Annotated in this window: 53 protein-coding genes, 1 pseudogene and 1 riboswitch (1 of these 55 running past the window's edge); of the genes and pseudogenes, 13 read left to right on the plus strand and 41 right to left on the minus strand. The window is 30.1% G+C overall.

Annotated elements, in window-relative coordinates; all coding sequences use genetic code 11:
- Positions 1-736, minus strand: a 736-nt coding sequence (locus tag OIO11_RS10000) for a mannose-1-phosphate guanylyltransferase (protein ID WP_268071314.1), incomplete at its 3' end; no start/stop codon positions are given.
- 156 nt (positions 737-892) lie between these two features.
- On the opposite strand from OIO11_RS10000, the gene OIO11_RS10005 reads away from it, so the two are divergent.
- Genes OIO11_RS10005 through OIO11_RS10015 form a run of 3 tightly spaced genes read left to right on the plus strand, consistent with a single transcriptional unit; the run spans position 893 to position 3,814 of the window.
- A complete protein-coding gene (locus OIO11_RS10005) occupies positions 893-2,077 on the plus strand; it encodes a quaternary amine ABC transporter ATP-binding protein (protein ID WP_268071315.1) in 1,185 nt (394 codons plus the stop codon).
- Positions 2,078-2,079: 2 nt separating this feature from the next.
- Positions 2,080-2,898, plus strand: coding sequence for an ABC transporter permease (locus OIO11_RS10010; RefSeq protein WP_268071316.1), 819 nt, complete (start codon positions 2,080-2,082; stop codon positions 2,896-2,898).
- 40 nt (positions 2,899-2,938) lie between these two features.
- Positions 2,939-3,814, plus strand: a complete 876-nt coding sequence (locus OIO11_RS10015) for a glycine betaine ABC transporter substrate-binding protein (protein WP_268071317.1) — start codon at positions 2,939-2,941, stop codon at positions 3,812-3,814.
- A gap of 90 nt (positions 3,815-3,904) precedes the next feature.
- On the opposite strand, the gene OIO11_RS10020 is transcribed toward OIO11_RS10015, so the two are convergent.
- From OIO11_RS10020 to OIO11_RS10060, 9 genes are all read right to left on the minus strand, one after another.
- Positions 3,905-5,410 (minus strand): hypothetical protein, encoded by a 1,506-nt coding sequence (locus tag OIO11_RS10020; RefSeq protein ID WP_268071318.1) that lies wholly within the window; start codon positions 5,408-5,410, stop codon positions 3,905-3,907.
- A 301-nt stretch (positions 5,411-5,711) separates the two neighbouring features.
- The gene (locus OIO11_RS10025; RefSeq protein ID WP_268071319.1) at positions 5,712-6,830 is read right to left on the minus strand and encodes a 2-hydroxyacyl-CoA dehydratase subunit D; all 1,119 of its coding nucleotides are present in this window, start codon (positions 6,828-6,830) and stop codon (positions 5,712-5,714) included.
- The gene (locus tag OIO11_RS10030; protein WP_268071320.1) at positions 6,823-8,088 is read right to left on the minus strand and encodes a 2-hydroxyacyl-CoA dehydratase subunit D; all 1,266 of its coding nucleotides are present in this window, start codon (positions 8,086-8,088) and stop codon (positions 6,823-6,825) included. The genes OIO11_RS10025 and OIO11_RS10030 overlap by 8 nt, the downstream gene beginning before the upstream one ends.
- Before the next feature lie 47 nt (positions 8,089-8,135).
- Entirely contained in the window at positions 8,136-8,912 is a 777-nt protein-coding gene (locus OIO11_RS10035; protein WP_268071321.1) for an acyl-CoA dehydratase activase, read from the minus strand.
- Positions 8,913-9,024: 112 nt separating this feature from the next.
- The gene (locus OIO11_RS10040) at positions 9,025-10,584 is read right to left on the minus strand and encodes an acyl CoA:acetate/3-ketoacid CoA transferase (RefSeq protein ID WP_268071322.1); all 1,560 of its coding nucleotides are present in this window, start codon (positions 10,582-10,584) and stop codon (positions 9,025-9,027) included.
- Between the two features lie 459 nt (positions 10,585-11,043).
- Positions 11,044-11,457 (minus strand): VOC family protein, encoded by a 414-nt coding sequence (locus OIO11_RS10045; protein WP_268071323.1) that lies wholly within the window; start codon positions 11,455-11,457, stop codon positions 11,044-11,046.
- Positions 11,458-11,513: 56 nt separating this feature from the next.
- A complete protein-coding gene (locus OIO11_RS10050; RefSeq protein ID WP_268071324.1) occupies positions 11,514-11,927 on the minus strand; it encodes a VOC family protein in 414 nt (137 codons plus the stop codon).
- A 390-nt stretch (positions 11,928-12,317) separates the two neighbouring features.
- Positions 12,318-12,572 (minus strand): hypothetical protein, encoded by a 255-nt coding sequence (locus tag OIO11_RS10055; protein ID WP_268071325.1) that lies wholly within the window; start codon positions 12,570-12,572, stop codon positions 12,318-12,320.
- Positions 12,573-12,638: 66 nt separating this feature from the next.
- Positions 12,639-13,115: a GyrI-like domain-containing protein gene (locus tag OIO11_RS10060; RefSeq protein WP_268071326.1), complete on the minus strand. Its 477-nt coding sequence runs from the start codon at positions 13,113-13,115 to the stop codon at positions 12,639-12,641.
- Between the two features lie 217 nt (positions 13,116-13,332).
- On the opposite strand from OIO11_RS10060, the gene OIO11_RS10065 reads away from it, so the two are divergent.
- The 3 genes from OIO11_RS10065 to OIO11_RS10075 all read left to right on the plus strand — a co-directional run bounded on the left by OIO11_RS10065 (position 13,333) and on the right by OIO11_RS10075 (position 18,665).
- The gene (locus OIO11_RS10065; protein ID WP_268071327.1) at positions 13,333-15,558 is read left to right on the plus strand and encodes a peptidase domain-containing ABC transporter; all 2,226 of its coding nucleotides are present in this window, start codon (positions 13,333-13,335) and stop codon (positions 15,556-15,558) included.
- Complete coding sequence (locus tag OIO11_RS10070) at positions 15,555-17,084, plus strand: HlyD family efflux transporter periplasmic adaptor subunit (RefSeq protein ID WP_268071328.1); 1,530 nt, start codon at positions 15,555-15,557, stop codon at positions 17,082-17,084. The genes OIO11_RS10065 and OIO11_RS10070 overlap by 4 nt, the downstream gene beginning before the upstream one ends.
- A 102-nt stretch (positions 17,085-17,186) precedes the next feature.
- A riboswitch (Fluoride riboswitch) is annotated at positions 17,187-17,274 on the plus strand.
- Between the two features lie 80 nt (positions 17,275-17,354).
- Positions 17,355-18,665 (plus strand): voltage-gated chloride channel family protein, encoded by a 1,311-nt coding sequence (locus OIO11_RS10075; protein ID WP_268071329.1) that lies wholly within the window; start codon positions 17,355-17,357, stop codon positions 18,663-18,665.
- A gap of 63 nt (positions 18,666-18,728) precedes the next feature.
- Here OIO11_RS10075 and OIO11_RS10080 read toward each other — a convergent pair.
- The 8 genes and pseudogenes from OIO11_RS10080 to OIO11_RS10115 form a co-directional block, all read right to left on the minus strand.
- A pseudogene (locus OIO11_RS10080) lies at positions 18,729-18,842 on the minus strand (DNA-3-methyladenine glycosylase); the annotation flags it as partial.
- A gap of 26 nt (positions 18,843-18,868) precedes the next feature.
- Positions 18,869-19,984 (minus strand): DUF362 domain-containing protein, encoded by a 1,116-nt coding sequence (locus OIO11_RS10085; RefSeq protein WP_268071330.1) that lies wholly within the window; start codon positions 19,982-19,984, stop codon positions 18,869-18,871.
- A gap of 76 nt (positions 19,985-20,060) precedes the next feature.
- The gene (locus OIO11_RS10090) at positions 20,061-20,993 is read right to left on the minus strand and encodes an alpha/beta hydrolase (protein ID WP_268071331.1); all 933 of its coding nucleotides are present in this window, start codon (positions 20,991-20,993) and stop codon (positions 20,061-20,063) included.
- A gap of 83 nt (positions 20,994-21,076) precedes the next feature.
- The gene (locus OIO11_RS10095) at positions 21,077-22,189 is read right to left on the minus strand and encodes an MATE family efflux transporter (protein WP_268071485.1); all 1,113 of its coding nucleotides are present in this window, start codon (positions 22,187-22,189) and stop codon (positions 21,077-21,079) included.
- 22 nt (positions 22,190-22,211) lie between these two features.
- Positions 22,212-22,655, minus strand: a complete 444-nt coding sequence (locus OIO11_RS10100) for a MarR family winged helix-turn-helix transcriptional regulator (protein ID WP_268071332.1) — start codon at positions 22,653-22,655, stop codon at positions 22,212-22,214.
- Between the two features lie 198 nt (positions 22,656-22,853).
- The gene (putP, locus tag OIO11_RS10105; RefSeq protein WP_268071486.1) at positions 22,854-24,314 is read right to left on the minus strand and encodes a sodium/proline symporter PutP; all 1,461 of its coding nucleotides are present in this window, start codon (positions 24,312-24,314) and stop codon (positions 22,854-22,856) included.
- Between the two features lie 373 nt (positions 24,315-24,687).
- Positions 24,688-25,932 (minus strand): aminopeptidase P family protein, encoded by a 1,245-nt coding sequence (locus tag OIO11_RS10110; protein WP_268071333.1) that lies wholly within the window; start codon positions 25,930-25,932, stop codon positions 24,688-24,690.
- A 246-nt stretch (positions 25,933-26,178) separates the two neighbouring features.
- Entirely contained in the window at positions 26,179-26,379 is a 201-nt protein-coding gene (locus OIO11_RS10115; RefSeq protein ID WP_268048451.1) for a cold-shock protein, read from the minus strand.
- Between the two features lie 262 nt (positions 26,380-26,641).
- Between OIO11_RS10115 and OIO11_RS10120 the strand changes: the two genes are divergently transcribed.
- Positions 26,642-26,776 (plus strand): hypothetical protein, encoded by a 135-nt coding sequence (locus OIO11_RS10120; RefSeq protein ID WP_268071334.1) that lies wholly within the window; start codon positions 26,642-26,644, stop codon positions 26,774-26,776.
- 228 nt (positions 26,777-27,004) lie between these two features.
- The gene (locus tag OIO11_RS10125; RefSeq protein WP_268071335.1) at positions 27,005-27,883 is read left to right on the plus strand and encodes a polysaccharide deacetylase family protein; all 879 of its coding nucleotides are present in this window, start codon (positions 27,005-27,007) and stop codon (positions 27,881-27,883) included.
- Positions 27,884-27,958: 75 nt separating this feature from the next.
- On the opposite strand, the gene OIO11_RS10130 is transcribed toward OIO11_RS10125, so the two are convergent.
- A complete protein-coding gene (locus OIO11_RS10130; protein ID WP_268071336.1) occupies positions 27,959-29,413 on the minus strand; it encodes a PdaC/SigV domain-containing protein in 1,455 nt (484 codons plus the stop codon).
- Positions 29,414-29,822: 409 nt separating this feature from the next.
- Here OIO11_RS10130 and OIO11_RS10135 point away from each other — a divergent pair, with 409 nt between their 5' ends.
- On the plus strand, positions 29,823-29,990 hold the full coding sequence (locus OIO11_RS10135; protein ID WP_268071337.1) for a hypothetical protein: 168 nt from the start codon (positions 29,823-29,825) through the stop codon (positions 29,988-29,990).
- Positions 29,991-30,181: 191 nt separating this feature from the next.
- Positions 30,182-31,177 carry a hypothetical protein gene (locus tag OIO11_RS10140; RefSeq protein ID WP_268071338.1) on the plus strand — a complete coding sequence of 332 codons (996 nt, stop codon included), beginning with the start codon at positions 30,182-30,184 and terminating at the stop codon, positions 31,175-31,177.
- A gap of 36 nt (positions 31,178-31,213) precedes the next feature.
- Here the strand turns inward: OIO11_RS10140 and aroQ are convergent, their stop codons facing one another.
- The 9 genes from aroQ to aroF all read right to left on the minus strand — a co-directional run bounded on the left by aroQ (position 31,214) and on the right by aroF (position 39,704).
- Complete coding sequence (aroQ, locus tag OIO11_RS10145) at positions 31,214-31,657, minus strand: type II 3-dehydroquinate dehydratase (RefSeq protein WP_268071339.1); 444 nt, start codon at positions 31,655-31,657, stop codon at positions 31,214-31,216.
- Between the two features lie 38 nt (positions 31,658-31,695).
- Positions 31,696-32,202: a shikimate kinase gene (locus tag OIO11_RS10150; RefSeq protein WP_268071340.1), complete on the minus strand. Its 507-nt coding sequence runs from the start codon at positions 32,200-32,202 to the stop codon at positions 31,696-31,698.
- A 74-nt stretch (positions 32,203-32,276) separates the two neighbouring features.
- Positions 32,277-33,095, minus strand: coding sequence for a shikimate dehydrogenase (gene aroE, locus OIO11_RS10155; RefSeq protein ID WP_268071341.1), 819 nt, complete (start codon positions 33,093-33,095; stop codon positions 32,277-32,279).
- Positions 33,096-33,118: 23 nt separating this feature from the next.
- Positions 33,119-34,276, minus strand: coding sequence for a prephenate dehydratase (gene pheA, locus OIO11_RS10160; RefSeq protein WP_268071343.1), 1,158 nt, complete (start codon positions 34,274-34,276; stop codon positions 33,119-33,121).
- 110 nt (positions 34,277-34,386) lie between these two features.
- Positions 34,387-35,472, minus strand: a complete 1,086-nt coding sequence (gene aroC / locus OIO11_RS10165) for a chorismate synthase (protein WP_268071344.1) — start codon at positions 35,470-35,472, stop codon at positions 34,387-34,389.
- The gene (gene aroA / locus OIO11_RS10170; RefSeq protein WP_268071345.1) at positions 35,450-36,751 is read right to left on the minus strand and encodes a 3-phosphoshikimate 1-carboxyvinyltransferase; all 1,302 of its coding nucleotides are present in this window, start codon (positions 36,749-36,751) and stop codon (positions 35,450-35,452) included. Before aroA ends, aroC begins: the two co-directional genes overlap by 23 nt.
- 12 nt (positions 36,752-36,763) lie before the next feature.
- Positions 36,764-37,825, minus strand: a complete 1,062-nt coding sequence (aroB, locus tag OIO11_RS10175) for a 3-dehydroquinate synthase (RefSeq protein ID WP_268071346.1) — start codon at positions 37,823-37,825, stop codon at positions 36,764-36,766.
- Positions 37,826-38,677: a prephenate dehydrogenase gene (locus OIO11_RS10180; protein ID WP_268071347.1), complete on the minus strand. Its 852-nt coding sequence runs from the start codon at positions 38,675-38,677 to the stop codon at positions 37,826-37,828.
- A gap of 13 nt (positions 38,678-38,690) precedes the next feature.
- A complete protein-coding gene (gene aroF / locus OIO11_RS10185) occupies positions 38,691-39,704 on the minus strand; it encodes a 3-deoxy-7-phosphoheptulonate synthase (protein ID WP_268071348.1) in 1,014 nt (337 codons plus the stop codon).
- Between the two features lie 509 nt (positions 39,705-40,213).
- Here aroF and OIO11_RS10190 point away from each other — a divergent pair.
- A complete protein-coding gene (locus tag OIO11_RS10190; RefSeq protein WP_268071349.1) occupies positions 40,214-40,579 on the plus strand; it encodes a hypothetical protein in 366 nt (121 codons plus the stop codon).
- Here OIO11_RS10190 and OIO11_RS10195 read toward each other — a convergent pair.
- The 12 genes from OIO11_RS10195 to OIO11_RS10250 all read right to left on the minus strand — a co-directional run bounded on the left by OIO11_RS10195 (position 40,568) and on the right by OIO11_RS10250 (position 55,943).
- Positions 40,568-42,157, minus strand: coding sequence for an ABC transporter permease/substrate-binding protein (locus tag OIO11_RS10195; protein ID WP_268071350.1), 1,590 nt, complete (start codon positions 42,155-42,157; stop codon positions 40,568-40,570). The genes OIO11_RS10190 and OIO11_RS10195 overlap by 12 nt on opposite strands.
- Positions 42,157-43,287: a betaine/proline/choline family ABC transporter ATP-binding protein gene (locus tag OIO11_RS10200; protein ID WP_268071351.1), complete on the minus strand. Its 1,131-nt coding sequence runs from the start codon at positions 43,285-43,287 to the stop codon at positions 42,157-42,159. Before OIO11_RS10200 ends, OIO11_RS10195 begins: the two co-directional genes overlap by 1 nt.
- A gap of 523 nt (positions 43,288-43,810) precedes the next feature.
- A complete protein-coding gene (locus OIO11_RS10205; protein WP_268071352.1) occupies positions 43,811-44,434 on the minus strand; it encodes a TrkA C-terminal domain-containing protein in 624 nt (207 codons plus the stop codon).
- A gap of 121 nt (positions 44,435-44,555) precedes the next feature.
- Positions 44,556-45,512, minus strand: coding sequence for an acyl-CoA dehydratase activase (locus tag OIO11_RS10210; protein WP_268071353.1), 957 nt, complete (start codon positions 45,510-45,512; stop codon positions 44,556-44,558).
- Entirely contained in the window at positions 45,493-46,593 is a 1,101-nt protein-coding gene (locus OIO11_RS10215) for a 2-hydroxyacyl-CoA dehydratase (RefSeq protein WP_268071354.1), read from the minus strand. The genes OIO11_RS10210 and OIO11_RS10215 overlap by 20 nt, the downstream gene beginning before the upstream one ends.
- Complete coding sequence (locus OIO11_RS10220) at positions 46,565-47,485, minus strand: acyl-CoA dehydratase activase-related protein (RefSeq protein WP_268071355.1); 921 nt, start codon at positions 47,483-47,485, stop codon at positions 46,565-46,567. Before OIO11_RS10220 ends, OIO11_RS10215 begins: the two co-directional genes overlap by 29 nt.
- A 290-nt stretch (positions 47,486-47,775) precedes the next feature.
- The gene (locus OIO11_RS10225) at positions 47,776-48,633 is read right to left on the minus strand and encodes a DMT family transporter (RefSeq protein WP_268071356.1); all 858 of its coding nucleotides are present in this window, start codon (positions 48,631-48,633) and stop codon (positions 47,776-47,778) included.
- Positions 48,634-48,665: 32 nt separating this feature from the next.
- A complete protein-coding gene (locus OIO11_RS10230) occupies positions 48,666-49,526 on the minus strand; it encodes a DMT family transporter (protein ID WP_268071357.1) in 861 nt (286 codons plus the stop codon).
- 282 nt (positions 49,527-49,808) lie between these two features.
- Positions 49,809-50,450 carry a 4Fe-4S binding protein gene (locus tag OIO11_RS10235; protein ID WP_268071358.1) on the minus strand — a complete coding sequence of 214 codons (642 nt, stop codon included), beginning with the start codon at positions 50,448-50,450 and terminating at the stop codon, positions 49,809-49,811.
- 173 nt (positions 50,451-50,623) lie between these two features.
- Positions 50,624-51,271: a DUF488 domain-containing protein gene (locus OIO11_RS10240; RefSeq protein ID WP_268071487.1), complete on the minus strand. Its 648-nt coding sequence runs from the start codon at positions 51,269-51,271 to the stop codon at positions 50,624-50,626.
- 30 nt (positions 51,272-51,301) lie between these two features.
- Positions 51,302-54,796, minus strand: a complete 3,495-nt coding sequence (locus OIO11_RS10245; RefSeq protein WP_268071359.1) for an AAA domain-containing protein — start codon at positions 54,794-54,796, stop codon at positions 51,302-51,304.
- A 142-nt stretch (positions 54,797-54,938) separates the two neighbouring features.
- Complete coding sequence (locus tag OIO11_RS10250) at positions 54,939-55,943, minus strand: LacI family DNA-binding transcriptional regulator (RefSeq protein WP_268071360.1); 1,005 nt, start codon at positions 55,941-55,943, stop codon at positions 54,939-54,941.
- 337 nt (positions 55,944-56,280) lie between these two features.
- Here OIO11_RS10250 and OIO11_RS10255 point away from each other — a divergent pair, with 337 nt between their 5' ends.
- Both OIO11_RS10255 and OIO11_RS10260 read left to right on the plus strand, forming a co-directional pair.
- A complete protein-coding gene (locus OIO11_RS10255; protein WP_268071361.1) occupies positions 56,281-56,973 on the plus strand; it encodes a DUF421 domain-containing protein in 693 nt (230 codons plus the stop codon).
- 118 nt (positions 56,974-57,091) lie between these two features.
- Complete coding sequence (locus OIO11_RS10260; RefSeq protein ID WP_268071362.1) at positions 57,092-57,457, plus strand: DUF4363 family protein; 366 nt, start codon at positions 57,092-57,094, stop codon at positions 57,455-57,457.
- Between the two features lie 60 nt (positions 57,458-57,517).
- Here OIO11_RS10260 and ileS read toward each other — a convergent pair whose 3' ends face one another.
- On the minus strand, positions 57,518-57,671 hold the 3' end of the coding sequence (gene ileS / locus OIO11_RS10265) for an isoleucine--tRNA ligase (protein WP_268071363.1). It continues 2,963 nt past the right edge of the window; only the last 154 of its 3,117 coding nucleotides appear in the window; its start codon lies beyond the right edge, outside the window; the stop codon is at positions 57,518-57,520.

A 57,671-nucleotide genomic window follows, 5' to 3' on the forward strand; every position in this document is an offset into this window, starting at 1 on the left:
TTCCCTCTATTAAATTATATTGTTCATTTATAGTTTCCTCTTCCTTTTCTGTTCCTACTTCTTTGTATATCTCCATCAAATTTCTATACATCTTTGGAAGATATTTTTCCATCTCCCTTAAGAATACATCTGCTCTCCAAACAAACATACCGCTGTTCCAAAGATAATTTCCATTAAACAAAAAATCCTTTGCAACTTCTATGTTAGGTTTTTCAGTAAATCGTTCTACTTTAAAAGTTGGAATATCCCCAGTGACTCTATCTCCCATCTGAATATATCCATATCCTGTTTCTGGTCTTGTAGGGTTTACACCAATAGTTACAAGACCACGTCTTCTTTCTGCTATTTGTATCGCTTGAGATAAGGTATCTATAAATTGTTTTTGCTGCTGTATATAATGATCTGAAGGAAGAACTATAATTGTTGCATCCTTATCTTTTTTTAGAAGTTTAACTGCTGAAAGACCTATGCAGGTTGCGGTCTCTTTATTAGCAGGTTCAACGAAGATATTATCCCTGTTTATTTCAGGTAATTCTTCACTAACTTTATCTATATAGTCTCTATTAGTAACTACACATATATTTTCTTTATTAACTAAAGGAGTTATTCTATCCACAGTATTCCTTAAAAAACTCTTTTCATTTATAACTCTCAAAAATTGCTTTGGATTCTTGTCACGAGACAATGGAAATAGTCTTGTCCCTTTTCCACCAGCCAATATTAGTGCATATATCACTAAAACACACTCCATATTCATTGCTTATACTCTATACTATGTGGAAAATACTGTTTGGGTGAATGTTAAATAAAAATTAGCTCTTTTGTAAAAACTAATTATATCGTTAACTCAACTTATTGGTGTAATAACTTTTAATACTTCAGGAGGTATAAAATGGCTAAAATTGAAGTTAAAAACTTATATAAAGTCTTCGGTAGGAATCCTAAAAAGGTTATTCCTCTTTTACAAAACGGAATGTCAAAAGATGAAATCCATAATAAATTTGGAAACACCGTGGGAGTAAATAACGCTAATTTTCAAGTACATAATGGAGAGTTTTTTGTAGTTATGGGGTTATCAGGTAGTGGAAAATCCACTCTGATAAGGTGCCTAAATCGCCTGATAAAACCTACTATGGGTGAAATTCTTATAGATGGAGAAGATTTATTAAAATGTAATGATGAAAAACTTAGAGATGTACGTCGAAAAAAAGTAACAATGGTATTTCAACATTTTGCCCTTTTTCCACATAGGACCATATGCAGCAATGTAGAATATGGACTAGAAGTTCAAAATATAGATTCTGAAGTAAGAAAAAAGAAAGCCTATGAGGCATTGGAATTAGTAGGATTAAAGGGGTATGAAGAAAATATGCCAGACGAATTGAGTGGAGGTATGCAGCAAAGAGTTGGTATTGCTCGTGCACTAGCTACTGGAGCAGATATACTATTAATGGATGAGGCTTTCAGTGCCCTTGATCCTCTTATTCGTAGAGATATGCAGAGTGAACTTTTGGAATTACAAGCTAGATTGAAAAAAACAATAGTATTTATAACTCATGACTTAGATGAGGCCCTAAGACTTGGAGACAGAATTGTAATCATGAAAGATGGCATAATAGAACAAATAGGTGATTCAGAAGAAATACTTACAAATCCTGCAAGTGAATATGTAAAAAAATTTGTTGAAGATGTAGATAGAAGTAAAGTAATAACTGCATCAACTATTATGAAAAAACCTATTGCAATTATCTCTCCTAAAAATGGTCCCAAAGCAGCTGTAAGAATTATGAAACAAGAAGAAATATCAAGCATATATGTATTATCTCAAGATGGCAAATTAAAAGGAATAGTTAAAATTGAAGATGCTAAAAGACTAGTTGAACAAAATATTCATTCAATAGACGATATACTTGTTAAAGATGTACCTACTACTTCTGAAGATACTTCTATTTCAGAATTATTACCTATAGCTATAGATACCAAATATCCAATTGCTGTACTTGGAAAAGACAACACCGTTTTAGGCATCATAAAAAGATCAACTATAATAGCGGGAATAGCAGGAATGGAGGAATAATAATGTTTACACTACCTGTTGGAAAATTATTTGAAATAATAATTAATTGGCTTAAAAATAATCTTGACCCTGTTTTTAACATAATAAGAATTATAAATGAAACCTTTATAATAGGATTGGAATCAGTATTATTATTTATTCCTAGTATCATCATGATAATACTAATTGGGTTTCTTGCCTTTAAAATATCTAGTAAAAGAGTTGCTTTCTTAAGCATTATAGGGTTATTATTTATATATTTTATGGGATTATGGACTCAAACTATGCAAACACTAGCTTTAGTATTAGTTTCTGCCCTTATTGCTCTAGTCATAGGCATTCCTTTAGGAATTTGGTCTGCACGCCATGAAAAAGTTAATACTATACTAAGACCTATTCTTGATTTTATGCAAACTATGCCTGCTTTTGTATATTTGATTCCAGCAGTATTATTCTTTGGAATGGGAAAAGTTCCAGGAACTATTGCAACAGTTATTTTTTCAACACCTCCTGCAGTAAGACTTACAAATCTGGGAATACGTCAAGTACCAAAAGAAGTTATAGAAGCTGCAAAATCATTTGGTTCTACACCAAAGCAAATGCTCTATAAAGTTCAACTTCCAATGGCTTTATCTACAATTTTAACAGGAGTAAATCAAACTATAATGTTATCTCTATCAATGGTTGTTATTTCAGCTATGATAGGAGCTGGTGGACTTGGAAGAGAAGTTTTATCCGGAATTACACAACTTAATATAGGTTTAGGATTCGAAAGTGGTATTGCTGTAGTAATTTTAGCTATGATACTGGATAGAATAACTGAATCTTTAGGTAATTTATAATAAAAATTATATACACTATTAAAATATAAGGAGGATAATAATGAAAAGATTATCTAAAAAAATAATTGTATTATTAACAATGGTAACTTTAATTGTCACTTCATTCCCAAGTTGTACTACTGCAAAAAAAGAAAGTAAAAAAACAGTTAAAATAGCTTGTGTTAATTGGTCAGATTGTATAGCTGTAACTTATCTAGCAAAAGCAGTTTTGGAGGATAAAATGGGATATGATGTTACAATAAACATGGCTGATCCAGGTGTAGTATTCACTTCTGTAGGCGAAGGAGATACAGATGCTTATTTAGATGTATGGCTTCCAGTAACCCATAAAGATTATATGGATAAAGTTAAAGGTAAAGTAGTAAAGTTAGGCCCAGTCTATGAAAATGCTCTCTTAGGACTAGTAGTTCCTTCATATACTAAGATAAATAGTATAGGAGAATTAAATAGCATTAAAGGTAATTTAAAAGGTAAAATTACAGGAATTGATCCTGGTGCTGGTATTATGAATGCTACTTCCAAAGCTATTGAAGAATATAATCTAGATTTGGAATTAATAGAAGGAAGCGGTCCAGCAATGACTACAATGCTAAAAGATGCTATTGATAAAAAAGAGGATATAGTCGTTACAGGTTGGAAACCTCACTGGAAATTTGGAAAATGGAATCTTAAGTTTTTAGAAGATCCTAAAAAGGTTTATGGAACCGAAGAAAGTGCTTATAAAATCATTAGAACAGGATTTGAAGAAGATATGCCTGAAGTTACTAAATTCTTAAGCAACTACAAAATAGATATTAAAGATTTAAGTGGTCTAATGTATGATATCTATGAAAGTGATAAAAAACCTTTAGAAGTTGCTAAAGAATGGATGAATAACCACGAAGATCTAGTTAATAGTTGGATACCTAAAAAATAAAGTTAAAAATTATAAAAACCCCCAGCATATTATTTTCCGTTATATAATATACTGGGGATTATGCTGTCATTATAAAATATAGATATAAATCTAATTTTTTGTTTCCATTATTCTAAAAAACATATTCCCATATTCTTCTACAGCTTGTTCTACTGCATCAACATCATATTCTGCACAAAAATCTTTATTTTTTATCATTAGTAAATATTCATTAATATATTTAACAAGATTCTCATTTATTATTGTATAAACGGAAGGTACAGAGCTGGAAATACCTTTTAAATGCTTCTTTAAAAAAACTTTTTTGTTATTTACATTAACTGAAATTTTAAAGAAATTCACATCATAATTAAGTAACTCATCATTCAAAATTGTAATTTTAATATTATTATTTTTCTTCATAGATTCTACTATTTTATGAGCATGAGCTTTTCTTTGTTCTACCGGCAATTTATACCTGACATCAGTATAAAATATATCTCCTTCTTCAATATACTTCATAAGTGCAGACTTTAAAATAATAAAATCAATTTTACCTTTTTCAAATCTCTCTTCCCATGTAATTTGTAATTTTCTAAGTAAAAACGCTGTTTTATCCCCAAACCCTTGGTTGTAAGCTGCCTCAATAATATCTGAAATTATATCATAAGGTAATAAAAATTCAAATCCTCTTGTAGAAACAAATTGGAACTCATCATTAGAATAAAAATCTGTTCTATATCCACTTTGCTCTAACACTGCTGGTTCTACACACCTAATTAAGAGGTCTCCCTTTGTAAATTTAGCAATAGTTTTATCATAGATTTTATTTACTGTTTCATGATCTGTTATAACAGTTGCTGCATCTGCCAACCCATCAGAATCCAAGGCTAAAATAATTGCAAATTTATCCCTGATTGCTATTATATTCAGCTTATCCATATTTTTATTATCGAAAAATTCAAATTCTATATTCCATTTTTTATTTAATATAAAGTATATTCTCCACAAATAGAAATTGGGATTTGTCTCAAATTCCTCCATATTAAATCCAACCTTGGCACTAACCCTAATATCATTCAACGTATATTCCTTCATTGTATCCAGATTAATATTAGCAGTTGCCTTACAAATGTCAATTGTAGATAATAATTCAATATCCGTTGTTGAATTCTGAATCGTTGTAGAAATAATTTCTCTAATAAACTTAGTCACTTGATTTTTACCAACAATAATCTTACTGTCGTCATGCTTTTTCTCATTTTTTTCACATAATTCAGTTTCTGATTTTTTATATGCATTATCTAAAAAATCATATATATGATTTTTTAATATATCATTAATTGTTGAATCATCCATCTCAATAGGTTGTGTTATTCCAAATATTTGCCAAAATTCTTTAACTATATTTCTTTTTATTATTTGCTCTGAAAAAAATATTGCTGCTCTTTCATTAATATTTTCAATATTTTTAGAAGTAGGTATCTTAATGTTATTACACCATTTACTTATATAAGATATATCATATCCCACAACTTTCGATAACACCACAAATTTAGTATCTGTAAAACATAATAATTTTTTTAATATAGAACCATAATTTTCCGTTTTCCTCATGAAATACCTCCAACTTTTAGCTAAAAAAACAAATCAAAACTATAAATTTCACTATTTGAAATTCAAATGAGTTATCTTAAGCTATTTTTATCTTTTCAAAATAGTTTTTGTAGGTTTTTTAGACACTTTGCATATATTATTATAACAATTATAGTTTATGAATTCAAATGACATAGGAAAATTATCAGAAATTTCAAATTTCTATATTTTCTATTAATATAAATAAAACCCTGTAAGACTATTTTTAAGCCTTACAGGGTTTTTTATTCGTAATAAAATATATTAATGATATATTTTAAAATTAAAGCATTTCAGCGAAGCTTTGTACTCTTGTTTTAACTTGTTCAAAAGCTGTTGCTTCTTGGTCGATTTCTATATATAAGCTCTTAATTCCAGCTTCTTCAAATTGTGCATAGTAGATTGGATAATCGAATTCTTCTGGATCACAGAATTTCATCATACAAACAACAACTGCGTCTGCATTGTATTTTTTAACCATATCTATAAGCATTTGGCCTCTTGGTTTTTTAGGATCTGTTGCAAGAGAACATCCGTCAAAATCTTGCCACCATTTAGCTAATCTGTATAATGGATCTGTTCCTTCTGGTACATCAAGTCTGAATTGTCTTGATTCTTGTGCAAGATCATCTGCAACAACAGCTAATCCATTTTCTTTGAAGATTTCTAATACTTCATTTGGCTCAGCAGTGATACCAGTTAAGATAACTTTCTTACCAGTCCATGGTTCAACAGGCATAGCTTTAACTTCTGCTATTAATTCTTTTACCATAGCAGTATGTTTTGATTTTTCCATGAAGTGTCTTGATTTCATTACAGCATGACGTTTTATTGGATCGATAACTTGTGGATACTCAGCAGCAAGATCTGAGAATTCACGCATAGCTCTACGGTTTTCGTTGTATACTTCGATACTGTTGTTTATTGCTTCATCTGTAATTTCTACATTTAGTATTTTTTCAAGTTTTTCACGAACAAGTCTGAATTCTTCAGCAAGGAATGCATTTGAAGCTTCTAATTTTCTGTTTTGTGGATGAGTGAACACTATTACAGGAGATGTTCCTTTCCACTTTTGGCTTAAGCACTTTAATGTATCACATGGTACTGAGAAAAGTACTGCCTTTAACTCATCATATGCTCCTTCAAGTTGCATTTCCATAACTGATTGCATGATTGAACAAGCAAATGGAGGTAAGTATGCACGAGCTTTAGATATGCTCTTTTGTCCTCCCCAAATTCCTATTGGAAGAAAACCTGCTGCATGAATTAGTTCTTCTGGAGCATATACAGGCATAACACCTACTGCTCCTTTACCAGTTTCTGCTTTATAATCTTCCATAACTTTTCTTGGATTGCTTGCAATTACTGATAATTCATTTATAATGTTTTCTATTCTACTCATTAGATTTGTCCTCCCCTTGTCTCATCATTTCATCTAACGCCTGTACACGTGTTTCATATTGTGCAGGAGCGAAGTTACGAGGATCAGTTTGGTCTCCGTCGAAGCTTACATATGGTAATCCATTTTCTTGTTGTAATCTTTCAGCTGTTTCTACATTTAATAAACTCATTAACTTACAGCTTCTGTTTTGGTGATAAAGGATACCATCACATTGTCCACCGTCTATTATATCACTAAGAACCTTAACTTTATTGTCAAGACAAGTGTTGATATAAATTCTAGTATAAGCTTCTGCCATTGAGCTCATATCTCCTGGAGTATAAGTTAAGTTCCAAAGTCCTGGATATGCTGATCCAGTCATTATATCTCCAGCATTTTTTAATGTTTTGAATGTGTGTCCAAGGTGTGGCCAAACAGCTATACCTTCCCAAGTAACACGTTTTTGTTCATTTCCTTTCATTGCATAAACACCATTTGCAAGCTTTTCATCAAGTTCATCAGCAAACTTCTTGAATGTGATTTCAGCATAATCTTTACTTCTAGCACAAACGATAAGAGCCATGAAGTTGAAAAGATCGAAACCATTTAATGGTGATGGTTTGTGGTGTAACATATCAGCTAATCTATTCCATTGAGCAACAGAACGTTGAGTTTGTTCTTGTACTTCTAAGAATTTGTCATAGTCGAATTTCTTTCCACAGATTTCTTCAAGTTGTGCAATAGCTGCTTTATATTGTTCTGCTATATAATCTTTAGCATATTGTGGAATTGGCATTGTATGGTTGAATGGTACGTCGATTACGATGCAAGGAATGTTTAATTCTACTGCAAGGTTTTCATACCATTTTAATAATGTATTACAAATGTTATTACATGTTATTACAAGGTCTGGAAGTGGTACATCTGCTGCTGGAGAGTTTTTAAGTTTTTCAGGTGTTACTCCAGTTAAAGCTTTTTCTTTTAAAAGTTCCATGTATCCAAGGTTTACTCTTGCATAAGAACAGATGTCTAGTGAGTATCCTTTTTGATCTGCAACTTCTAGCATATCTAATGCACCTTTTCTTGCACCTATTCCTGCTGCATGTGTTTCAGGATATACCATAGCTATATCCATAGCAACACAGAATTCTGGAGGAGCAACTGATGCTGACCAACAAACAAGCTTTCCTTCTTTTTTCGCTTGTCTTGCTTCTTCATCTAGTTTTTCCTGATAGTAACCTAATAATTGTTTTGAACTCATTTCTGCTATATCAGACATTATTATCCCTCTTTCTCAATATATTTTATTTATAAGTTTATTAGCTTTTATTTATTAGCTTCCTCATAAGCAAATAATGCTGCACCAAGTGCACCTGTAATTTGTGGATTTGGCGCTACAATTACTTCTCTTTTGAGTTCTCTACTTATCGCTCTAACAACTCCTGCATTTTGAGCAACACCGCCACACATAACAACGTCATCTTCTACTCCACCTCTATAGGCAAGTCCGCAAGCTTTACTAGCTACTGATTGATGAACGCCAGCGATGATGTTTTCTTTAGCAACTCCCTTTGAAAGCTGAGATATTACCTCAGATTCTGCAAAAACTGTACATGTACTACTAACAGTAGCTGGTTCTGTTGCACGAGAATCATATTCTGCCATCTCACCAAGCTCAACTTCAAGCACTCTTGACATTACATCAAGAAAACGCCCTGTTCCTGCTGCACATTTATCATTCATGAAAAATTGCTTAACGCCACCTCTACTGTCAAGTTTAATTGCCTTAGCATCTTGGCCACCAATATCAATTATTGTTTTTGCTGTAGGCACTAAAAAGAAAATACCTTTAGCATGGCAACTAATTTCACTAAATTGTTTATGTGCTTCTTCCAAGGCAAATCTTCCGTAACCCGTAGCAACAACTTTGGTCATGTCCTCTAATGTAAGACCTGATTTTGAAAGTGCCTTGTCCAAAGCTCTCTTAGGTCCCGTAGAACCTGTTCCAACTTGAACTACTTCTGCAGCAATAATATCTTTCCCATTTTCAAGTATTACAACTTTTGAGGAGGCAGAACCAACGTCAATTCCCATTGTATACATCGCATGCTCTCCTTTGTATGATAATTTTCTCTTTGGTATTTCCTGCTAAGGTCATAATAGTTATGACCTTAGCAGGACAACTACATAAGATAATCTTATTATTATCTATTATCTATTTTTTTAATCCCATATTTTCTTCTTTGAATAATTTTTCATCCATAATCTTAACTTCTCCATCAATCTTAGGAGCAAATTCCATTAAGTCAAGGATTTGTGTTTGAATGTCAATTCCAGGTGCAACTTCTATTAAGTGAAGTCCATCTTCTTTTAATTCAAATACACATCTTTCTGTTATATATAGTACAGGTTGTTTGTTTTTGTTTGCATATCTTCCACTGAATGTAACCTGTTCAACATCTTTTATAAATTTAATCTTCTTACCTTCTTCTGCTATTACTACTTTGCCATCTTCAATATTTACTTTCAAACCACCTGCTGTGAAAGTACCACAGAAGAATACTTTTTTAGAGTTTTGTGTTATATTGATGAATCCACCACAACCTGGTAGTTTTGGACCAAATCTACTAACATTAATGTTACCATTTTCATCACATTCTGCTAATCCTAAGAATGCCATGTCAAGACCGCCACCATCATAGAAATCAAATTGATATGGTTGATCGATAATAGCATCAGGATTTAAAGCTGAACCAAATCTTGGTCCTCCTTGAGGAATACCTCCAATTGCACCTGACTCAACAGTTAAAGTCATGTAATCGCCAATTCCTTCTTCATTTGCAACTTGTGCAATATATTCAGGGGCTCCTACACCTAAGTTAACAGCTGTATCTTCTCTCAATTCCATAGCAGCTCTTCTTGCTATAACTTTTTTAGCTGTTAGTGGACTAATTTCTACATCTCCACCTACTGGTTCTCTTACTATTCCACAAAGTGCTGGATTAAATTCTCTTCCTAAGCTTTGTTCGTGATCTTCTGGATCAGCTACTACAACAGCATGAACATAAACTCCTGGTACTTTTACTAATCTAGGATCTAATGTACCAGCTTTGACAACCTTTTCAACTTGTACAATGACCTTACCACCATTATTTTTAACAGCCTGTGCTATAGATGTAACTTCAGTAGTAGCTACTTCTTTTTCAACAGTTATATTACCATACTCGTCTGCATAAGTTCCTCTAATGAAAGCAACATCTACTGAGAATGCTTTGTAGAAAAGTTTTTCTTCACCATTAATTTCTATAACTTCTACTAAATCTTCTGTTGTTCTCTCATTTATTTTACCGCCGCCATTTCTTGGATCAACGAAAGTATCTAAACCAACATGAGTAATTGTACCAGGTCTGTGACCGGCCATATCTCTTAGTAAATATACTAAAGCTCCTTGTGGCAAGTTATATGCTTCACATTTATTTGCAAGACAGAATTCTCCTAATTTTGGAGCAGTAGCATAATGACCTGCTATTACTCTTTTAACTAAACCTTCATGAGCATAATGGTCGCCACCTGTTTTACCACTTCTGTCACCTTGAGATGCTGGATAGAAAAATGTTATATCTTTAGGTGAACCTGTTTCTAAATATCTTCTTTCTATTGCCTTACTTAATGCTTCAGGATTACAGTTACCAACAAATCCACTTGTAACAAGTGTGTCACCATCTTTAACTAATTGAACCGCTTCTTCAGCTGTTAATATTTTAACTTTCTTCATTAGTCTTCCCCCTATCTACAATTTTATTTTTGTATAGCATTAATTCAAGTATTACAATCTACGCAGATTTTCACTTAAGGATAATAATCATTAAATTAAATGATTTAATATCGAATTTTGTTTCTGACTTTATTCTAATACAAATTCGACTAGATTAAAACAACAAAAAGTTGAATTATTTATAGGAAAGATAATTCAACTTTTTTTTCAAGTCATAAATCAATTGGTTTAACTATGCATGTATCTTACTATTCTTGGGACTTACAAGCTACTCTGAATTATACACTTTTCTTCAACTTTTGCATTAAATTACCTATTAAAATATAGTCGAAAAAATACATCTACATCGTTTTTTATAATATTACTCCCTGCAAATTCTTCAACACTTAGATAAACTTAGTTATTTTTCTACATTCTTTTTAATAAGCTTTGTATCTTTAAATGTGTTTACTTTCTTTCTTATCTTTGAATTTCTCCAACAGTTTCTACAAATTCGACAAGTATTCCTTCTCCGTATTTTGGTCTTAAGAAATTAACCATAATATCACTTGTTCCTGGTACAGCACTTCCTTCAAGCATTTCCATTCCTTTATCTTTATACTCTTTACGTACAGCTTCAACATCATCAACTTCAAAAGCAATATGTGCAATACCACCTTTTCCTCCATTAAAGTCCTTAAGAACACCTTCCTTTGGAATAATTAATTCAATAGGACTATCTTTTTCAGTATATTTTGTAAATATTAAATCTGCATGATATGCTTCAACATATCCTTGATAATCAATTTCTAAATCAAATTTTTCAAGAAAACGATGAGCTGCTTCCATTGTAGGAAGAATAATACCAACGTGATGCATTCTCATAGGTTTCATAATCTTCATCCCCCTAATTTTTATAAAATATATCCATATAAATATTTTTAATGAACTTATCTTTGAATTGCTCCAACAGTCTGTACAAATTCAACAAGTATTCCTTCTCCATATTTTGGTCTCAAGAAATTAACTATAATATCACTTGTTCCTGGCACCGCACTTCCTTCAAGCATTTCCATTCCTTTACTTTCGTACTCTTTACGTACGGCTTCAACATCCTCAACTTCAAAAGCAATATGTGCAATACCACCTTTTCCTCCATTGAAATCCTTAAGAACACCTTCTTTTGGAATAATTAATTCAACAGGGGTATCTCTTTCCGTATACTTTGTAAATATTAAATCTGCATGATATGCTTCAACATATCCTTGATAATCAATTTCTAAACCAAATTTTTCAAGATAACGGTGAGCAGCTTCCATTGTAGGAAGAATAATACCAACATGGTGCATTCTCATAGGTTTCATAATCTTCATCCTCTCAGTTTGCAAAATTTTTTGGATCTTTTTATTATTCATCCTTGTTTCTGATTCCATTTTAATACCGTATAAGTTGAAATGGAACATAATAAACTTGACTATTGTTTTATAGATAATCATTCAATTACTAACTATATATTCAAGTTGAATAATAATTTTTCAAACTTGAATAATCATTATTCAACTTCTTTAACTAGGGATGTAATCTCTCCCCTTAATGATGTAATGCTTTTGTAATTATTTATATAAAAATGAAAGTTACCTCTAATGAGATAACTTTCATTTTTATATACTTTTATGTACTTGTCTTTTGATAAAAAACGCCAGTCGTAAAACTGGCGTTTTTGGGGATTTTGAATTTACTATGATTGTCCTAAACTAACACCAACCACAAATTAAATAGTCAACACCACCATTAATAGCACCTAAGAATGCTTGTCCAAATGAAGCAGATACATCTCCTATTAAAGGTAATTTCATAGTGCCATTAGGATCAGCTTTTTCATAACCAGTTTTAGCACCTTCAAATATAGAACCAAAAAATGCTCCCCAGCTCCAAGCTCCACCATTAACAACCATCATCTCATCATAAGTAAGTTCTGTGAATGCTGTAGTATTTAAAGCCATTGTCATATTAATCCCCTCCTTATATAAATTTATTTATATATAAATAACCTAATTAGGTTATTTACAAACATCTTATAAAACACAAGGATTTACTGGTAAATAAATATCAATAACCATTTCATTTATTTCTTCAGCACTGTTAGCTTCTTTAACATTTACATTATATGAAGTTGCTATTGGTCTTAAATTATTTTGTTTTATATAATTATTGATTTTATTATATACATTCTGAAGAGTTGATGGATTACCAACATGTCTTGCAAAAACTGCATTTGCTAAATAAAGTTCTTTCTTTAAAGTATATTCTTCTGGTAATTCACTAACCTTATCTATTGGTATTAAAAATTCCATATCTAATACCTGTTCACCATCTACCATTTCTATACTAAAAGTAGTGTTTATGAGTGGACCATTTTTTTTAACTCCCTTATTTTTAAGAAATTGCTGTATTTTTAATATTTCTTGATTTGCTTGTAATCTAGTCACTTTTTTTCTTAATGATAATAAATTTTCAATTCTGAAGCTTTTACCAACTTCTATATTTTCCATAAAGTCACCCTTCCATCAAACATATGTATTTAATGTAAATTTTATATTTATTCTATCGTTTTTTTCCATGAAAACTTTATACTCTTATGTATTTTTTTGTATATAAAAAATTATATGTTTGTATCTCATTCTTTTAAATATTATTTGCCATTTTTTGTCGCAAACAGTATAATCATATAATATGTATTAATTTTCATTTTTGTAAAGGAATGATAAAATGGACTTTTTTTTCAAAAAATATGTGTGTATAAAACAACATGATATTAAAGATTGTGCAGCAGCATGCTTAGCTACTATTTCTAAGCAATATGGACTTAAAATCCATATATCCAAAATACGTGAAATCGCAGGAACTGATAAACAAGGTACAAATGCATATGGCATTGTAAATGCGGCTAACAAACTAGGTTTCTCAGCCAAAGCAGTTAAAGTTGTAAAACAAGAAGATATTTTTGTTAAATTTCCACTTCCCGCTATAGCTCATGTTATAGTAGATGGAATGCTTCTTCATTATGTAGTCATTCATAAAGTAACTAAAAAAGAAATTTTAATTGCTGATCCAGCTAAAGGAATTGTCAAATACACCCCTAAAGATTTTTTCAAAATATGGACAGGCGTATTGATTCTTATGGTTCCAAGTAATGAATTCATAAAAGGAAATAAAACCAATGGATTATTTTCCAGATTCATGGTTCTCCTTAAACCACATAAAAAATTGATGCTAAATATATTTGCATCATCTATCATAATAACTCTGCTTGGAATTTTGAGTTCCTTTTATTTTAAATTTTTAATGGATGACATTTTGCAATATAACCTGAAAAAGACTCTTCATATTATTTCTATTGGAATTATAATTTTGTATACATTCAAAATATTACTTAATGCTTTTAGAACTCAGCTTCTTCTTCATTTAAGTCAAAAGTTGGATATTCCATTAATGCTCGGATACTATAATCACGTTATAGAACTTCCACTAAACTTTTTTGGCACAAGAGAAGTTGGGGAAATAATATCAAGATTCAATGATGCTTCAAAAATAAGAACTGCAATTTCCGGGGCTACATTAACTATAATGATAGACACTATAATGGCTATCATAGGCGGAATTATTCTCTACAATCAAAATAGCCTTTTATTTGGAATCACTATAATTCCCGTTATATTATATGGAATAATTGTTCTTTGTTTTAATAAGCCAATTAAAGATGTTAATAGAGAAATGATGGAAAATAGCGCTAGTTTAACTTCTTATCTAGTTGAATCTTTAAATGGTATAGAAACAGTAAAAGCATTCAATGCTGAAAATGAAGTTAATTTTAAAACAGAACAAAAATTTATAAAGCTGCTTAAAAGTATTTTTAGAAACGGTATGATTAATAACTTTGCAGGTTCTATAAAAAGTGGTGTTAAATGTATATTCGGTGTGATTATTTTATGGATTGGAGCTTATGAAGTTATTCAAAATAAACTTTCTTTAGGCCAACTTTTAGCTTTTAATGCGCTATTAGTTTACTTTTTAGATCCTATTGAAAACTTAATAAATTTACAAGTTCAACTTCAAACTGCTATTGTAGCGGCTGACAGGTTAAGTGAGATATTAGACTTGCAGCTGGAAAAAAGCACAGATGAAGATAAAAAAATTAATCCCACATCATTAAATGGAGATATTAAATTTAAAAATATAAGTTTCAGATATGGATCTCGTCAATTAGTACTTCAAGACTTTAATATCAACATACTGTCTGGTGAAAAAATAGCTTTAGTGGGTGAAAGTGGTTCTGGAAAAACTACTATTGCTAAATTACTGATGAATTTCTATCAATGTGAAAAAGGAGAAATATTAATTAATCAATACAATATTCAGGATATAAATCGTGAAATCTTAAGAGAAAAAATTTCATATATATCTCAAGATATTTTCCTTTTTAGTGGAACTATAAAAGATAATTTATGTTTAGGAAATAAAAATCTCGATTTCCAATCAATAATTGATGCATGCAAAAAAGCTAAAGTTCACGACTTCATAAACCAACTGCCATTGAGATATAACACATATGTTGAGGAAAATGGTTCTAATTTCTCTGGAGGTCAAAAACAGAGATTGGCAATAGCTAGAGCAATCTTGAAAAAACCAGATATACTTATAATGGATGAGGCTACAAGCAGTTTAGATTCTGTTACTGAAAAGGCCATTGCACAAACTATGTATGAGTTTAGTAAAAATATGACTACTATAATAATCGCTCATAGATTAAGCACAATTATGCGATGTGATAAAATTTTTGTTATTGATAAAGGTAAAATTATAGAAACAGGGTCTCATAACGAGCTTATTAAAAATAAAGGACACTATTATGAACTTTGGAAAGATCAAATTCCTGAAAATTACGTAAAAGAAGAAGTAGCTGCATCTATATCCGTGGAGGAGAAATCACTATGAGATATGAAATTAGGGATTTAAATGAAATAACAGATAGCATAGAATTATTAGAAGCTAAACCTCATAAATTTACTTCTATATTCATTTATATAATAGCTTTAATTTTATTATCTGCATTAACATGGTCATATTTTAGTAAAATAGATGTTGTAGTTAAAGCAGATGGTGTACTTCGCCCCAATGATGAAATTAGCACAATCAAAAACATAGTAACTGGTAAAGTAAAAGATATCTATTTTAGAGATGGTCAATCGGTAAAGCAGGGGCAGATTCTATATACTATAGAACATAATGAATTAATACTTCAACAAAAAACAATTGAAAAAACTCTTAAAGAATATAAAAAAGAATATAGTATGCTGACTAAATTTAAGAAAAGCATTTCTGAAAACAAGAATTACTTTGATTCTAAAAGTGAAAATGAATATTACAATAAATATTTAAAATATGAAACTGATTACGCAGCATTAAAATGCAACTTGGAAAAACCTTCATTAGAAATGAATCAAACTGAAAAACTTCAAGAAATCAATAGAAAAAATATTCAAAATAACATTGAATCACTTGAAAAGGAATCTAAAAATTTGGCATTGCTGCAGCAATGTATAGAACAAAATGAAAACCTGTTTACAGAACAAAACGAAAAATACTACAATCAATTTTTAGATTATAAATTAAATTTAGATAAGCTTGATAATACCTATCAGAATAAACTTGATTATTATGAAAAATTAAAAGTTTTAGAAGCTGATGGTATAGTATCAACACAAGAACTGCAAAATACTGAATTAGATATGCAGCAAGCAAAAACAGACCTTTCTAAGTATAAAAATGAATATCTTCTTAGTATAAAAAAGAGTATACAAGATAATAATGATAAGCAAAAAAATCTAGTATTAGATTCAGGGAAAACTGAAAAAAACTCCGAAATGTTTAAAAATAATTCGCAAAGCTATTCTATAAACATAAAAAAATATAAAACTGATGCTTTAGTTAAAGTTGACAATGAAGCAAAAGATTGTAGTAAAAAAATAAAGACTATTACTGCTGAACTTGAAAAAGTAAAATTAGATATTAGTAATTGTATTGTTAAATCTCCAATTAACGGATTTATAAGAATAGTTAATCCTGTTACCAAAGGCGATTTTATACCAATAGATATGGTAGTAGCCTCTATTTTGCCTAAAAATAACTCTAAATATAAAGTTGAACTTTATGTTTCCAATAAAGATATTGCAAATTTAAAAGAAAAGCAAATCATAAAGTATCATTTTTCTGCCCTTCCATATAAAGAATATGGAGAGCTAAAAGGAGAAATAACTAAAATAAGTATAGACTCACAGGTAAATCCTAATACAGGTCTTAGTTTTTATTTAGTAGAAGCAAATATTCAAAACAAACCCTTATATAGTTATAAAGGTAAAAAAGCTGAAATTAAACTGGGAATGCAATGCCAAGCTCATGTAATTACAAGACAAAAAAGAATTTTATATTATTTGCTAGAAAAACTTAATCTAAAAGATTAAGATAAGAAAACTATTTATATTACAGAGCTGACACTTTTAGTGTTAAGCTCTTTTTTTACTTACATTGTACTCAAATAAAATTTATGTTATAATTTCATAGTTAAATAAATAGGGCATGAAGTTGCCCTTGGAGAAATCCTAAACCACTTAATAGATTATTATTTATTAAGTTAATAACTTCTACAAATTAGCATATACATATGTTTTTATGTACATGCTAATTTGTAGAAGTTTTTCTTTGTTTTAAAAAATTTCAGGAGGTACTAGTACATGAGAAAAATATTAGAAAATTCCACAAACAAAGATTTCAAACATTTTAACGCCATCATATTCTTTATTAAATGGTTAGTATTAGCTTCATTAGTGGCTGTTCCATCAGGAATGCTATCCGCTTTATTTTTGATATCACTCAGTAAGGTGACTAGTTTTAGAGAAATTCATCCTAATATTATATTTTTACTTCCACTAGGCGGTGCTTTAGTTAGCTTTATATACATGAAATGGGGTAAAAATAGCAGTAAAGGTAATAATTTAATTATTGAGCAAGTAGAACATGGAACTAAAAAAGAAGAATCTGTACCTTCAAGATTAGCGCCACTTACTTTATTTGGAACAATCGTTACTCATTTGTTTGGAGGATCTGCTGGAAGAGAAGGTACTGCTATTCAAATGGGCGGAAGTGTAGCTGATACAGTTAGTCGACTATTAAAAATCAATAAGGAAGACAGACGAATATTATTACTTTGCGGTATAAGCAGTGGTTTTAGTTCTGTATTTGGAACTCCTCTTGCAGGAACCGTTTTTGCAATGGAAGTAATAGCAATAGGTAAAATGCATTCCTATGCATTTATTCCCTGCTTTATATCTGCTTTTGTATCAAATGAAGTAGCTCTAGCATTAGGAGCTTCACATTCACATTATCAAATGATACAAATTCCTGAAATGTCTTTTGTTGTTTTATTTAAAGTTATAATAGCATCTATTTGTTTTGGACTTGGAAGTATCTTATTTAGCGAACTTACTTATTTCTTTAAAAAAACTTTTGGTAAAATCACTAATAATCAAGCGTATAAAAGCTTTATAGGCGGTGTAATAATCATCATTTTAGTTTTCTTATTAAGCACTAGAGATTATCTAGGTTTAGGACTTCCAATGATAGATAAATCTTTAAAAGAACCAGTAGCACTACCAACTTTCTTCTTAAAAACATTGTTTACTTCAATAACTTTAGGTGCTGGATATCAAGGTGGAGAAGTTACACCTTTATTCTTCATAGGTTCAACTTTAGGTAATGCTCTAGGTCAAATACTAAATATGTCACCTTACTTTCTAGCTAGTTTAGGCTTTGTAGCCTTATTTGCTGGTGCAACTAATACACCATTAGCCTGCTTTGTTATGGGATTAGAACTTTTCCATGGACAAGGAATACCATTTTTATTTATTTCTTGTATGATAAGTTACCTATTCTCAGGACACCATGGCATTTATGGTTCTCAAACAATATGTGCACCTAAATACTCATGGCTTGAACTACCTGAAAACTCAACCATATTATCTTTAAAAACTAAAAAGGCCAATTAAAATTTTATTTTAAATATAAAAAGCCTCCAGTATATTGCTGGGGGCTTTATCATTTTACTTTATTCACATACTAAATTCTTCTTTCATTCCTTCTACTATATATAAGTTATCTCCACACAAATCTTCTTTATTTTGATCTTTGGTAATTTTGAATGAATTACACAATTTAGAAGGACCATTAGTTAAATTTCATGTATTCACCACTATATTTCAATTAATTCATATTTACTGCTTCCCAGTCCAATTTCTTCCCCATAACTTATTTGTATCTCTCCATAAGTATTTTTTCTCATAGATTTGAATTTATCTTCTCCACATTTACAATCATGCGCATGTTCATGGAAGAAAGAATTTGTATTTCCCGCTGTTATATTTACTAAATCTAAACAGGCTTTATCTAAAGCTACAGGGTCAGTTGACGCCAATATTCCTATATCAGGTACTATAGGTGCATCACTCCATGGAACACAGTCACAGTCTGGAGTAACATTAATTACAAAATTAATATAACCAACTTTATCTTTTTTATCAGCAACGGCTGCATAAGCATATTCTGTCATTTTTTCAGTAAATTCTTTGATTTCTGTATCCCAATTAAGTCGTATAGCTCTTGTAGGGCAAACTGTCATACATTCTCCACAACCTATACATTTATTTTTATCTATAATAGACTTTTTATTTTCCATAGTGATTGCACCTTCTGGACAAACTTTTACACAGTTTCCACAACCTATACATTTATCTTCATTAACTTCTGGTCTAGTAGAATGTTGATCTTTCTTCCCTTTTGCGGGTGCACATCCCATAGCTAAATTCTTAATTGCTCCACCAAACCCAGCCATTTCGTGTCCTTTAAAGTGAGAAAGAACTATCATATTATCTGCTTCTGCAATAGTTCCTGCAATAGTAGCAGTTTTGAAGTGCTTTTTATCTATTTCAACATCTACTGCATTTTCTTGTAAAAGTCCATCTGCAATTATAATAGGAGCTCCCACTACAGCATAATCAAATCCATGTAATATTGCTGTTTCCATGTGATCTACTGCATTTTTTCTACTACCTGAATATAAAGTATTTGTATCCGTTAAAAAAGGCTTAGCCCCTTTTTCTTTTACTTTATCTACAATTTGTCTTACAAAAACAGGATTTATATAGCCATCACTACCTACCTCTCCAAAATGAAGCTTTATGGCAGTTAAATCATTCTTCTCTATAAAATCTCCAAATCCAGCTGCTTGAAATAACTTTTTCAACTTAGTTATTTTATTTTCCTTTGGACTTCTAGCTCGCAAATTCATAAAATAAACTTTGCTTTCCATTAGTTCATTACACCTCCAAATTATAGGTAAATATATTTTTATATATCCCATCAGTTTATTTTAATACTTGAAATTTTTATTTTTGCAGATGATCTTCAAGCCAAAGTAATAAATCCTTTATTACCTCATCTCTATTCATTTCATTTAACATTTCATGTCTTCCCTCTGTATAAAGCTTATATGTTAAATCTTTAATTCCTACCTTTTTATATGCCTTAACAAGTCTTAATACACCTCTGCCATTTTTGCCTACTGGATCTTTATCACCTGAAAAAATATATATTGGTAAAGTCTTTGGTACTCTACTTATTTCATTTTTATTTGCAATTAATTTTAATCCCCCTAGTAAATCATAAAAAAATCCTGCTGTAAACACAGTTCCACAAAAGGGATCTTCTATATATTTGTCTACCTCTTTTTCATCTCTACTTAGCCAATCAAATTTTGTTCTATTAGGTTTAAAGGCTTTATTGTATCCTCCAAAGGATAACTTATCCATCCTTTCGCTTTTTTCACTTCTTCCTATCCTCTTTATTTCTCTCTTTGCAATTATCCTTCCAATATCAGCCATAATACCTATGCTTCCATTAGTTCCAGATAGTATTGCTCCCTCTAATTCTTTTCCATAAAGACAAATATATCTTTGAGTCAAAAAAGAACCCATGCTGTGACCTAATAGAAAAATTGGAAGCTTAGAATTTTCCTTTTCAATAATTTCAGTTAACTGGTGCATATTATCTACCATAACTTCAAATCCATTTTCGCCTAACTCTCCAAGTTTATCTACTTCCTTGGCAGTTTTTCCATGTCCTCTGTGATCATTGGCATATATGATATATCCTTCCTTTGTAAGCTGCTCAGCTAGATTTTCATACCTCGCCGCCGTTTCTGCCATACCATGAGCTATTTGAAGTACAGCCTTAGCTTTTTTATTTTTCTCTGGGCTCCATTTATAAACAAAAATCTCAAGTCCGTCTTTGTCTTTAAAACTAAATGTCTCTTTAATCATAAAATTTCCCCCTTATAGTATAATTTTAATATTGTAATTTCTTTACTACAAGAGGGTAACTATAAAATTAATATTTAATTTTCTTACATCTCATCATATTCCAGCTCTAGTTTTTCTTGTTCAGAGGTTATTTTTTTCATTTCATTAATCATCAACAAAGCTGTAAAAATTGTAGATCCTACATCAGCTATAGGGAATGACTTCCATATACCTGAAATACCTATATACTTTGGTAATATAATTACCAAAGGAATGAATAGCAGCACCTGTCTAAGTAATGACAATATTAGCGATGGTATAGCCTTACCTATTGATTGAAACAAAGTAGCTCCTACTATTTGAATTCCTATGACTGGTACCATTAAAACAACAACTTTCATTATAGCGGCACCATTTTGTACAAACTTAGTATTGGTGCTAAAAACGCCCATTATCTGTGTGGCAAATATTTGAGAGAATAAAAATCCACAAACAGCCATAAACGTAGTACCAATAAGTGACAGCTTTACTGTCTCTTTAACTCTATCCATTTTTTTAGCACCATAGTTAAATCCAACTATTGGTTGCATTCCCTGTACTATTCCAAATAAAGGCATATATAAGAACATAGTTATCTTATTAACTGTTCCTAAAATAGATATATCCAAATTAGTTCCATATATTTTTAAAGAATTATTTAATACAACACCGACAACACTTCCTGCTATTTGCCTTGCAAAAGCAGATGACCCTACTGCAAAAATTTCTTTTAATATATTTATATCAGGCTTTAAGTGATGAAGCTTTATTTTCAAAGCACTTTTTCCACTATATAAATATGAGAAAACAAAAATAAATGATGGGAATTGAGAAATTACAGTTGCAATTGCTGCTCCTTTTATTCCCATATTTAAAACAAATATGCACACATAGTCTAAAGGAATATTTAATCCTGTACCTATCATCATTGAAAACATTGCTACTTTAGCATTTCCTTCTGCTCTAATTAAATTGTTAGAAGAAACTGCAAACATATAAAATATAGTTCCTATAAAAATCACATAAATATAGTCTTTTGCATAAGGTAAAATTTCTGGTGTAGCTCCAAAGAAACTTAGTATTGGTGAAATAAACTTTAACCCTAATACAGTGATACAAGCTCCTATTATAATAGCGACTAAAAATGAATTACCTGCAACTTTATCAGCTTTTTCTATCTTTCATATAATCTCTCCTTAATTAATTATTTTCTTTCATATATTTTGCTGCACTTTCCCCCATCTTCTCCAACAGTTCTATTGCCACTTCTTCTTCTTCTTTATTTAAATCTGCTGATAATACATCTAGCCATTTTCTCAAAATTTTAAAAAGTACAGGCTTAAACTCCAAAGCTTTTTCAGTCAAATAAATCCTATTTGTTCTTTTGTCCTCTTCATCCTTTTTCCTTAAAACATATCCTTCGTTTTCTAATTTTGCTATAGCTCTTGCTGTAGTACCTTTATCAATATATGCACTTTTACTGAGTTCATCTTGGCTTATTCCATCTTTTTTAAATAGTATAAGCAAAAAAATATATTGACCCGTTCCTAAACCATATTTTTTCAGCTCTTTTCCCATAAAGCACTGCTGATATCTATATAAAATTGATATATATTTTCCTATTGACTTATTGTCGCACTTCACTTTATCGCCTCTTCCATTTTATATTCTTCATATTAGTTGTGGATGCAACTAATAACTCTTAACATTATATGCTATATTAGTTGTCAATGCAACTATATTTTTAATTTTTTCCATTTGTAAACACTAATATAAAATTTTACATTTTCCTTCTATATACACAAAAGAAGAGCCTGAACATCCAGACTCTTCTCTTCTTTTCTATTCTTTATTTTTTAAATACACTTCTTCAAACTCTTCTTTAATTTCATCACTAGGCTCTTTACTTAATACGCTGACAACAACTATTGCAATTATGGAAATTATGAATCCCGGTACTATTTCATATAAATCAAAAATGCCACCTGATAATCCTTTCCATATTATAACTGTTATTCCCCCAGAAATCATACCTGCTAAAGCACCACTTCTAGTCATTCTCTTCCAGAATAATGACAAAATAATCGTAGGTCCAAAAGTAGCTCCAAATCCAGCCCAAGCATAAGCTACAATATTTAATACTGAGCTGTTCTCATCTAGTGCCAAATAATATGCTATTATAGCTACAACGGCAACAGCCAAACGACTTACCCATACTAACTCTTTTTCACTAGCATTTTTTCTGAATAACACCTTATAAAAATCCTCTGTAATGGATGATGCTGTAACAAGAAGCTGTGAATCTGCCGTACTCATTACTGCTGCCAACACTGCTGCCATCAAAAATCCTCCTATTACAGGATTGAACATTTTCCCTACCATAATTAAAAATATTTTTTCACTGTCATTTCCTACTAATGGTGTTTTAATATATGCAAGCCCTACTAATCCAATGATTACAGCTGCTGCTAAAGAGAAAGCAACCCAAACCATTGCAATTGTTCTAGCCTTTTTTACTTCCTTAGCTGATTTTATAGCCATAAATCTAACTAATATGTGTGGTTGTCCAAAATATCCTATTCCCCAAGCTAAAGAAGAAATAACACCTATTAGCGGTAATGACGTTCCTTTTAAATCTATAAAAGGATTTAAAAGATTAGGATTTATACCCTTAATAATATTTACAGTTTCATTAACTCCGCCCAAAGTTTTTATACCTATTATAGGAACTGCTACAACAGCTGCAAACATCATTATCCCTTGAAAGAAATCTGTCCAGCACACAGCCATAAATCCTCCAAGAAAAGTATATAGCACAATTACAATTGCTCCTATAGTTAATGCCTTTATATATGATATTCCAAAAACTGTACTAAATAATTTTCCTCCTGCCACGAATCCAGATGAAGTATAGAATAAAAAGAATATTAAAATAAAAACTGCAGAAATTATTCTTAAAGTCTTTGAGCTATCCTTAAATCTATTCTCAAAATAATCTGGTAGTGTAAGGGAATCTCCAGCCGTTTGAGTATAAATCCTCAAACGTTTAGCTATTACCTTCCAATTTAAATAAGTTCCTACTGCAAGTCCTATAGCAATCCATATTGAATCCATACCAGTAAGATACGCTGCTCCCGGCAGTCCCATAAGAAGCCATCCGCTCATGTCTGAAGCTTGAGCACTTAATGAAGTTACCCATCCACCTAGCTGTCTACCTCCAAGAACATAATCAGATAGGTTCTTAGTTTTAAAATAAAATACTAGTCCTATCCCCATCATTGCAAGTAAATAAATTACAAACATCGAAATAATTACAAAATCAACTTTAACCAATTATTCTCTTCTCCCATCTCTTAATTATTCAATGCCTATTCAAAGGCCTTCTTTGGTAAAAATCTAAAATTACTTTTAGCATTTCTCCACTTTACCATAATAAACTATGCAATTATTATAATGAAATCTTGCATTTTTGTCAATAAATATCACTTTTCATCGAATAAATAGTGATTATTAAAAGCATCTTCATTATGACTATTTACGCAATGAATAATTTACCACTATAAAATTCATTTATTCTTTTTCCACAAAAATAAGGAGCTGAAACCCAATGGCCTTAACTCCTTATTTTCATTTTATCCTATAACTAACACTTCTAATACTCCATCTGAATTAAGTGTCACTTTATATTCATAAATGCTTCAATTTCTTCAACAGTTTTGATTATATCCTTAGAAAGATTCTCACATCCATCTTCTGTTACCAAAAGATCATCTTCAATTCTAATTCCAATTTCCTCTTCTGGAATATATAGTCCAGGTTCATTTGTAAGAATCATACCTGGTTTAAGAATCTCACTTCTATCTCCAACATCATGAGTATCAAGTCCTAAATAATGACTTATACTATGGAAATAATATTTTGAAAGCTCACTATCTTCCTTTATGATACCTAGTTCTTTACACCCTTCCGCTAAAACTTTTTTTGCTATTTCATTAAGCTCAGTAAAAGGCATACCTGGTTTTACAGCCTTTATAATTTCTTCATTTGTCTTTAATACTACATTGTAAACCTGTTTTTGTCTCTCTGTAAATTTACCTGATACAGGGAAAGTTCTGCTAATATCTGCATTGTAATAATTTTTTTGAGCTCCCAAATCAAATAAAATTAAATCATTTTCACCACATTTACTATTATTTTGAGAATAGTGAAGTACCGTACCGTTTTTTCCAGCAGCAGCTATTGTTTTAAAAGCTTTATCTGTTACACCTTCTGATGTGAGAATATAATCGAAATATGCTTCAATCTCATATTCCATCATATTAGGTTTTGCATTCTCCATCATTTTTTCTATTCCACGTTTTGTAATACTAATTGCTTTTCTTATTTCTTCTATTTCATCTTCTTGTTTTATTGTTCTAAGCCTACTTATGTAATAATAAATATTTTTTATGTTTAAATATGAATATTTTTTTCTAGCCTCTTTTGCCATACTTTGTGCTTCTGTCATTGGAAGAGTCCAATCTTGTCTTTCAAGATCAAGATATAATTTTTCATAATTAAATCTTGAAAAAATCATTCCTAAAGAAGAATAAAAATTCTTAGTATAATCAATAGCTGATATACCTGAAATTTCTTGTGCTTCCTCTGATTCCATTCTTTTTCCAACCCATCTAGCCATTACTGGGTCTGACTCTTCTATAAACAAAGTTTCTTCTATATTCCCATCTTTTTTAGTAATCATAAGTATAAAGTTTTCTCTATCTATGCCTGTCAGATAATAAAAATTCCTGTTTGGTGTAAATTGATATGTTTCATCTGCTGATTTGTATGGTGCTCTTCCTGCAAATAAAATTACCACTGAATTATCTTCAACTTTATTCATTAATCTTTCTCTATTTTTAATATAAAATTCTTTTTTCATAAGTATCGCCTCCAATACGTATTTTACATCATTATGTAAATAATAACAAAATTTTTATATAATAATAAAAGCATATACCATCAGAAATACATTATATAAAAGAAAGAAATTATAAAAAACGAAAGAGTGATATTCTTTTGAATATCACTCTTTCGAATTATCTGTATCACAAATATTACCTATATTATAAACATTATCTGTAATAATAAATACTATCTGTATTACAAATAACTAATTGAACGTCAATTATAGTCTATTAACGTTAGCAGCTTGAGGTCCTCTAGCGCCTTCAGTTACTTCGAATTCAACCTTTTGACCTTCTTCTAAAGTTTTGAATCCTTCTGTTTGGATAGCTGAGAAATGTACGAAAACGTCGTCTTCTCCTTCTACAGATATAAATCCAAATCCTTTTTCTGCATTAAACCATTTAACTGTTCCAATTTTCATTTAAAAAATCCTCCTAAAAACCAATTTCTAATGTAATGAACTAATGGTATCACATATATTGTATTTTGTCAATGAATACACTGTTTTTAAATATTTAAATTTTAATGTATTTTTTTAAAAACAATATGTGTTAACACAGCAGTGCATTTACATCCTTTTCATTTATATTTTTGCCAAATATTTATTTATTATTCACAAAACTCATTATTTTTTTTCATATATGGAATATACTTCTCATTATATACAAATACTAAGAGCAGAGGTGATAAAATTGCATTATATTGCTATTGAAAAGGGACTAAATAATGTTACAGATTACTTAATTCAGCAAGGTTATGACATTAAAGAATTTTATGGAGACATTGGCTCTACTCTTGAATATTTGATTAAAAAATAATGCTGTATAAGAATCTATTAAAACTATAACCAGAATAAAATAACACCTTACAATCAAAACAATATCTAATTAATCCCTAGTCATTGTGAAAATTCACCTTATTTATACTTTGACTAGGGATTAGTTTTTTACATAAATTTTACTATTTCGTTACCTTTTCATTATAAAGTTATAATAAAATATAAACTAATATAATAAATTATAATTTTTTAGAAAGTTGGGATAATATTGAAATCTTCAAGACAACAACGTATTTCTGGCAGACGATATAAAAAAAAATTTATTTCACTGCTAGTATTTTGTATTTTATTATTTTCATCAGGTTTTTTGGTTGGCATCAAATACTTTAGTAATGAATTAGTACAAGCATCAGACAATTTTAAAAACAAAAATATTAATACAAATATCAATAATATTTCTAAAACTATGGCTGATAAAAAAGCTGAAAATACTACTAATGATTCTACATCATCTGAAATTAAGCTCACTGGAGATAAAGAGGTTTATTTAACTTTTGATGATGGTCCAAGTAAAAAAGTTACTCCTCAAATATTAGAAATTCTAGATGAGTATAATGTAAAAGCATCTTTTTTCATAATCGGAAAAAGTGCTAAAACATATCCTGATCTAGTAAAAGAAGAAAATGCTAGTGGACATGCTGTCTGCAATCATACTTATTCACATAACTATGAATATCTATACTCAAGTCCTTCTAACTTTATAAAAGATGTAGAAAAATGTAATGATGTATTACAGTCAATCTTAGGAAATAAAACTAATAACATTATCCGTTTTCCAGGTGGAGGCTTTTATAAAAAACGTGCTGCTTACAGAGAACTTGCAAAAGATAAGAAATATAAGTATATAGACTGGCACGTAGAAACTGGAGATGCCCGAGCTAATCACGTTCCTGTAGACAAGCTTTTATCAAACTTAAAGGAAGAAATGAATAGGTGTTCTGAAAAAAATAAAAAACATGTAGTTGTATTAATGCATGACTTAGGCACAAAACAAACAACTGCTGATGCTCTTCCACAGGTTATTGAATATTTTAAATCTCTAGGGTATACTTTTAGAACTCTTGAAAACTATCCTTTCCAAAGCTAAAAGAACCAAGCCATATTGAACTGCCCCTGTTAAGTAGACAGGGGGCAGTTCATATTTGGCTTGGTTCTTTTAATTTTAAAATCCTAAAAACTCTGTTTTTATATTACCTTTGACTTGAGATATTGGGATTCTGAATTCAGAAATTCCATCTACATAAGATCCAATTTCATACACGCCAAAGTATACTATAATATTTCCATCTTCAATATAAAATGACTGCTTATCGGAAATACCGTTAAAATCTTTATACGGAGCATTCTCATCTTTATATTTTACTCCTTCTTGTTCCATTTCCTTTTTCATTTGCTTTGCAGCATCTTGTATCTGTATTTTAATCTCTTTATTTATTACATCTTTGTATTCTACTCCATCTTTGAATAAATCTTTCAAAGCTAGTTCTTTTCCTGTCTTAAGATCTATATTCTTAGTTTTCTTTTCATAATTTCCATGAGCACCACCTGTATATTCATAATAATCAACTGAAATGCTCAATAAATTATTATCATTATAATTCACCTTAAAATCTGCTGCCGCATCATAAGGATGTATTTCCTCGCCTTGTTTCTTTGCTTCCTTTCCCCATTGTCTAGCTTTCTTCTCTATTTCAGTATTAAAACTCATTGTATCTTTTTCAAAATCACTATTTAATTTGCTCTGCAATCTTGTATCTTCAAGTCTTCTTATTACTGGAATTCTTAAATCTGATATAAATACCTCATCGTTTTTTCTTATTGTTTTTGATCCAACCTTTACTTGTGCATATTTTACATCAATATCTTTCTTTACACCTTTTTTAAAAGAAGAAAAAGGAATTTTAAATTCTTGGATACCGGCTACATATGGTGCAATTTCATAATGTCCATAACACACAATAATATTTCCATCTTTAACGTAGAAAGGCTGTTTATTTGAAATTGAACTTACTACATTAAAAGCTTCATCAAAATATTTATCTTTTTGTGCTTCAATCTGCTTCTTTATTTCTTTACTTATTACTTCCTTATAGTTTTCTCCTTCATAGAAAAAATCCTTTAATGTCGCTTCATTTCCTGTATCTAAATCTATATTGGAATTTTTTTGTACTGTATTACCATGAGCTCCACCTGTATATTGATAATAAGTAACTGAAATGCTTAATACGTTATCTTTATTACTATTAACTTTATAATCTACCTGAATAACATAAGGGTTCATCTTCCAACCTTGTTCTTTAAAGTCTTTGAAATCTTTGTTTGCAGTTTTTTCCAATTCTTCTTTGAACTCTGATATATCTTCTTCTAACATATCATTTATCTTCTTTTGAATAGCTTTATCCTTCATTCCCTCTACTACTGGAATTTTTATATTTACGTCTATTGCTTCATTTTTATATTTAACTTCTTTAGTTTTAACATTCACAGAAGTTTTAACCTCTTTAGTTTGCTTCTCAGCTTTAACTTGAACTGCGGTAGGATTTTCTTGTGCTAATACATAGGATGCATTTCCAAATGCCAAAATACCAATAAGTCCCATACACATTACTTTTTTCATTTTGTTACATTCCTTTCTTTTATTGTTTTAATATCTTTGATACTTCTAAGTATATCCACCTTCATATTTAAAATAGTTACAATATAAAAACAAAAAGATTACAAATTGGAAATAAAAAACTTTCTAAAGATTAAAAATAATTTAAACTTGTGATATAATATTATGATATAATCCAGTATTCAAAATTAATATAACCAGTTATAAGACTCAATAATAAAACTAACCATAAATACAAAAATTTTCTCGTGATTAATTTAGAGAAAGTATTATAATTGTTAATGAGGGGATAAATTTATCTGAAAATGTATATATTATAAATAAAAACTTTAAAATACAAAGCAGAAAGTAAGTTTAGTTACATTCTGCAAATCCTAAATTCCATTTTTTGTAAATTAAAAGGAGAAATAAAATGAGTAATAATACGGAAATAAAAGTAGCTTTACTTAAAGAAGAATTAAAAGAATTTAAAGAAAGTATGAACTATCAATATGGTGAAAATTACATGGACTATCCAGAAGTTATAGCCAGAATAGAAGTTATTGAAAATATGATAAAGTCCTTAATACAATCTGAATAGTTAAGATAATGAAACATTTTAAAATATACTCTACTAATCAATAAAATAGTTTATATTAAAAGAATAGCATTCTCTTTTTGAGAAAAATCTATTCTTTTTTTATTTTCTAGCTGTAACACTTCTGTAAACTATTATTATCATTTTTTTGTATAATTATAATATAATTATACTTATACATGGAGGTATAAAACATGAAGCATAAACTCTTTATGGGAGTATGTCTAGTAATACTTCTTACAGGTTGTAGCAGCAGTCAAACTCTCCATAAAAATGCCGCTAAAATACAGCATGATTCAAATATAATTTCTAATAAATCTTCTGAAACTTCAAATAATAAAATAAACTCTTCCCTGGAACAGGAACAAATAATGAATGAATTCAACAAATTAATTAATACTAAAGATATCTCTGAACAAGAAATTATTAAATTCGTTGACCATAATATTAAAAATATTTCTAGTGATAATGCATCAAAGCTGGTATTAGGGATAGAAGAAGTTCAAAATAAAAATTATGAAAAACGAATCAACAGTTTTTTTGAAGGGAATATCCAAACAAAAATATCCAAAGCTTTTGCATATAAAAACAACATTGATATTTTAGATACTATGAAAGGTTTAGACAATGTAAAAGATTATGAGTTGAAAAAATATTTATCAGAAATCATTCAGTGTGGTTATAAAATTATAAGTAGTGAAGGACAATACTATCCTATACAAAATTATGAATATCTAAAAAAATATAATAATTATATTACATATGATATTAAAGAATACATAAATATAAAATCATTAGACTCTGCTCACCCCTCAACCTCTGATGCAGCTATTATTATCAGTTGGGATGAAATTTTTCAAAGAGCTTTAAAAAGCGAAAATTTTCTAAAAAAATATCCTTTTTCACATAAATTCGAAGATATAAAGCAGCACTATCTTTTTTATGCAGCAACATATTTATATGGAACAAATAATTCTCCTAGTTTTGATTATATTAACAATAAACTATCAAATGATATCCTAGAAAGTTATAGAACTGTATCTTCTAACAAATCTCTTAAAGGTGATTTAGTTGAAATTACAAAAAATTATTTAGATATTTTAAAGAAATATAATTATAAATTAACAGATGAAGTGGAAACTTATAGAAAAAATGCTTTAAATACCTTGGCAAAAATATATACAAACTAAGTAAAAAGCTAGTATAAAATCTACTAGCTTCTTCTATTAAATCTTATTCTCTTTTCTCATATTAATCAATCCCTGCATTGCCATTACATAACCATAAATTCCAAACCCACAAATCTGACCAATACAAGCTGGTGCTGTAACAGATTTATGTCTGTATTCTTCTCTTGCATGAATATTGCTTATATGTACTTCAACCGTAGGAACTTTTACAGACATTAAAGCATCATATATTGCTATGCTATAGTGAGTATAAGCTGCCGGATTTATTATTATACCATCATATTTATTATAAGCCTCTTGTATGTAATTTATTATTTCTCCCTCTATATTGCTTTGAACAACATCTACTTCTTGTTTTAATTCCTTACCCTTTTCTTTTAAATATTTGCATATATCATCATATGCCATACCTCCATATATATGTTTCTCTCTTATCCCCAGCATATTAAGATTTGGGCCATTTATTATTAATATCTTCAAGTATTTCACCTCTTACTTCCGAATTTAATTTTTCTATTCTAAATTTCTTTTAAATATGTTATAATCTTATCCTTGGCTTCATTTACATTTCCATCATTTATTATTTCATAATCACAATATTTTTTATATAAAGGATATCGTTCTTCATATAACTTATATATTTTTTCTTTTCCACTTATCAACAATGGGCGACTCAAAATATCCACATCTGTGAATATTTTTTCAATTGGTCTGTTGATAAAAATTATAATTCCATTTTTCTTTAATATGTGTATATTTTCAGAATTTTTAACCACACCGCCGCCAGTAGCTATAATTTGAGGGCATACTCTACTTACTTCTGCTGCTGCTTTACTCTCAATTTTTCTAAAATGATCTTCTCCACATTTAAAAATCTCAGGAATACTTTTCCCCGTATTTTCAACTATATACTCATCTAAATCACAAAATTTAATATCTAATTTGTCAGCCAATTCTTTTCCTATAGTACTTTTTCCACAGCCTGGCATTCCTATCAAAACTATATTTTTATCTATATTCCCCATATTTTCCACCTCATTATTCCTAAATTACACATCTACAAGTAACCAGTAACCAGTTGATGGTTACTAGTTACTGGTTACTGGTCACTTAATATGTCTATGTTTGTGTAAACTTTATCCACAGTTTTACTGTTTATTTTAAAATTATTCCACAATTCTTCAGCTTTTACTGCTTGACCAACAAGCATACATAAACCGTTTATTGCTTTTAATCCTTCTTCCTTTGCATATTTTAAAAATAAGGTTTCCTTTGGATTATATATTAAATCAATAGCTGTATGAAATTTTGAAATTACATCCTTATCTATTGGAGAATATTCTGTATTAGGATACATACCGCAAGGAGTAGTGTTAATAACAATGTCCATATCCTCAATAGATTTAAGTTCTTCATAGGAGGCTACATTAAAATTCTGAAATTTTTCTCTTCCCTCTTCTTTATTTCTACTTACAATAATAACTTTCTTTATATTGTTATCCACAAGGTATTGAAGTACCGCCCTAGCTGCTCCACCAGTACCTAAAATTACTGCTTTTTTATCATTTATATTTACATTAAACTTATCCAGCATCATACCAAAACCATAATAGTCAGTATTATATCCTATAATTTTTCCATCTTTAAAACATATAGTGTTTACTGCTCCTATCTTTTCTGCTTCTTCTGAAATTCTGTCTAAATGCTTCATTACTTCAACCTTATAAGGTATAGTAACATTTACTCCTTTAATCTTTAATGCTTTAAATCCAGCTACTGCATCTTTCAAATCACTTTTTTCTACTGAAAAAAGATGGTAATATCCATCTATTTTTGTCTCTTCAAATATTTCAGAATGTATCTGTGGAGAAAAGCTGTGAGTTAATTTTTCTCCTAAAAGCCCATACAAGCTCCTCAAATTATTCACCTCTTTCTCAAAAACTAACCATTATTATGACATTTATAATTACCGAGCAATTTAAAATCAAAGCTATTATTTTCAATTGCTTTAATTGTATTCTTTACATTTTCATTGTTTAAATTGCCTTCAAAATCTATATAGAAAAAATACTCCCATGGTCTGCCTACAATAGGTCGTGATTCTATCTTTAGCATACTTAAATTATTTTCTGCAAAAACGCTTAAAATATTATACAAAGAACCTGCTTTATGAGGCAGTGAACATAAAATGCTAATTTTATTGTAGTCATCTTCTAATTCTAAATTTTTGCCTATTATTATAAATCTAGTGTAGTTATCTTTATTATGATTTATATTAGATTTGATTATTTCCAAATCATAAACCTGAGCCGCCTTTTTACTTCCTATAGCACCTTTATGTTTACTGTTTTCTTTTTTTATAAATTCTGCACTAGTAGCCGTATTTTTGTAAGGTATACATTTCCAATCAGGATAATTTTTCAAAAATTCACTACTCTGTCCGAAGGCTTGAGAATGAGAATAAACTTCCTGTAAATCCTCTATTTTAGTACCCTTTATTCCCAATAAGTTGTGGTCAACTTTCAGAATTCTTTCTCCAACTATAAAAAATCCGTATTTTCTTAAGAGGTCATATACTTCTGCTATTCCTCCAGTAGATGAATTTTCAATTGGAAGAACTCCATAATCTATTTCACCTTTACTTAAAACTTCAAAGACATTTTCAAAGTTATCCACATTATATGTAGGTATATCTTCACCAAAATACTCTAAAAGTGCCTGCTCACTAAAAGACCCTTTAACGCCTTGAAAACCTATCTTTATTTTCTCTTTTTTAGGGGAACATATTGAAATATTCAATTCTTTTTTATCTTCCATAGAAATATTGTTATTAAACAGTTCTTTCGATTGAAACTTTCTGCTAATACTCATAAGATTTGTAAAAAATTCTTTCAATGCTCCTTGAAAAAGTTTATTTTGCAAGCAGCTTATATTTTTTCTTATAACCTCTTCTTCTCTATTTTGGTTTAATACAGGTATGTTATTTTCCTTTTTGTATTCTGCTATTTTTAATACTGTCTTCATTCTTTTTTCAAACAGTCTTGTCATTTCTTCATCTATACTGTTAATTTCTTCTCTTAATTTTTCTAACCCCGCCAAATTCTTGCCCCCCTTTTGATACTTTTTTACAATCTCCAATCCCTAATCCCCAATCACCAACTAAATTTTTTTCAGAAGGTTATTACTGGGGATTGGTAACTGGAGACTACTTATATATTCTGTATATAAACTAAATCTAATATTCCCATAGCGGCTACTGCCTCTACAACTGGTACAGCTCTTTGAACAATACAAGGATCATGTCTTCCTTCTATCTCTACTGTAGTATTTTCTTTTGTTTCTATATTCACAGTTTTTTGAGGCCTTCCTATAGATGGAGTTGGTTTAAAAGCTGCTCTAAATATTAAAGGCATTGAATTTGAAATTCCACCTAATATGCCGCCATTATTGTTTGTGTAAGTCTTTATTTTTCCCTCTTCTATATAAATCTCATCGTTTGCATCTGAACCCTTCATTTTTGAAATATTAAATCCAGCTCCAAACTCTACTCCCTTTACAGCAGGAATTGAAAAAAGAATATGGGATAAAACACTTTCTATAGAATAAAAAAATGGTGAACCTATTCCTGAAGGAAGATTTAATACTGCGCATTCAACTATTCCGCCTAAAGAATCTTTCTCTTCTTTAGCTTTCAGTATTTCCTCCTGCATTCTTTCTCCTGTTTCATCATTTATTACAGCAAATTCCTTATGTGAAAGGTCTTTCAGCAATTCTTCTTTTATATTTATACTGTCAAAATAGTCTTCCTCTATTTCTCCAATACTCTTTATATGACTTCCAATTACAACACCTTTTAGTCTTAAAATTTGCTTTGCTATTGCTCCTGCAAATACTATAGGTGCGGTAATTCTTCCTGAAAAGTGTCCTCCACCTCTATAATCATTAAACCCTTTATATCTAATATTTCCTGTATAATCAGCATGAGCTGGTCTCATGATATTTTTTATCTTTTCGTAATCCTTAGAATGCTGATTACTATTTCTAATGATTGCACATAGTGGGGTACCAGTAGTTCTATTATTAAAATATCCACTTAAAATTTCAAATTCATCCTTTTCATTTCTTGGAGTAGATATTTTATTTCTGCCTGGTGCACGTCTTCTCATCTCTCTGTTTATCTCTTCCATATCCAGCTCTATTCCTGACTCAAGTCCATCAATAGTTATTCCTATAGCATTTCCATGAGATTCACCAAAAATAGAGAATTTTACTTTATTCCCCCATACTCCACTCATCTATTTTTCCTCCTAGCTCTTTAAAATCTCTCCAGAAATCAGGATAAGATTTCTTCACTGCATTGCTATTAGTTATTATAAGAGGTTCTTCACATTTTATAGAGGCAACTGCCATAGCCATAGCTATTCTATGGTCATTCCAGCTATCAACTTTTCCACCCTTTAAGCTTTTCTTGCCTTTGATTATTAGTCCATCCTCTAATTCTTCAACCTCTCCACCTATTTTATTAAGCTCAGAAGCAATAGCCTTCAATCTATCACTTTCTTTTATACGAAGTCTCTTAGCATTAATTATCTCTGTTGTACCTTCACTTAAAGCTGCCATAACAGTAAGTACCGGAACAAGGTCTGGACATTCTGAAGCATCAATAACTATTCCTTTAGTTTTAGATGTTTCAGCTTCTATATAATCCTCTTTTACAGATATACTGGCACCCATTTCCTTTAATATATCCACAATAACTTTGTCTCCTTGAAGAGAGGCACTGTTCATATCTTCACACTTTATGTTTTCTCCAAGTGTACCTGCTACAAGCCAGAAAGCAACTTGTGAAAAATCGCCTTCAACTCTATAATCTCTACTGTTATATTTTTGATTTCCTTTAATATAAAATTCTTTATAGTCTCTATTTTCTATTTTTATCCCAAATTTATTTAATGTATCTATAGTTAAATCTACATATCCTTTAGATTCTAACTCTGTTGTAATTATTATCTTAGAATCTCCTTCTAAAAGTGGAAGTGTAAACATAAGTCCTGTTATAAACTGAGAACTTATATCCCCTTTTACACTAAACTCACCAGGCTTTAATTCACCTTCTACTTTTAATGGAAGATCTCCATTGTTAGTTTCATAATGTATATTTTGCTTTTCAAAAATTTCATAATATACATCTAAAGGACGAGATACTAACTTTCCTTTTCCATTAAAAGTAACTTCACCTTTGGCAAGTAGTGCTACTGGGATTAAAAATCTCAAAGTTGATCCAGACTCAATACAGTCTACAATATTATTTATAAGAGATAACTCTTTATTCCCTTTTACACTTAACTTCACTCTATCGTTACTTTCTCTTCCTTCTTCTTTTTTTACTTCTACTCCTAAAGCTTCCATAGATTTAGTGGTAGCCGTAATATCATCAGAAAATATAATATTATCTATGATACTTTTCCCTTCTGCCAATCCAGCACAAATAACCGCTCTATGTGCTAAACTCTTTGAAGGAGGAATCTTAACAGATCCCTTTAGTGCCCCAGGATAAATTATAACGTCCTTCACCCTATCATCTCCTTATATAAATTTCTGCATTTCTTCCCTTTTCATTTTGTGAATAAATCCTTCTCCTATATGGGTAAGAAGTATAATATTCATAAATTCGCCTTTATTTTTCTTGTCTAAGGCTACAGCTTCTAATATTTTTTCTTTCTCATTAAGTTCTATTTCATATTCCAAATTATATTTTTTAATAACTTCCTTTATATTTTCATAAGTTCCACTTTCAGTTATACCCATTTCTTCACTTTTTACAGTTATAGCGTACATTCCTAAAGCCACAGCCTCTCCATGAGTATATTTCTCAAAATCAAAATATTTCTCTATTGCATGGCCTATAGTATGCCCAAAATTCAAAAGCATTCTATCCCCAGTATCCTTTTCATCCTTTTCTACTATCTCTTTCTTTATACTGCAGCATGTATAAATTATGTATTCCATATTAGAAAACAAATCCTCTTGCCCATTATATTTCATTAAATTGTCAAATAAGCCTTTATCCCTTATACATGCATATTTTATTACCTCTGCCATCCCATCGTATAAGAATCTTTTATCCAAAGTTCTTAACACATCAGGATCTATGAATACAGCTTCTGGATGATAAAAATTTCCTGCTAAATTTTTCCCTCTTGGCAAATCTACAGCTACCTTGCCCCCTATACTGCTATCTATTTGAGCTAAAAGAGAAGTCGGAATTTGAACAAACGGTATACCTCTAAGTAACGTAGCAGCAGCAAAACCAGTTAAATCTCCTATGACTCCTCCACCAAGAGCAATTATTAAATCTCCTCTTGTAATTCCAAAATCCAATAATCTATCATAAACTTCTAATAATACCTGAATAGATTTACTTTTTTCACCTGGTTTTAATACAATTTTGCATACTGTAAAATCATTTTCTTCTAAATTCTTTTTTAACCCTTCACCGTAAAACTTATCAACATTTTCATCCGTTACTATTGCTATTTTTTTACTTGTGGATATCTTTTTTATTTCTTCTCCCATAGAACACATTAGTCCTTTTTTAATATATATAGGATAACTTTTTTCAGCAAGATTTATACTGAGTTCTTTCAACTAGGACATCTCCTTTCTCTTTTTACTTGCTTTCTCCAAAAGCTCTGTAAGCAGAGATTTTTCATCATTTATTATAGCATTTTTAACCATTGCTATATTTTTTTCAAATATTTCTATTTCTTTAATCAGATTATCCTTGTTTCCCATAAAAAGCTCAGTCCATAATTGAGAATTAATCTGTGCAATTCTTGTAAGTTCTCTATAGCTGTCTCCCGTATATAATCCTGTATCTATCCCTAACTCATCACTATTAACCAAGGATACTGCTATAACATGTGGAAGTTGGCTTGTAAAACCTATAATTTCATCATGTTTTTCAGGAGTAATTGTAACTACATTTTTAAAACCAATTTTTCTTATAAGCTCCTCCAGAAATTTTATATTTTCTTCTTTATTTCTTTCTGTAGAGGTTATTATATAATTAGCTCCTTTAAATACTTCTTTAGAAGCAAATTTCAACCCTTTCTGCTCACGTCCTGCCATTGGATGTCCAAAAATAAAGTCTAAATCTTCTCTTAAAATATGGTTTACTTCTTTTACAAATTCACTTTTTATTCCAGTAACATCCGTAATAACTGCTCCACTCTTGAAATGTTTAATATTATCCTTTATAAAATCTTTAACCAATTTAGGATACAAACATATTATTACCAAATCTGATTCTTTTAATGGAATATCTGCCTTTACATATCCTTTATCTATTATCCCATTTTTTTCAGCATCATGAATAGATTCTTCATCTATATCAACTGCATAAAGCTTTTTAGGATTCAGTTCTCTAATGGCCATGGCATAAGACCCACCTATGAGTCCTAAGCCAACAACCGTTACATTTAAATCTAATTTTTCCACAATTACCCCTCCATTAGATTTCTTTATCCACAGCTTTTGCAATACCTCTTAATGAATTCATTAATGCATCAAATTTTTCTGGTTTTAAAGATTGTGCTCCATCACTTTTTGCATTGGCAGGGTCATTGTGTACCTCTATCATTAAACCATCCGCTCCAACTGCAATTGACGCCTTAGCTAATGGTTCTACAAGCCACCACATTCCTCCAGCATGACTTGGATCTATTATTATAGGTAAGTGGCTTAATTTTTTTATTACAGGCACAATACTTAAATCCAGTGTATTTCTTGTATATGTTTCAAAAGTTCTTATTCCTCTTTCACAAAGAATTACATTTTCATTACCCTCTGACATTATATATTCAGCTGACATTAGGAATTCCTCTACAGTAGCTGATAACCCTCTTTTTAAAAGAATAGGTGTCTTTGTCTTACCAACCTCTTTTAGTAAATCAAAATTCTGCATATTTCTTGCACCTATTTGAATTACATCAACATCCTCAACAAATTTTTCTACTAAACTTGGTGACATTATTTCAGTAACTATAGGTAATCCAGTTTCTTCTCTTGCTGCTTTTAATATTTCTAACCCTCTTTCTCCCATTCCTTGGAAGCTGTATGGTGAAGTTCTTGGCTTATATGCTCCACCTCTTAAGAATCCAGCCCCAGATTCTTTAATTCTTTTTGCAATTCCTATAAGCTGTTCTTCACTTTCTACTGAACAAGGTCCTGCCATTACAGCAAGCTTAGTACCACCAATAATTTGATCTCTAACATTTACTATAGTATCCTCTGGATGGAAAAGTCTATTTGCCTTTTTGTAAGGTTCTTGTACATGTAATACTTTATCTACCTCTATATCAGCTTCGATTTGATTTGGATTGATTGCACTTGTATCCCCCAATAAACCAAGTACACAATATTTATCTCCTTGCCATAAATTTACTGTTACCCCTTTTTCACTTAATTTTGCTCTCAATTTTTCAACACTTTCCTTTGATGCACCTGGATTCATTACAATAATCATAAAAATAGCCTCCCTATATAATTTTTTATAAGAAAAGAAGACCCGTTAATGAGTCTTCTTTTAAAATCTTTTATAGTTATATGTTTAGATTTATATAAACTTATATCTATACCCTAGTTTAGAATAAAACACTCATTAGAAATAGGAATTATTGTTTTTTCACAGAACAAAAAGCTAGCGCTAAAATAAAAGCCCAAGCTAAAGTAAAAATAAAATTGTTCTGCTATTCCCTTTCCAATAAGATTTCTCATTTGTTATTCCCCCAAATTTATATGTTTTTAGTTATTGTGTTAAATTATATCACTTTTTCTCATTATGTCAATATAATATTTGTAAAATTTCAAATATTATTAACACTTTTGCACATTAATTAATATAATATAGTAACTCCACGATATTTCAAAATAGACAAGCTACATCATCCTATATGGCAGGAGGTGATTTCTAAATGGGAAGAGGTTTAATATTACTACTTCTAATCTTAGCTAAATGTGGATGTGGTCGCGGTTATGGTAGAGGATGCGGCTATGGATACGGTAGTGGAAGCTGTGGTTGTGGTTGTAACTGCAATAAATGTGGCTGCTGTAGTTGTGGATGCAAAGACTGCTGTAGTTGTGGATGCAAAGACTGCTGTTGCTGTGATGACTGCTGTTGTAAGAAGAAGCATAAACATCATAAGAAGGATTGTGATTGCTGCTGTTGCTGTAAAAATTATGGTTATGGCGGTGGCTGTGGTCCTAGTGGCGGATGTGCCCCTAGCTGTGGATCTAGTTGCGGCTGTGGATCACTTTTTGATTGGTTCTGCTGCTAATAAAAAATTTAAAATAGAAGGTGACAGGATTAGAAAACTAATCCTATCACCTTTATTTAATTAAACCTTTTTCTTTTAAAAACTCATTAGCAACCTTTCTAGGTTCTTCACCTAACTTATCAACTTTATAGTTAAGTTCTCTCATAGTTTCTTCATTTATCTTTCCTGCTAATTTATTTAAAATCTCCTTTAATTCTGGATACTTTTCAAGTGTATCCTTTCTAACCATTGGTACTGCATAATACGGAGGGAAGAAGTTCTTATCATCTTCTAATGTCTTTAAATCGAAAGCTTTTAATAATCCATCTGTTGAGAAAGCATCAATAACATCAGATTCTTTATTATTTACAGCTGTATATCTTAATCCACCATCTACTGGCTTTAAGCTTTTGAAATTAGTATTATATATTTTTTTCAATCCTTTATATCCATCATCTCTATCTGAAAATTCCATAGTACATCCTAAAATCAATTTATCACTTACCTTTGCAAGGTCTGATGTAGTTTTAAGATTATACTTTTCAGCTGTATCCTTCCTTACTGCTAATACATAGGTATTATTAAATCCTAAAGGGGCTAACCATTCTACATTATACTCTTTGTCAAAATATTCCTTAACTATATTATAAGTTTTATCTGCATCAGTTATAGGCTCTCTTTGCATTATGCTTACCAGTCCAGTTCCAGTATATTCTACATAAGCATCAACATCTCCAGATTTCACCGCTTCCCATACTACACTCGAACCACCTAAATTCAATTTTCTTTCAACCTTTAAATCAGTATCTTTTTCTACTAGATCAGCAAGCATATTACCTAAAATAAGCTGTTCACTAAAATTTTTAGATCCTATTACAATAGTATCTTTCTTACCATACATTCTACTTCCTACGACACCTGCTATAATAACAACTACTAAAACCGCAGTAGTCACTAGTACTTTGTTTTTCTGTTTGTTATTTCTTATACTTCTTCTCTTTTTTTGTTTTCTAGCTTTATTGCTATCTAATTTTATACCTTCTGGAACAACTGCATCCTCAATCTTTCCAATTATAAAGTCCATTACAAGAGCAAGTATACACGCAGGTATTGCACCTGCTAAAATCATATAATTATCTACTCTCTGAACTCCTGTAAATACTAGATATCCAAGACCACCCGCCCCTATAAAAGCCGCTATTGTCATAAGACCAACAGCTGTAACTGCTGCAATTCTTATACCAGCCATAATAACGGGAAGAGCTAAAGGTAATTGCACCATTTTTAAAGTTTGTGCTCCCGTAAGTCCCATTCCTTTTGATGCTTCAATCATATCAGGATTTATATTTTTAAGCCCAGTATATGTATTCTTTACTATTGGGAGTAGTGAATACAAAAATACCATAACTATAGCAGGCGTACTACCTATTCCAAGAACAGGAATCAAAAATCCCAAAAGAGCAAGACTTGGAACTGCTTGTATTACATTAGCTATACCTATTATTGGACCAGCCAAATTCTTTTTCCTTGTTATTAATATTCCAAGAGGCACTCCTACTAATATGGCAACTATAACAGCAGCTATAGTAAGTCCTAAATGCTGTAACAACAATTCTATTACTTGATCACTTCTATTAGCTAAATATGGAAAAAATTCTTTCATTATAGGCCGACCTCCTCTTCATCTAAAAACTGTCCACTGAGTACATTTATAAGACTACTTCTGGTAATAAGCCCTATTAATTTATCATCATTATCTACTACTGGAATATATCCAACATGCTTTTCATTCATCACTTTTAATACATCTACAATAGAGTCATCCTTATTAACTACAATAACTTTTTTTTCCATCAAGTCATTTAAAGTTAACTTTTTCTCTCTATTTTTTCTTATATCTTTTAAAGTAGCTATCCCTTTAAGTTTATTATGTTCATCAACAACTATAATGCTGTCAACATGTCTTTCATTCATTATTTCCGCAGCCTGAAGCGCAGTCCTTGTTCCTAATGTTTTTACTGGTTCTTCAATTACTATATCTTCTGCTTTAATAAATTCTGGTTGATTCCAAATTCTGTTTTTACCTATAAATTCTTCAACAAATCCATGACCAGGATTTTTAAGAATTTCTTCTGGAGTATCATATTGGAGAATTACACCATCTTTCATTATGCAAATCCTATCACCTAGTTTTAAGGCTTCATCCATATCATGTGTAACAAAAACTATTGTCTTTTTTAATTTCTGTTGTAAGTTAAATAATTCATCTTGAAGTGCATTTCTTGTTATTGGATCAAGTGCACTAAAAGGTTCATCCATTAATATAACCTCTGGATCTGTAGCAAAAGCTCTAGCAACTCCGATTCTTTGCTGCTGTCCTCCACTGAGTTCACTAGGATATCTGTCAATATATTTTTCAGACTCCATTCCTACCATTTCCAATAACTCATAAGTTCTTTTATTTATTTTATCTTCATCCCAGTTCTTCAAGTACGGAACCAAACCTATATTGTCACCAACAGTCATATGTGGAAATAATCCTGTTTGCTGTATTACATACCCTATATTTCTTCTAAGCTCAATAGTATCTTTTTTGCTTATATCTTCACCATTTATTATAATCTGTCCTGATGTAGGCTTTATCAGCTTATTTAGCATTTTTAACGTTGTAGTTTTTCCACATCCACTAGGACCTATAAGCACAACTAATTCCCCTTTGTTTATCTGCAAATCAATGCCCTTCAAAACATGGCTATTCTTAAAGGATTTCTTAACATTTTTTAGCTCTATCATATACTTCCCCCTTAAAACAATTATTTATATTAAGCTAGTTTATACATAACTTATAAAAATTATTTACAAACAACTTTGCTTTTTTGTGAAAGTTGTTTTTTTCATACAACTTTATATTAACACGGAGGTTGTTTGTTGTCAAACATATTGTAAATTTATTGCAGTTTTTAAAGATAAGTCTTTATTTATCTTTAAAACTTTTTATAAATCTGTAGGCTTCTTCACTTGAGAATATAATTCTTCTCCTCCCGCTAAACAACTTGTTTTAATAATAAAGTTGTATATTTTGTGCTAATACAACATACAAATAATTCTAATTGAAAATTGAAAGTTAAGAGTTAAAAGTTAAAAGTGATGGATGTTTTGCTAATACAAAACTAGAATTTTAAAAATAAAAAGGTCTAAATATAGATAATTTCTATATTTAGACCTTTTTATTTTTAAGTTTTTATGTAACAAAAACTCCCTTCACTCTCCACTTCCAACTCTCAATTATCAACTAGAAAATTACTTCACACTTTTCTTATTTTATTCCCAAAAATCTTTTTACTCTTTCCACAGCTCCTGTATCCCCGACTACTATAATTTTATCTCCCTGTTTAAATTCCAAATAGGGTCCTGGCGATATTAAAATTTGATCTTCTCTTTTAACTCCTATTATTGTACCTCCAGTATTGTGCCAAAATTCACTTTCCCCAATAGTCTTACCCAATATACTAGATGAATTCGGCACTTCAATTTCAATAGGCTCTATTAAATCTGTATTTTTAAATCTATAAGAATAATCAATAATTTTTTCATTTACTTCTTGTATTTGCTTTTCTAAGTCATTCCTATCCTGAAGTAATTTCTTTATACTATTTCTTAAAGATCCTATGCTTTCCTTTTCTTTAAAGCTTTCCACAAATCCATAAGCCTCTTTTGTAGATTTAATTATTATTCCACTACCTTTGTTTACTTCAACTACCCCTTTATCTTCAAGCAACTTCATGGCTTTTCTTATAGTTTCGGGTGAAACATTGTACTCACCTGCTAAGATCGATCGTCCTCTTAATTTTTCTCCTTCTTCTAAATATCCCTTATATATTCTTAGCGCAACATCTACTGCTATTTTTACATAACGGGGCATTTCTATACGTTCACCCATACTAAAACCTCCAAAACTACTATAATCATATTTGCAAATATGATTATAGCATAAAGTGAACTGTAATTCAGTTGAAATTTTTACTTCAGCTAAATTTTAATTGAACTTATTTTTAAATTAGTTAAACAACCATCTTTTCACTCCATTTTCCACACCTATCTCCAAAACATCCAACCACTGCTGCTTCATCTTTTATATTTACTACTTCACATCTATTAGGACATCCTTTGCATTCAAAACTTGAAGAAATAAAATTTCTATCTGCAATATCAAAACCTTTAAAATTAGTTTTTCCAGATTTTTTTGCGGCTTCTGCACCAATCATTGCTGCACCTATTGCTCCCATAACATCATAATTTTCAGGAACATATATGTTAAATCCCAACGCATTTTCAAAAGCTTTTTTTATACCCTTATTGGCTGCAACACCGCCCTGAAAAAATACTTTTTGTTCTATATCTTTTCCCTTTGCTACATTGTTCAAATAGTTTCTTACAAGTGCTTCACATAATCCCATAATTATATCACACTGATCATAACCTAACTGCTGCTTATGTATCATATCTGATTCTGCAAAAACTGCACATCTTCCCGCAATTCTTACTGGAACCGTTGATTTTAGAGCATAATCTCCAAATTGTTGAATAGGAATTTCTAATCTTTCTGCCTGCCTGTCGATAAAAGAACCTGTTCCTGCCGCACATACCGTATTCATTGCAAAGTCAGTTACAACCCCATCTTTTAATGTTATTATTTTAGAATCCTGACCACCTATTTCTATTATAGTTCTTACATCCTTATCAACATAAAGAGATGCTATAGCATGTGCAGTAATCTCATTTTTAACTGCATCTCCTCCAAGTAATGAAGCTGCAATCTGTCTTCCGCTTCCAGTAGTTCCAACAGCATCTATTTGTTTACTGTCGTATTTATCCTTTAAGATTTTCAATCCTTCTTGAATAGCTTTTATAGGCTTTCCTTTTGTTCGTAAATATATTTTTTCAACAACCTTCATTGAATTGTCTATAAGTACAAAGTCTGTGCTTACTGAGCCAACATCAACACCCATATAATACATGTGTTTCTTTTCTCCTTTCAAGTAAATCTAAAAATGCTTCTATTCTAGTTACATAGCCTCCTTCTCCTGTCATTTCATCTACCACAAGACTCATTATAGGAAAATCTTTATCTTTAGAAATTGCTGGAAGTATAGCCTTTGATATTATTTCTGGCATACATCCCATAGGAAATATCTGAATGGCTCCATCTAATTTATTTTTATGCGCCATTACAGCTTCTCCTATGCATTCTCTGGCATGACCACCTATGTAATATGGAAGATATTCTCTTGAAGCCATTCTCAAGTCAATAGAATTAGCCTTTATTACTTTCATTGCAGCATCCTTTGCCCACCAGCTAGGTGTAAGCTTTCTTTTACTGCAAACACCATAATCCATAAGCTTTTCTTCAATATTCAAGTTAGAAAATTGATCTATTACGGTGTAAATCTCACCTATTACAGCTACTTTTATTGGATTTTTATTTTTATCTATTTTTACACTATCTATCTTTTTCTTATATTCTTTTAAAAGTTTCATTGCTCTCATAGGGTCATTAGTAGCAAATACCTCTCTTTTACATTCATTGAGTATCTTCTTACACTCTCCCCTATTAACTTCGTATCCAGCTAAATAATGAGCTTTTTCTTCAATTTTATCAATTAAATTTATAGCTTTTAATGCCCTTAGAGTAGCTCTTGTTTTTTCGCCTTTATTTTTTGTACTTCCAGATACTAGCTCACCTATTCTTCTCATAAGTTCTTCAATTCCAATGCCTTTTGGGTAATCCATAACAATAAACTTCACGTTATACCCCATTTTCTTCAAAATATTCATTTGAAGTTCACAATACTCTCCAAATCTACATGGACCACAACTTCCAACCAAAAGAACAGTATCTGCTCCCTGTTCTATACTTTGTAAATAATTTCCCATCATTATTTTGAAAGGCAAGCATATTTCTTCTGGTGAACAAGCTGTTCCTATTTCAAGAGCAGTTTTATTATTTACAGGTGGAACTATGTATTCTATTCCTAGTGCATCAAAAAATATCTTAGCTGCTATATAAACATTACCCATGTGCGGAAACGTTACTTTCAAGCTTTTTCCTCCTTTCAAGCATATCTGTAAATGCCTCTATTCTAGTATTAAATCCTGCTTCACCTGTCTGTTCATCTATCTTTAAAACAAGAAATGGGAAATCTTTAATTCTGTCCTTTATAAGTTCTATAACTACAGAATCTATTCCACATGCAAAGGATGATATGTAAACTAACCCATCTACTTTTTGATTTAATGCAAGATGGACAGCAGCTCCATATGAATTTCTTGCAAAACTCCAAAATGGTTTCTTAAAAAGCTTATTAACTTCTTCATCTATGGCTTCTTCTTCAACAAATTCTTCTGTTATAACTCCCATTCCAAATTTATTAAGCTTTTCTACTATATTCATATTTATATATTTATCATATACATTATAAGGATGTCCTAATAAGGCAATATTCATTTTATATTTACTGTCATTTATTCCACACACAAAATTTTTTTGTGCACTTTTAGCTTTAATATAAGCCATATCAATAGCATGTAGATTACCAGTTATCATAAATCCTAACTTTTTTACCCATTCATACAATCCCTTTTCTGTATTCATATATAGAGGTAATTCTGTAATCTGAGGCATATCTTCTATACTGTACTTAATCATTTCAGGAAGACCACAGAATTTAGGACATATGTATTCTTCATCCCTTATGCGCATAATTCTAGGGATAATCATAAGGTCACATTTATCTTTTATACTAGCTACATGTCCGTGAAAAATCTTAATTGGCAAACAAGCCTCATCAACACAATACTTTACTCCATCATTTAGTATCCCTTTATTTGTATCATAAGAAGTAATAATTTCAGCTCCAAGTTCATTTATGAATGTTTCAATAAATGGATAGTATTTAAAGTATAAAAGACCTTTTGGTATTCCAACTTTCATATTTTACCTCCTTCATTACACTCCATAGACTCACATCTTATATTATTGAACAACTACATACTTTTTATTCATATTTTATTCAATAACAGTAAATACAATTGAATAATATTGCTACGCAATATTATTCAAGCAACTAGTAGCCAGCTCCCAGTAACTAGTGAAGGATGTTTTGCTATCCCAAAGCCTAAATTTAACTAAAAAAGAGTAAGAACATATAAAATTTCTATGCTCTTACTCTTTTTTATGCTTCTTTTTTCTTAATTTATTTTCTCAAATATAAACTTTAAATACTAATTAAGTACAGATTTTTTATCTTGAAAATATACTATAATAGCCATTAAAATTATTATGCTACCACCAATAATACTTAATATGTCAGGAATTTCATTCCATATAAAAAAGCCTATGATAGCTGAAAATACTATATTAACATAATTATATATTGCTACTTCTGAAGCTGGTGCATATTTATATGAATATGTTAATGCAAACTGTGCCACTGCTGCAAAAACTCCTGTTAAAACCAAGTACATAAGCTGTAACTTAGTTGGTATTGCAAAATTAGCTAACATAAAAGGAATCGTTCCTATTACTGACACAAAAGAAAAATAAAAAACTATTGTTGCAGGATTTTCTCTATTTTTTAAAAATCTTACTAAAGTATATGCAGCTCCAGCAAAAGCAGCTGATAGAAATCCTGCTATTGCTGGAACAACACTTAAATCCCATTGAGGCTTTATGACTAAAAGTGCTCCTAAAAATACAACAATCATGGAAACTATCTTCATAGGTGTTAATTTTTCTTTTAGAAATATCACTGCAAAAATAGTTATAAAGAATGGTGATAGTTTGTTAAGCATTGCTGAATCAGCAAGATTCAATTTACTAATGGAGTAAAAATAAAAAAATACTCCAGTAAGTCCAAGAAGTGCTCTTGCTATTAAATATTTTTGATTTTCCTTTTTTCCAAACATACTTCCACTGTTATTCTTTAATGCTCCAATAGCAACAAAAAGGCTTATTAGATTTCTAAAAAACACTTTCTCAAATACAGGAATATCTCCTGATAATTTAACCGCAGCTGCCATAAACGAAAAAAATAAAGCTGATACTAGCATGTATAATACTGCTTTTGATTTATTATTCATTATTTCCCCCCTTACCAAAACATATATTACCTTTAATTACTTTTTGTCTTCCCTTTACCATAATAAAAATTTATTCCTCCAGCGGATATTATTAATCCTCCACCTATAATACTTAATATATCTGGATATTCTTTAAAAACTACAAGTCCTAACAGTGTAGAAAATACGATAGTTGAATAGCTATATATTGATATTTCTCCTGCTGGTGCAAACTTATATGCAAGAGTCATATAACTTTGTCCACCTATCCAAAATATACCCATAACTGCAAGCATAATAATTTGTATGAAATTTGGAATTTTATACGTTATTATCATTATAGGAAAAGTTCCTATAATTGACACAAGAGAAAAATAAAAAAGTATAGTTGAAAAATCTTCTTTATCACCTAAAAACCTCAGCAAAGTATAGGCTACCCCTGAAAAAACCGCTGATAAAACGCCAGAGAACGCTGGTAAAATTTCTAAATTAAATTTAGGTCTTACCACTAAAATTGCACCTAAAAATACTAATAATAAAATCAGTATATGTACTTTACTTAAATCTTCCTTTAAAAATATGAAAGCAAATATAATCACAAAAAATGGCGATAATTTATTTAATATAGATGAATCAGCTAATACTAAGTTTGATATAGCGTAAAAGTTAGTCACTAATGCCAAATAACCAAATAAAGCTCTACTAATTAAATATTTACGACTTTCCTTTTGTCCAAATAAATTCTTTTTATTCTTTCTAGCTAAAATATATGTAAAAATAAGACTTGCTCCATTCATAAAGAACATTCTTTCAAACATAGGAATATCTCCAGAACCCTTTATCATTACATTCATAAAAGAGAAAGAAATAGATGATAACAGCATATACATTACCGCTTTCGATTTTTTCTCCATATTTATCCTCCATAAAATAAACATACTCTTTATTTTAACACAACATAAGAAAAGTGCGAAGCACTTTTCAGTAGCCAGTGACCAGTAACCAGTAGCCAGAAAGAAAAAAGAATTAAAGAATTTAAATTGATAAAAATAGACATAAAAAAGAGCAAAAATATAGAAAATATCTATGTTCTTGCTCTTTTACTTATTTAAATTTAGGTTTTGCCTTAGCAAAACTTCCTTCACTGGTTACTGGTATCTGGGCACTGGTTACTAGAATAAAATTGCTTCACAATTTTATTCTAGTATGCATTTTTTAGGACACGCCTTCGCACATTCTCCACATTGAATACAATCTGGATGACTTAAAATATCTCCTTTATAATCATATGGAACTATTCCCATAGGACATTTCTTTTGACATAGCTTGCATGAAACACAAGAAGATTCTACTGTTAATCCATTTTTCTTCTTTTTAAAGTGTGACACTGCTGCTGCTATGCTTCCCATAGGACAAAAATTACACCAAGTTCTATGATTAAAAAAGAAAGATAATACTATTCCAACTATAGTAGTTACAACAATCATCCTATAAAATACCATACCAATTCCAGCAGCATCTCCCCAATTTATATATACTCCACGTCCAAACATATAAAACATAAAAATTATAACTACACTTCTAAAGATTTTTGACTTTAAAAATTTAGGTACAGGCCTTTTATTACTAAATCTAAAAATTATATTGTCATAAAAACTACCTCTAGGACATATATTCCCACACCAAAATCTTCCTTTTCCCAAAACAGCCAATACTATTGGTCCTAACATACAGATAATAGCTCCTAATGCAATTCTTATATCAAACAATCCAGCAACGATAAATATCAACATTAAAATAAACCCATACTTTTTCCAATATTTTAATAATCCTTTCATCCTTTTCGCTCCTTCCGTTTTTATACCCCCGAGGGGTATAAAAGAATTTTAATACATTTTTATTTATCTGTCAATATATCATAACCGTTTATATCTACAAAAAACAAACTTAAAGACATATACTATAATCCTTAAGTTTGCTTTTTATTTTGTTTTATCTTTACTACGTGAAACTATATAAAATTTTTATTAATCTCTTTCCACTTCATCCTATACCCTTGTTCAATTATTTTTCTTTTAACCTCTTTTGCTGATATATCATCATAATTTTCCGAATCCAATATATCCTGCAAACTAATATTTACTAATTTACTTTTCAATCTTGGTTCATAGGTTATAAAAAGTTCCTCTTCTATTCTTGACTGGCTTTTAGTATTGTTTTCATCAATTATATGTTCTACAAAAATACCACATTTACTTAATGCATACCCTATTAAAATACTTCTATGACAATTTAATGGATTTCTTTCCGAGCATAAAAGTGCTATCTTTTGCCCATTTTCTATTTCTATCCTTACTTTTTCTATTCCTTTTTGGAATAAAAGATTAATTATAATCTTATCAAAATCCACCGCTCCCTCTTCATTTATTATCCATTTTTCCTTTATGATTCCACCTAGTTCTTTACCAGAATAAATGTAGTTTATTTCTTCTTCTCTTAATTTTATATCTAGAAATTCTCTGTTAAAAATTTTGGTATATTTATTAGGAGCATAAGATACTCTTCTTATGTCCATAATGCAGTTAATTTTATATCGTTTAATAATATAAATCAAATCTTCTAAACTCCTAGTAGAATGACCTATAGTATAACATACCATATCAACCAATGCCTCCACCTATAAAATATTTTAGGCTATTCCCCTATTCATATCTGCATTTTTAATTTTTGTCCAAAGCTTATCTATTGTCTCTTCTGGATTTCTATAAAACTCACTTCCATTTATCTTAAAAAATTTCCACCCAACTCTCTCAAGACACATTTGTTTTTTATACTCTTCTTCCCAATTATTTATCTTATTTATTTTATCCCCATTGCATTCTATTGCAAATTTATTGTTAACACCTTCTATAACAAAATCTATGTTATAATTTCCAACTACAACCTGTGGTTTAACTTCACAGCCCTTTTCCTTTATCATTCTATAAACATCTCTTTGGAATTGAGAACCAAAAATATTCTTCAAATCAATATTTTTATTCTGCTTCTCATTTAAATTAATACAATAGTTTAGTAACCTTGCACGTACACATTTTGAATTCAAATCCTCTAAATCTACAGAGTGAAATACCCACATTTGATTTCTTGCTCTACTAGCTGCCACATTAAATCTTCTTACATCTGCCTCTTTAGTAAGGGCAGTAAATTTAACATTGTTTGCAATAACCATAGATAAAAATATTATATCTCTTTCGTCTCCTTGAAAAGCATATGCATTTCCACAAACAATTTCTCTTTCTCTCATTTCTCTATATCCTATTTTCTTTATCAATAAACTTTCTATAAGCTCCGATTGAGAATCTCCTAAAAGAGAAATTACTCCCATAGTCATACCATTATATCTTGAATCCTTACAGCATTCAGCTATTTTATTAACCAAAGCTTCAGCTTCCTTAATATTTACAGGTTTTACTTTATCTCTTTCACCATCTACTCTTACTGTTTTGATTGCAGAACCTAATTTTTCACTACTGTTGAATCTTCTAATAGGTATAATTTCCCTTCCATAACAGAGACTGTTGCTAAATTCAATTATCTCTGGTACACACCTAAAATGTTCTTTCAACATAATCCTATTTGGAAATATTCTAAGGGCAGTATTATAAAGACTTGTTTTCATGTCAAACCATTCCGAATGGGGTATATTCTTCAAATATTTATCTATAAGTTTTTGTATTTTGTCAACATTAACTCCTACAGCTTCAGGACTTATCTGATTATCGTCTCCAACTATGATAGCTTTTTTACCTCTAAACAAGGCTGAAATACCAAAAATATCGCACTGGCTGCTTTCATCAATTATTACTACATCAAACATCTCTTGTGATAAAGGAAATTTTTCAATAACTTTATCTAAAGGCATTATCCATACTGGAATTATATTCTTGCAATTTTCCATTTCTCTTTGTGCTAATTTTCTATACATATCCGATTGCTTACCAGTACCCTTTCCTATTCTTTTAACAGCATCAAGCCATGCATATAAGCTTCTTTTTTCTAATTCTCCTACCTTATTTATTTGATTGTACCATGTCTTTTTAGCTACTATTTTTCTGATAAGCTTACTCTCTCTATTCTTTTCTTTTTCAATCTTTTCATCTATTTCATCTATTTCGATTTCATGTGCCATTTTCAAAATGTTATCTAACTGTCCCCATCTCCATGCAAAACTAAAATTTTTATATTTTATCAGCATATTTAATTTATCTTCATCATTGATAATCTTTTCAACAAGTTTAGGACAATCTTCATTTATTTTCTGTAACAAATCATTTATTTCTTTAAAAATTGGTGCCATTTCCTTAAACTTGTCTAGTTTTACATAAACTTTTTTTACAGTTCTAATATCATTACAACGTATAGCTTGTACAGTTTCTTCAAAACCTTCAATACCAGAAATATTTTTTTCTAAATTTCTGATGTACAGCTTTAAGGTTTCATATTCATTTATGCATTTTATACTTAAAATACCTTGACTTAAATGACTATAGGTTTCTTTACTATGCCAATCCATTTCATTTAAAAATGCAATATTTCTCATAGAGATAATAATCTTATTTTTAACTGAATTATCCCAATTTATCAAGGTATCTATTTTGTTCATCTTCTCCTCTAAATTAGCTAATACACTTAAATTAATTTCACCTATTTCTTCTCCTTGATATTCTCTCATGGAACTATTCCAAAGTTTTCTAAGACAGTGTTCAACATAACGCTGTTCAATATATTTTTTAGCTATTTTAGCTTGCTCCTTGTTTTCTATCGGACTATGATCTACTCTGCACTTTTCCAGTATACTTTGGCACTCAGGATGTAAAACCTTAAATAATTTGTTTATCTTTCCTTTTTGTTGATACTGCTTATATATAATGCTATATCTTTGTGCTAATGCAACAATATCTATATTCTCAGGTATCTCAATATAATGTCCATTGATTTCTTTTACAATACTGCAAATTTTTTCAACATAAGAGTTGCATCTTAAAATCATCTGCTGAAGTACGACTCTTACAGTTTCACTTTGATAAGAAGATTGTAATATATTCTCCCACCATGTGCCTTGTATTTCTTCCAGAAACCTCTCTGCATTTTCTAGAAGGCTTAAAATCCTGCTATAATCATAATCAACATTATAAGATACGCACCAATCCTTAATTATATTTTTATAATGATGATAATTCTTTTCTAATTGTAAAAATCTCTCCATTTTAGAAACAAGTTCTGAGCATGAAGGTATATTATAAAGTAAATTTTCTATCTTAAAAAATTGTATTAAATCTTCTTTATGGATATTGCTTAATAGATATATTAATCTTGAAAATTTTGCATCTGTCATAGGACACTTCTGAACAGGTTTTATATTATCTTCTATCCATGAATACCTGTTTTCATTTTCCTTTACCCATTTAGCTATATTTAGTAGTTTATACTGTTTTCCATAATATTTTATATTTCCATTTTCTATTTTCTCAGCCTTCTTAAGTTTATAACATAATTCTTTTTGCTTATCTCTACATTCATTAAGCTCTTCTTCCAAAGTTTCCCTCTCATCGTTTAATTTTCTTATATCCCACGCTAAACTTTCTGTTGTTTTTCTTATATAATAATCTACTTCCTTTAATATTTCTGCATCATTCCCTAGCATATTTATACATAAAGGTCTTATTTCTTCTGGTATCTTTTGTGACAACACCTTAAGTGCTTTATCATTCTGACTGGTTACTAAAACTCTTTTCCCATTGGCTAAAAGATGACAAATCAAATTGACTATTGTATGACTTTTTCCTGTACCCGGAGGTCCTTGAACCACCACTCCAAAGCTCTCAGCTATCCTTTTAGCTATCTCTCCCTGTTCTTCATTATAAGGAAGAGGAAATAATAAATTTTCATTTATTCCTTTCCATTCCTCTAAAATCTCATTACTTTGTTGTATTTCTTTATCCTCCACTAAAGCTTTAACAGTTTCCGGAATAAAATCCTTTTCATCTATTTTTTTAATCATGTTATTTAATTCGTCAATCCATTTATTATTGCAAAATTCTCTTTCATTCTCATTTTCACCTCTTAAATTCTTTATGTTTTGAAGATAAGTAACTACATTTTTAAGCTTGTCCATAGCGTCCATATTAACACCCCCAACGCTCCATAGATTTCACTTGATACTTTTACATTTTTTTCCTTTTGTTATGTTATATTATACCATATTATTCCAAATAATCATATAAAAAAAATGCATATCTTTTCGACATGCATTTCACATTTCACTTCTACTTACATGAATCTCTTTCTATAAGTTCATATGGAAGAATAAACAATTCATTTTCAATAGGTTCTTTGTTTATTTTTTTTATAAGCATTCTAGTTGCTACAGATCCCATATCATATAAAGGTTGAGCTATAGTTGTAAGCTTAGGATAAAAAATAGCGGCTCCGTAAGTGTTATTAAATCCCATAACATCAACATCTTGAGGAACATTAATATTATTATCTCTTAAAGCATTTATTGCTCCCATAGCAATTTCATCGTTTACACAAAATACAGCATCTATGTCTTTTGTTTTTTGTAAAATTGCATTCATTGCATCATAGCCATCATCTGCCTTAAGTGAATACTTACAAAAATAAGTTAGATTTTCATCATATTTTAAATTATTTTCCTCAAGTGCTGCTATATATCCTTTGTGCCTAACAGCACTAGCATTTATAGCATCTTTATCAGTTCCTATATATGCTACTCTCTTATTTCCCTTTTTAACCAAGTAATTCACAGCATCAATACCAGCCTGCTTATTATCTATAACTACACTTGGAAATTCACTCTCCTTACCGTTAGTTTCAATCAAAACCAATGGCATATTAGAATTCTTTATAGTTTTCACCATATTTTCTTCCAATGAGTTACTTATATAAATAACTCCATCCACCATCTTTTCACCAAGAACTCTTAGATACTCCATCTCCTTCTTAGGGTCTAAATCTGTATTGCAGAGTATTATATTATAATCATAGATGTTTGCAACATCTTCAGCACCTCTAACTACTTCCGGGTAAATTTGATTTGATATGTCAGGGATTATTATTCCTATTGTTTTTGTTTTTTGAGTTTTTAAACTTCTAGCAACTATATTAGGCCTATAATCTAATTTTTCAATTGCTTCTAAAACTTTTTTCTTAGTATCTTCATTTACTACGTCTACATTATTTAAAACCCTTGATACTGTGGCAATTGATACATTTGCTTCTCTAGCGACATCTTTTATTGAAGTTGCCATATTACCAACTCCTACTTTCTTTATTTTTTTAATCCTATTATACAATATAAACTATTTAAAATACAAGCGTGTATTTATAAGCATGTAAATATTTACATGCTTTAAGTATTAATTCTATTTTTAAAACATATCCATATTTTTACATCGAATTAAATATTTCATAATATTCATAATTATGTGCTTCTATATAAAATAGGCTATCATAAAAACACCCATACGGATTATTTAAGAATTAAATTTGAAACAATTCACATACTATATGTATAAAAAATAAGTTTTATAATTTCATTTCTATGTACTTAATAAAATAACTTTACAATATTGAGGTGATGATATTATGAATGAAGCACTTATAGTTTCTGTTAGAGGGATAATAGCTTTTTTTACATTACTTATATTTGCTCGAATTCTTGGCAAACAGCAACTAGGTCAATTAACCTTTTTTGACTACATAGTTGGAATAACTATAGGTTCTATGGCATCTACACTTACTACTGATTTAACCAGTACGGCATGGTCTCATTGGATAGGTCTTCTAGTATGGACATGTGCCTCTTTTATTTTACAGATAGTTACTTTAAAATCAAAATCTGCTGGTGAATACCTTGATAGCAAACCAACTATTGTAATAATGGATGGAAAGATTTTGGAAGAGTCTATGAAAAAAACAAGATATCGTTTAAGTGAACTTTTAGAGCAACTACGAAGTAAAGATGTTTTTGATTTAACTCAAGTGGCTTTCGCAATTTTAGAAAAGGATGGTCAATTATCAGTGTTAAAAAAACCTGAATTTCAATCTGCAACTCCAAAAGATTTAAATTTGAAGCCAGATGCCAATATTATAGGTACCGAATTGATTTATGATGGAATCATCGTAGACCAAAATCTTAAAAATATTAATAAAAACCGTAATTGGTTAATATCCCAACTAAAAAAACAAGGAATTAATGATTATTCTCAAGTTTTTGTAGCTACCTTTAATAGTCCTGATAAATTATATGTAGATCTATATAAGGATTATATTCAATAAAGGAAATTTTAATTTACATAGAGTTTTTACTCCATATAAATTTCCAATTACAAAAATATTAGAATGGTTCGCAGTACTATAAAATTATTATTAAGTTATTAATGAAAGGAGTAAACCCATGAAAAAATTTTTACAATATGTTTTTCCCATAGCAATTATAATAATATTCATACTTGTTATGTTAAGTGGAAGTTACTTCAAAAAACCTCGTAATCCTTCGGAAGATGTAATAGGTTATGTTACAGAATTACTAGAAGATGTACAGAGAGATAACTGGAGTAATGCTGAAGATAATGTTACTAAATTAGAAGTTGCCTGGAAAAAAATCTCTCGTAGAATACAGTTTAGTGTAGAACTTGTTGACATTTTTGATATAAACAACAACATAGCACGTCTTAGAGGAGCAGTCATTGCAAAAGACAAAACAAATGCTTTTATGGAATTATACCAAATTCAAGAAAATTGGGATTTATTAACACCTTAATATATAAAAATGTACTCTTTCAAGATATAAAATCTTAAAAGAGTACATTTTGTTTATTTTTTAATTTTCCTTTTCAACAGCTATCTTAAGTTCTTCACCATTGATTTTAAATTCATTGTATTCTTTTTCTAAATCGTAAGCTACTTCTAGAGATAGTGTTTCTTTCTTTATGTGCTCTTCAAATTTTCTAATTACTTGTTCAAGCATTTCATTT

This window comes from Clostridium sp. ZS2-4 (genome assembly GCF_026719745.1).
GTDB lineage: Bacteria > Bacillota > Clostridia > Clostridiales > Clostridiaceae > Clostridium_H.

Bases quoted from the DNA above. Each gene is read 5' to 3' on its own strand.
- OIO11_RS10245 (WP_268071359.1), bottom strand. From the start codon at position 54,796: ATGGACGCTATGGACAAGCTTAAAAATGTAGTTACTTATCTTCAAAAC.
- OIO11_RS10220 (WP_268071355.1), bottom strand. From the start codon at position 47,485: ATGAAAGTTGGAATACCAAAAGGTCTTTTATACTTTAAATACTATCCA.
- OIO11_RS10025 (WP_268071319.1), bottom strand. From the start codon at position 6,830: ATGAGTAGAATAGAAAACATTATAAATGAATTATCAGTAATTGCAAGC.
- OIO11_RS10195 (WP_268071350.1), bottom strand. From the start codon at position 42,157: ATGAAAGAATTTTTTCCATATTTAGCTAATAGAAGTGATCAAGTAATA.
- OIO11_RS10210 (WP_268071353.1), bottom strand. From the start codon at position 45,512: ATGTATTATATGGGTGTTGATGTTGGCTCAGTAAGCACAGACTTTGTA.
- OIO11_RS10260 (WP_268071362.1), top strand. From the start codon at position 57,092: ATGAAAAAATTTTTACAATATGTTTTTCCCATAGCAATTATAATAATA.
- OIO11_RS10130 (WP_268071336.1), bottom strand. From the start codon at position 29,413: ATGAAAAAAGTAATGTGTATGGGACTTATTGGTATTTTGGCATTTGGA.
- OIO11_RS10055 (WP_268071325.1), bottom strand. From the start codon at position 12,572: ATGACAATGGCTTTAAATACTACAGCATTCACAGAACTTACTTATGAT.
- OIO11_RS10110 (WP_268071333.1), bottom strand. From the start codon at position 25,932: ATGAAAAAAGAATTTTATATTAAAAATAGAGAAAGATTAATGAATAAA.
- OIO11_RS10060 (WP_268071326.1), bottom strand. From the start codon at position 13,115: ATGGAAAATATAGAAGTTGGTAAAAGCTTCAGAATTGAAAATTTATTA.
- OIO11_RS10070 (WP_268071328.1), top strand. From the start codon at position 15,555: ATGAGATATGAAATTAGGGATTTAAATGAAATAACAGATAGCATAGAA.
- OIO11_RS10040 (WP_268071322.1), bottom strand. From the start codon at position 10,584: ATGAAGAAAGTTAAAATATTAACAGCTGAAGAAGCGGTTCAATTAGTT.
- OIO11_RS10045 (WP_268071323.1), bottom strand. From the start codon at position 11,457: ATGAAACCTATGAGAATGCATCACGTTGGTATTATTCTTCCTACAATG.
- OIO11_RS10115 (WP_268048451.1), bottom strand. From the start codon at position 26,379: ATGAAAATTGGAACAGTTAAATGGTTTAATGCAGAAAAAGGATTTGGA.
- OIO11_RS10205 (WP_268071352.1), bottom strand. From the start codon at position 44,434: ATGGGTGAACGTATAGAAATGCCCCGTTATGTAAAAATAGCAGTAGAT.
- OIO11_RS10240 (WP_268071487.1), bottom strand. From the start codon at position 51,271: ATGGTATGTTATACTATAGGTCATTCTACTAGGAGTTTAGAAGATTTG.
- OIO11_RS10015 (WP_268071317.1), top strand. From the start codon at position 2,939: ATGAAAAGATTATCTAAAAAAATAATTGTATTATTAACAATGGTAACT.
- OIO11_RS10150 (WP_268071340.1), bottom strand. From the start codon at position 32,202: ATGGGGAATATAGATAAAAATATAGTTTTGATAGGAATGCCAGGCTGT.
- OIO11_RS10020 (WP_268071318.1), bottom strand. From the start codon at position 5,410: ATGAGGAAAACGGAAAATTATGGTTCTATATTAAAAAAATTATTATGT.
- OIO11_RS10035 (WP_268071321.1), bottom strand. From the start codon at position 8,912: ATGTATACAATGGGAATTGACGTTGGTTCTGCCTCCTCAAAAGTTGTA.
- aroC (WP_268071344.1), bottom strand. From the start codon at position 35,472: ATGAGTGGAGTATGGGGGAATAAAGTAAAATTCTCTATTTTTGGTGAA.
- OIO11_RS10255 (WP_268071361.1), top strand. From the start codon at position 56,281: ATGAATGAAGCACTTATAGTTTCTGTTAGAGGGATAATAGCTTTTTTT.
- OIO11_RS10030 (WP_268071320.1), bottom strand. From the start codon at position 8,088: ATGTCTGATATAGCAGAAATGAGTTCAAAACAATTATTAGGTTACTAT.
- OIO11_RS10005 (WP_268071315.1), top strand. From the start codon at position 893: ATGGCTAAAATTGAAGTTAAAAACTTATATAAAGTCTTCGGTAGGAAT.
- OIO11_RS10140 (WP_268071338.1), top strand. From the start codon at position 30,182: ATGAAGCATAAACTCTTTATGGGAGTATGTCTAGTAATACTTCTTACA.
- OIO11_RS10190 (WP_268071349.1), top strand. From the start codon at position 40,214: ATGGTAGAGGATGCGGCTATGGATACGGTAGTGGAAGCTGTGGTTGTG.
- OIO11_RS10230 (WP_268071357.1), bottom strand. From the start codon at position 49,526: ATGGAGAAAAAATCGAAAGCGGTAATGTATATGCTGTTATCATCTATT.
- OIO11_RS10085 (WP_268071330.1), bottom strand. From the start codon at position 19,984: ATGGAAAGCAAAGTTTATTTTATGAATTTGCGAGCTAGAAGTCCAAAG.
- aroF (WP_268071348.1), bottom strand. From the start codon at position 39,704: ATGATTATTGTAATGAATCCAGGTGCATCAAAGGAAAGTGTTGAAAAA.
- OIO11_RS10050 (WP_268071324.1), bottom strand. From the start codon at position 11,927: ATGAAACCTATGAGAATGCACCATGTTGGTATTATTCTTCCTACAATG.
- OIO11_RS10075 (WP_268071329.1), top strand. From the start codon at position 17,355: ATGAGAAAAATATTAGAAAATTCCACAAACAAAGATTTCAAACATTTT.
- OIO11_RS10235 (WP_268071358.1), bottom strand. From the start codon at position 50,450: ATGAAAGGATTATTAAAATATTGGAAAAAGTATGGGTTTATTTTAATG.
- OIO11_RS10225 (WP_268071356.1), bottom strand. From the start codon at position 48,633: ATGAATAATAAATCAAAAGCAGTATTATACATGCTAGTATCAGCTTTA.
- OIO11_RS10135 (WP_268071337.1), top strand. From the start codon at position 29,823: ATGAGTAATAATACGGAAATAAAAGTAGCTTTACTTAAAGAAGAATTA.
- OIO11_RS10200 (WP_268071351.1), bottom strand. From the start codon at position 43,287: ATGATAGAGCTAAAAAATGTTAAGAAATCCTTTAAGAATAGCCATGTT.
- OIO11_RS10250 (WP_268071360.1), bottom strand. From the start codon at position 55,943: ATGGCAACTTCAATAAAAGATGTCGCTAGAGAAGCAAATGTATCAATT.
- OIO11_RS10010 (WP_268071316.1), top strand. From the start codon at position 2,080: ATGTTTACACTACCTGTTGGAAAATTATTTGAAATAATAATTAATTGG.
- putP (WP_268071486.1), bottom strand. From the start codon at position 24,314: ATGTTTGTAATTTATTTACTTGCAATGATGGGGATAGGACTAGTATTT.
- OIO11_RS10090 (WP_268071331.1), bottom strand. From the start codon at position 20,993: ATGATTAAAGAGACATTTAGTTTTAAAGACAAAGACGGACTTGAGATT.
- OIO11_RS10065 (WP_268071327.1), top strand. From the start codon at position 13,333: ATGGACTTTTTTTTCAAAAAATATGTGTGTATAAAACAACATGATATT.